The organism is Stenotrophomonas maltophilia, assembly GCF_006970445.1.
Lineage (GTDB): Bacteria > Pseudomonadota > Gammaproteobacteria > Xanthomonadales > Xanthomonadaceae > Stenotrophomonas > Stenotrophomonas maltophilia_AU.
On sequence record NZ_CP033877.1, the window covers coordinates 942,342 to 999,667 of the forward strand.

Annotated in this window: 44 protein-coding genes, 12 tRNA genes and 1 other RNA gene (2 of these 57 cut by a window edge); 35 read left to right on the forward strand and 22 right to left on the reverse strand. The window is 66.3% G+C overall.

Going from position 1 to position 57,326, the window contains the following annotated elements; all coding sequences use genetic code 11:
- The 9 genes from lpxH to EGM71_RS04275 form a co-directional block, all read right to left on the reverse strand.
- Window positions 1-668, reverse strand: the 5' portion of a protein-coding gene (lpxH, locus tag EGM71_RS04235) for a UDP-2,3-diacylglucosamine diphosphatase (RefSeq protein WP_188487996.1). It extends 79 nt beyond the left edge of the window; the window shows 668 of its 747 coding nt (coding positions 1-668); it begins with the start codon at window positions 666-668; its stop codon lies off the left edge, out of view.
- 59 nt (window positions 669-727) lie between these two features.
- Entirely contained in the window at window positions 728-1,267 is a 540-nt protein-coding gene (locus EGM71_RS04240) for a phosphatase PAP2 family protein (protein WP_188487998.1), read from the reverse strand.
- On the reverse strand, window positions 1,248-2,393 hold the full coding sequence (locus EGM71_RS04245; protein WP_188488000.1) for a glycosyltransferase family 4 protein: 1,146 nt from the start codon (window positions 2,391-2,393) through the stop codon (window positions 1,248-1,250). Before EGM71_RS04245 ends, EGM71_RS04240 begins: the two co-directional genes overlap by 20 nt.
- A gap of 170 nt (window positions 2,394-2,563) precedes the next feature.
- A complete protein-coding gene (locus tag EGM71_RS04250; RefSeq protein ID WP_188488002.1) occupies window positions 2,564-5,506 on the reverse strand; it encodes a TonB-dependent receptor domain-containing protein in 2,943 nt (980 codons plus the stop codon).
- Window positions 5,507-5,823: 317 nt separating this feature from the next.
- A complete protein-coding gene (ppx, locus tag EGM71_RS04255) occupies window positions 5,824-7,350 on the reverse strand; it encodes an exopolyphosphatase (RefSeq protein ID WP_188488004.1) in 1,527 nt (508 codons plus the stop codon).
- Window positions 7,351-7,731: 381 nt separating this feature from the next.
- On the reverse strand, window positions 7,732-9,819 hold the full coding sequence (gene ppk1, locus EGM71_RS04260) for a polyphosphate kinase 1 (RefSeq protein WP_188488006.1): 2,088 nt from the start codon (window positions 9,817-9,819) through the stop codon (window positions 7,732-7,734).
- 4 nt (window positions 9,820-9,823) lie between these two features.
- Window positions 9,824-11,155 carry a phosphate regulon sensor histidine kinase PhoR gene (phoR, locus tag EGM71_RS04265; protein ID WP_188488008.1) on the reverse strand — a complete coding sequence of 444 codons (1,332 nt, stop codon included), beginning with the start codon at window positions 11,153-11,155 and terminating at the stop codon, window positions 9,824-9,826.
- A 106-nt stretch (window positions 11,156-11,261) separates the two neighbouring features.
- A complete protein-coding gene (gene phoB / locus EGM71_RS04270; protein WP_005408258.1) occupies window positions 11,262-11,951 on the reverse strand; it encodes a phosphate regulon transcriptional regulator PhoB in 690 nt (229 codons plus the stop codon).
- A 116-nt stretch (window positions 11,952-12,067) separates the two neighbouring features.
- Entirely contained in the window at window positions 12,068-13,768 is a 1,701-nt protein-coding gene (locus EGM71_RS04275) for a M48 family metalloprotease (protein ID WP_188488010.1), read from the reverse strand.
- Window positions 13,769-13,856: 88 nt separating this feature from the next.
- Here EGM71_RS04275 and grxC point away from each other — a divergent pair, with 88 nt between their 5' ends.
- From grxC to EGM71_RS04305, 6 genes are all read left to right on the forward strand, one after another.
- Window positions 13,857-14,147, forward strand: a complete 291-nt coding sequence (gene grxC, locus EGM71_RS04280) for a glutaredoxin 3 (RefSeq protein WP_004154541.1) — start codon at window positions 13,857-13,859, stop codon at window positions 14,145-14,147.
- Window positions 14,144-14,536 carry a carboxymuconolactone decarboxylase family protein gene (locus tag EGM71_RS04285; protein ID WP_032129080.1) on the forward strand — a complete coding sequence of 131 codons (393 nt, stop codon included), beginning with the start codon at window positions 14,144-14,146 and terminating at the stop codon, window positions 14,534-14,536. The genes grxC and EGM71_RS04285 overlap by 4 nt, the downstream gene beginning before the upstream one ends.
- Before the next feature lie 322 nt (window positions 14,537-14,858).
- Window positions 14,859-15,863 (forward strand): isocitrate dehydrogenase, encoded by a 1,005-nt coding sequence (locus tag EGM71_RS04290; RefSeq protein ID WP_014036138.1) that lies wholly within the window; start codon window positions 14,859-14,861, stop codon window positions 15,861-15,863.
- A gap of 247 nt (window positions 15,864-16,110) precedes the next feature.
- Window positions 16,111-16,854: a cysteine hydrolase family protein gene (locus EGM71_RS04295; protein WP_188488012.1), complete on the forward strand. Its 744-nt coding sequence runs from the start codon at window positions 16,111-16,113 to the stop codon at window positions 16,852-16,854.
- Window positions 16,855-16,907: 53 nt separating this feature from the next.
- Complete coding sequence (locus EGM71_RS04300) at window positions 16,908-17,816, forward strand: LysR family transcriptional regulator (RefSeq protein WP_188488014.1); 909 nt, start codon at window positions 16,908-16,910, stop codon at window positions 17,814-17,816.
- A 25-nt stretch (window positions 17,817-17,841) separates the two neighbouring features.
- Complete coding sequence (locus EGM71_RS04305) at window positions 17,842-18,603, forward strand: sulfite exporter TauE/SafE family protein (protein ID WP_188488016.1); 762 nt, start codon at window positions 17,842-17,844, stop codon at window positions 18,601-18,603.
- A 3-nt stretch (window positions 18,604-18,606) separates the two neighbouring features.
- Here the strand turns inward: EGM71_RS04305 and EGM71_RS04310 are convergent, their stop codons facing one another.
- Together EGM71_RS04310 and EGM71_RS04315 are read right to left on the reverse strand one after the other, a co-directional pair.
- A complete protein-coding gene (locus EGM71_RS04310) occupies window positions 18,607-19,227 on the reverse strand; it encodes a flavin reductase family protein (RefSeq protein WP_188488018.1) in 621 nt (206 codons plus the stop codon).
- 125 nt (window positions 19,228-19,352) lie between these two features.
- Window positions 19,353-20,111, reverse strand: a complete 759-nt coding sequence (locus EGM71_RS04315) for a Bax inhibitor-1/YccA family protein (RefSeq protein ID WP_188488020.1) — start codon at window positions 20,109-20,111, stop codon at window positions 19,353-19,355.
- A gap of 180 nt (window positions 20,112-20,291) precedes the next feature.
- Between EGM71_RS04315 and EGM71_RS04320 the strand changes: the two genes are divergently transcribed.
- From EGM71_RS04320 to EGM71_RS04410, 19 genes are all read left to right on the forward strand, one after another.
- Window positions 20,292-20,368, forward strand: a tRNA-Pro gene (locus EGM71_RS04320).
- 39 nt (window positions 20,369-20,407) lie between these two features.
- Window positions 20,408-20,484 (forward strand) — tRNA-Arg (locus tag EGM71_RS04325).
- Between the two features lie 126 nt (window positions 20,485-20,610).
- Window positions 20,611-21,357 (forward strand): BPL-N domain-containing protein, encoded by a 747-nt coding sequence (locus EGM71_RS04330; RefSeq protein WP_223224534.1) that lies wholly within the window; start codon window positions 20,611-20,613, stop codon window positions 21,355-21,357.
- A gap of 192 nt (window positions 21,358-21,549) precedes the next feature.
- Window positions 21,550-21,626, forward strand: a tRNA-His gene (locus EGM71_RS04335).
- Between the two features lie 79 nt (window positions 21,627-21,705).
- Window positions 21,706-21,781 (forward strand) — tRNA-Lys (locus EGM71_RS04340).
- A 198-nt stretch (window positions 21,782-21,979) separates the two neighbouring features.
- Window positions 21,980-22,055: transfer RNA gene (locus EGM71_RS04345), tRNA-Lys, on the forward strand.
- 442 nt (window positions 22,056-22,497) lie between these two features.
- The gene (locus EGM71_RS04350) at window positions 22,498-22,863 is read left to right on the forward strand and encodes a hypothetical protein (protein ID WP_188488022.1); all 366 of its coding nucleotides are present in this window, start codon (window positions 22,498-22,500) and stop codon (window positions 22,861-22,863) included.
- Window positions 22,864-23,002: 139 nt separating this feature from the next.
- Window positions 23,003-23,087, forward strand: a tRNA-Leu gene (locus EGM71_RS04355).
- A 189-nt stretch (window positions 23,088-23,276) separates the two neighbouring features.
- Window positions 23,277-24,572: a trigger factor gene (tig, locus tag EGM71_RS04360; RefSeq protein WP_014036145.1), complete on the forward strand. Its 1,296-nt coding sequence runs from the start codon at window positions 23,277-23,279 to the stop codon at window positions 24,570-24,572.
- 76 nt (window positions 24,573-24,648) lie between these two features.
- Entirely contained in the window at window positions 24,649-25,275 is a 627-nt protein-coding gene (clpP, locus tag EGM71_RS04365; protein WP_004146318.1) for an ATP-dependent Clp endopeptidase proteolytic subunit ClpP, read from the forward strand.
- Between the two features lie 126 nt (window positions 25,276-25,401).
- A complete protein-coding gene (gene clpX / locus EGM71_RS04370; protein ID WP_032129320.1) occupies window positions 25,402-26,691 on the forward strand; it encodes an ATP-dependent Clp protease ATP-binding subunit ClpX in 1,290 nt (429 codons plus the stop codon).
- A 143-nt stretch (window positions 26,692-26,834) separates the two neighbouring features.
- Window positions 26,835-29,285: an endopeptidase La gene (gene lon / locus EGM71_RS04375; protein ID WP_188488024.1), complete on the forward strand. Its 2,451-nt coding sequence runs from the start codon at window positions 26,835-26,837 to the stop codon at window positions 29,283-29,285.
- Window positions 29,286-29,504: 219 nt separating this feature from the next.
- Window positions 29,505-29,777, forward strand: coding sequence for an HU family DNA-binding protein (locus EGM71_RS04380; RefSeq protein ID WP_004146343.1), 273 nt, complete (start codon window positions 29,505-29,507; stop codon window positions 29,775-29,777).
- Between the two features lie 11 nt (window positions 29,778-29,788).
- Window positions 29,789-29,863 (forward strand) — tRNA-Val (locus tag EGM71_RS04385).
- A gap of 26 nt (window positions 29,864-29,889) precedes the next feature.
- A tRNA-Asp gene (locus tag EGM71_RS04390) sits at window positions 29,890-29,966 on the forward strand.
- Window positions 29,967-30,049: 83 nt separating this feature from the next.
- Window positions 30,050-30,126 (forward strand) — tRNA-Asp (locus EGM71_RS04395).
- An 87-nt stretch (window positions 30,127-30,213) separates the two neighbouring features.
- Window positions 30,214-30,290 (forward strand) — tRNA-Asp (locus EGM71_RS04400).
- Between the two features lie 106 nt (window positions 30,291-30,396).
- Window positions 30,397-30,473 (forward strand) — tRNA-Asp (locus EGM71_RS04405).
- A gap of 181 nt (window positions 30,474-30,654) precedes the next feature.
- A complete protein-coding gene (locus tag EGM71_RS04410) occupies window positions 30,655-32,610 on the forward strand; it encodes a peptidyl-prolyl cis-trans isomerase (RefSeq protein WP_188488026.1) in 1,956 nt (651 codons plus the stop codon).
- A 175-nt stretch (window positions 32,611-32,785) separates the two neighbouring features.
- Here EGM71_RS04410 and EGM71_RS04415 read toward each other — a convergent pair whose 3' ends face one another.
- Window positions 32,786-33,988, reverse strand: a complete 1,203-nt coding sequence (locus tag EGM71_RS04415) for a lytic transglycosylase domain-containing protein (RefSeq protein ID WP_188488027.1) — start codon at window positions 33,986-33,988, stop codon at window positions 32,786-32,788.
- A complete protein-coding gene (gene gloB, locus EGM71_RS04420) occupies window positions 33,985-34,749 on the reverse strand; it encodes a hydroxyacylglutathione hydrolase (RefSeq protein WP_188488029.1) in 765 nt (254 codons plus the stop codon). The genes EGM71_RS04415 and gloB overlap by 4 nt, the downstream gene beginning before the upstream one ends.
- An 11-nt stretch (window positions 34,750-34,760) precedes the next feature.
- Here gloB and EGM71_RS04425 point away from each other — a divergent pair, with 11 nt between their 5' ends.
- Genes EGM71_RS04425 through dnaQ form a run of 3 tightly spaced genes read left to right on the forward strand, consistent with a single transcriptional unit; the run spans window position 34,761 to window position 36,606 of the window.
- A complete protein-coding gene (locus tag EGM71_RS04425; RefSeq protein ID WP_188488031.1) occupies window positions 34,761-35,405 on the forward strand; it encodes a methyltransferase domain-containing protein in 645 nt (214 codons plus the stop codon).
- A 12-nt stretch (window positions 35,406-35,417) separates the two neighbouring features.
- On the forward strand, window positions 35,418-35,870 hold the full coding sequence (rnhA, locus tag EGM71_RS04430; RefSeq protein WP_046982837.1) for a ribonuclease HI: 453 nt from the start codon (window positions 35,418-35,420) through the stop codon (window positions 35,868-35,870).
- Window positions 35,871-35,874: 4 nt separating this feature from the next.
- On the forward strand, window positions 35,875-36,606 hold the full coding sequence (gene dnaQ / locus EGM71_RS04435) for a DNA polymerase III subunit epsilon (protein ID WP_075675240.1): 732 nt from the start codon (window positions 35,875-35,877) through the stop codon (window positions 36,604-36,606).
- Between the two features lie 65 nt (window positions 36,607-36,671).
- Here dnaQ and EGM71_RS04440 read toward each other — a convergent pair whose 3' ends face one another.
- Window positions 36,672-37,376: a PP2C family protein-serine/threonine phosphatase gene (locus tag EGM71_RS04440; RefSeq protein WP_049446668.1), complete on the reverse strand. Its 705-nt coding sequence runs from the start codon at window positions 37,374-37,376 to the stop codon at window positions 36,672-36,674.
- A gap of 165 nt (window positions 37,377-37,541) precedes the next feature.
- Between EGM71_RS04440 and EGM71_RS04445 the strand changes: the two genes are divergently transcribed.
- Window positions 37,542-37,632 (forward strand) — tRNA-Ser (locus tag EGM71_RS04445).
- Window positions 37,633-38,110: 478 nt separating this feature from the next.
- Window positions 38,111-38,515 carry a DUF6165 family protein gene (locus EGM71_RS04450; RefSeq protein ID WP_075675216.1) on the forward strand — a complete coding sequence of 135 codons (405 nt, stop codon included), beginning with the start codon at window positions 38,111-38,113 and terminating at the stop codon, window positions 38,513-38,515.
- An 18-nt stretch (window positions 38,516-38,533) separates the two neighbouring features.
- Here the strand turns inward: EGM71_RS04450 and EGM71_RS04455 are convergent, their stop codons facing one another.
- Window positions 38,534-39,580, reverse strand: coding sequence for a glycosyltransferase family 9 protein (locus tag EGM71_RS04455; protein ID WP_188488033.1), 1,047 nt, complete (start codon window positions 39,578-39,580; stop codon window positions 38,534-38,536).
- Between the two features lie 20 nt (window positions 39,581-39,600).
- Between EGM71_RS04455 and EGM71_RS04460 the strand changes: the two genes are divergently transcribed.
- The 3 genes from EGM71_RS04460 to EGM71_RS04470 are packed head-to-tail and all read left to right on the forward strand — an operon-like array spanning window position 39,601 to window position 41,503.
- Entirely contained in the window at window positions 39,601-40,350 is a 750-nt protein-coding gene (locus tag EGM71_RS04460; protein ID WP_188488035.1) for a 3-deoxy-D-manno-octulosonic acid kinase, read from the forward strand.
- Complete coding sequence (locus EGM71_RS04465) at window positions 40,350-41,117, forward strand: MBL fold metallo-hydrolase (RefSeq protein ID WP_188488037.1); 768 nt, start codon at window positions 40,350-40,352, stop codon at window positions 41,115-41,117. Before EGM71_RS04460 ends, EGM71_RS04465 begins: the two co-directional genes overlap by 1 nt.
- A complete protein-coding gene (locus EGM71_RS04470) occupies window positions 41,114-41,503 on the forward strand; it encodes a DUF4440 domain-containing protein (RefSeq protein WP_188488039.1) in 390 nt (129 codons plus the stop codon). Before EGM71_RS04465 ends, EGM71_RS04470 begins: the two co-directional genes overlap by 4 nt.
- 79 nt (window positions 41,504-41,582) lie before the next feature.
- On the opposite strand, the gene ffs is transcribed toward EGM71_RS04470, so the two are convergent.
- Window positions 41,583-41,679, reverse strand: an RNA gene (gene ffs / locus EGM71_RS04475) — signal recognition particle sRNA small type.
- Window positions 41,680-41,979: 300 nt separating this feature from the next.
- Here ffs and EGM71_RS04480 point away from each other — a divergent pair.
- Together EGM71_RS04480 and EGM71_RS04485 are read left to right on the forward strand one after the other, a co-directional pair.
- Window positions 41,980-42,297 carry a DMT family transporter gene (locus EGM71_RS04480; protein ID WP_010483859.1) on the forward strand — a complete coding sequence of 106 codons (318 nt, stop codon included), beginning with the start codon at window positions 41,980-41,982 and terminating at the stop codon, window positions 42,295-42,297.
- 358 nt (window positions 42,298-42,655) lie between these two features.
- Window positions 42,656-53,557: an autotransporter-associated beta strand repeat-containing protein gene (locus EGM71_RS04485; RefSeq protein ID WP_188488041.1), complete on the forward strand. Its 10,902-nt coding sequence runs from the start codon at window positions 42,656-42,658 to the stop codon at window positions 53,555-53,557.
- 82 nt (window positions 53,558-53,639) lie between these two features.
- Here the strand turns inward: EGM71_RS04485 and EGM71_RS04490 are convergent, their stop codons facing one another.
- The 6 genes in view from EGM71_RS04490 to EGM71_RS04515 are tightly spaced (at most 10 nt apart) and all read right to left on the reverse strand, a layout consistent with a single transcriptional unit that may run on beyond the window.
- The gene (locus tag EGM71_RS04490; RefSeq protein ID WP_188488043.1) at window positions 53,640-54,266 is read right to left on the reverse strand and encodes a hypothetical protein; all 627 of its coding nucleotides are present in this window, start codon (window positions 54,264-54,266) and stop codon (window positions 53,640-53,642) included.
- Window position 54,267: 1 nt separating this feature from the next.
- Complete coding sequence (locus EGM71_RS04495; RefSeq protein WP_188488045.1) at window positions 54,268-54,954, reverse strand: TadE/TadG family type IV pilus assembly protein; 687 nt, start codon at window positions 54,952-54,954, stop codon at window positions 54,268-54,270.
- On the reverse strand, window positions 54,951-55,334 hold the full coding sequence (locus EGM71_RS04500; protein ID WP_053085946.1) for a DUF192 domain-containing protein: 384 nt from the start codon (window positions 55,332-55,334) through the stop codon (window positions 54,951-54,953). The genes EGM71_RS04495 and EGM71_RS04500 overlap by 4 nt, the downstream gene beginning before the upstream one ends.
- 10 nt (window positions 55,335-55,344) lie before the next feature.
- Window positions 55,345-56,235, reverse strand: a complete 891-nt coding sequence (locus EGM71_RS04505; protein ID WP_075675208.1) for a type II secretion system F family protein — start codon at window positions 56,233-56,235, stop codon at window positions 55,345-55,347.
- Complete coding sequence (locus tag EGM71_RS04510) at window positions 56,232-57,086, reverse strand: type II secretion system F family protein (RefSeq protein ID WP_075675207.1); 855 nt, start codon at window positions 57,084-57,086, stop codon at window positions 56,232-56,234. Before EGM71_RS04510 ends, EGM71_RS04505 begins: the two co-directional genes overlap by 4 nt.
- Window positions 57,079-57,326, reverse strand: partial view of an ATPase, T2SS/T4P/T4SS family gene (locus tag EGM71_RS04515; RefSeq protein WP_188488047.1) — the end only. The gene runs 1,477 nt beyond the window's last position; the window shows 248 of its 1,725 coding nt (coding positions 1,478-1,725); the start codon falls outside the window, past its right edge; its stop codon occupies window positions 57,079-57,081. Before EGM71_RS04515 ends, EGM71_RS04510 begins: the two co-directional genes overlap by 8 nt.

Sequence of the window (57,326 nt, forward strand, 5' to 3'; positions counted from 1 at the left end):
AGCACGATGCGGGTGCGGTCGCGCCCACCGGCCAGCAGCGTGTGGATGGCCGGGCGGTGCGTATGGCCATGGATCATGGTGTCCACGCCGTGGCGCACGAAGGTGGCATCGACTTCGGACGGGGCTACGTCGGTGACGGTCTCGAACTGCGCGCGATCGCCCTGCTTCATTTCCGACTGGCGGGCCTGGCTGGCCTCGCGCGCCTTCTGCGCGAAGGCGATGCGTGCGGCCAGCGGCTGCGACAGGAACTGCGCCTGGAATACCGGGTCGCGCGTCTGTGCACGGAACTGCTGGTAGGGGATGTCATCAGTGCACAGCAGGTCACCGTGCTGCAGCAGCACCGGGCGGCCGTACAGCTCGATCACGCACGGGTCGGGCAGGATGCGCAGGCCGGCACGGCGCGCGTAATCCTCGCCGAGCAGGAAGTCGCGGTTGCCGCGGATGAAGTACACCGGCACGCCGCTGTCGGACAACACCTTCAATGCATCGGCGACCGCATCGGCGGCAGGCGAGGGGGTGTCGTCGCCGATCCAGGCCTCGAACAGGTCGCCGAGGATGTACAGCGCATCAGCGCCGGGCGCCTGTTCGCGCAGGAAGCGCAGGAACAGGTTGGTGATCTCCGGACGGCTGGGGTCCAGGTGCAGGTCGGAAATGAACAGCGTGGTCATGCCTGCATTCTAGGCCATCAACGATGACGGTAGCGCCGGGCCTTGCCCGGCAGCGGTCGTCACACCGGCAGCGGCAGCCAGGTCAGGCTGGCCGAAGCCAGCAGGACGGCGATGCCCGTGGCGGCAAGCACGTCGGAGGGATAGTGCAGGCCGAGCACCACCCGTGACAGTGCGACGCCGAGCGTGAACGGCACCAGCAGCGGTGCCAGCCACGGGTAGTAGGCCAGCGCGACGATGGTGAACGACACCGCGTGCAGGGTGTGCCCGGAGGGGAAGCTGAATTCGTCCAGCGGCGCCACCCAGGCGCGGATGCGCAGATCGGCCGCGTAGGGCCGAGGGCGCCGGGTCCAGCGCTTGAGGCCTTTGTACAGCAGCAGTGCGGCCAGGCCGGTAGCGGCCATGTGCACCGAGGCGCGCAGGCCATCGAAGCCGTCCAGCACCACCAGCGCGCCCATCAGCACATACCAGAACACGCCATCGCCGAGCCGGCTGATGACCGAGAACAGGCGGCGCACGCGGCGGCGCCGGCAGTAATGGTTCGCCCGCCGGCACAACCGTGCTTCGCGCCCTGCCAGCAGTTCAAGCGGCGTGGTGCGCATGACCGCTCCTCCGCAACTGCGAAAGCTCGGCCAGCAACGCATCGAACTCGGCCACCACCTGCTGTGGATGCAGTCGCTTCATCGCGCGCGCGGCATTGCCGCCCAGTTCGCGGCGTTGCGCGTCATCGGTGGCCAGTTGCAAGGCGGCCTCGATGAACTGCTCGTCGCTGTCCACCGCCGCGCCGTTCTCGCCGTTGCGCAGGTACTCGCGTGCGGCGCCGTAATCGAAGGCCACGGTGGCCACGCCGCTGGCCATGCTTTCCAGAGTCACGTTGCCGAAGGTCTCGCTGCGGCTGGGGAACAGGAACAGATCGCCGCTGGCGAAGTGCCGCGCCAGCGCATCGCCGCGCTGGATGCCACAGAAGATGAAGTCGGGATTTTCATGTGCCAGCTTTTCGCGGGCCGGGCCATCTCCCACCCACACGAAGCGTGCCTTGGGCCGGATCTGCTGCAGCCGGCGGAATGCCTTCACTGCCAGGCCGAGGTTCTTTTCGGCGGCAATGCGGCCGACATAGATCGCCACCAGGCCGTTGCCATCCACGCCCCATTCCTCGCGCAGCGCGGGATCGCGCCGGCCCGGATCGAACTGCTGGCTGTCCACCGCGCGGGCCAGCAGGCGCACGCGCTCGAAGCCCTGTTCGCCGAGGAACTGCTGCAGTTCGCGGGTCGGCACCAGGGTAGCGTCCGCCTGGTTGTGGAAACGGCGCATCCAGCGCATGGCGGCGGCCTGCAGCCACGCCACGCCATAGTCGGGCAGGTATTCGTCGAAGCGGGTGTGGAAGCCGCTGGCGACCGGAATGCCGAGGCGGCGCGCGGTACGCAGTGCGGACCAGCCGAGCGGACCTTCGGTGGCGATGTAGACCGCATCCGGGCGCTGTTTCTGCCAGTGGCGGCCCAGCCGGATCGGAGCCGGCAGTCCGAAGCGCAAGCCGGGGTAGCGGGGCAGGCCGGCGCCGGGAACCAGCAAGGTGCCGGGTGCCGAATCCAGCGCTTCGGTGGACTGGCGGGGGCGGACGAGGTCGATCTCGTGTCCGGCAGCACGCAGACCCTGCTCCAGGCCCTGTACGGTGAGGGCGACGCCGTTCACTTCCGGCGGATAGGTCTCGGTGACGATGGCATAGCGCATGGCGGGCCTCCCGGTTTCCGGCATGCTCGGGCCTGGCGATGTAGCCGACATGACCGCTTTGCGACCGTCAGATGACGGTGGCGCCGGCCACCGTATGGGCGCCCCGGCCAACAAAAAACCACGGCCCCGAAGGGCCGTGGTCGTCGTGCTTCACATCACAGCGCGATGGATCAGAAGCGCTGCTGGTACTTCATGTAGACGAAGCGGCCGATGTCATAGCCACCGTAGTACGAGAAGGCCGAGTTCGGCTTGGTGTACATGATCGGGCCGGTCTTCTCGAACACGTTGTTGGCACCGACCGAGACGGTGGCATCCCACGGCAGCGAGTAACGGAACTGCACGTCGTGGAAGGTGACCGAACCACGCTCGTTGTAGTTGCGGGCGCCCTTGTACCACGGAGCGTACACGCCCGGATCGGAGCACTCATCCGGATAGGCGCGGATGTCCACGCACTGCTCCTTCACGCCGGAGTAGTAACGCGCGGTCCAGCTGACGCCGAAGTTGCCCAGGTCCCAGCCCAGCACCAGGTTCGAACGGACGCGGAAGTTGCTGCCGATGCCGTTGGAGACGGTCGGCACCACCGTGCTGTCGTTGGTCGAGCGGAACTCGCTCTTGCTGACATAGGTGGTGGCCCAGCCGGCGTTGAACTTGCCGACGCTGGTTTCCAGGCGGTAGTTCAGGTCCAGGTCGTAGCCTTCGGTTTCCATGAAGCCGGCGTTGCGGCTGCCGAACTGCAGGGTGTCGACGATGCCGGCGGTCGGGCCGGTCGACTTGTCACGGGTGAAGCGCTGGCAACGTGCGTCAATGCCCTGCTCGTAGCAGTCGATCAGGATCTGGGTCGGGCTGTCGGCAACGATGGTGTTGTCGATGCGGATCTTCCACCAGTCCAGCGAGGCGTTGAAGTTCTTGATGAAGCTCGGGCTCCAGACCAGGCCCAGCGTCTTGCTGGTCGAGGTTTCCGGGGTCAGGGTCGGGTTGGAGCCCGACACGAACGGCACCGGCGTCGCGTCGACGGAGGTGGCAACCGGCTGGTTGCCCTGGCGCAGCTGGCGGAAGGTCGCGGCATTGGCGATGTCACGCGCGCAGCGGGCACGTACCTCGGCGCTGGTGCGCGAGGAGCCGAACTGCACGTCGCACGGATCGCTGAACTGGGCGAAGGTCTGCGAGCCACCACCGTACAGGTCGCTGATGGTCGGGGCGCGGAAGCCCTCGGCCCAGGTACCACGGACCAGCAGCTGGTCGAACGGCTTCCACTTGAAGCCGAACTTGCTGTTGAGCGTGTTGCCGAAGGTGTCGTAGTCGGAGAAGCGGGTGGCACCGTTGAAGGTCAGTTCCTTCGCGCCCGGCAGGTCCGCCAGCACCGGCACGTTGATTTCCAGGTACGCCTCGTTGACCTTGTAGCCGCCACCGGTCGGGCCTGCGGCCAGGTTGGTGGTGGCGCCGGCCTGCGCCAGCGGATCCGGACGGTACTCACCGGTTTCCTTGCGGCTTTCCACACCGAACGCGAAGCCCAGGTCGCCAGCCGGCAGGGTCACGATGGAACCGGCGATGTTGGCGAAGAAGTTCTTGCTGGTGGTCTTGCCGGTGGTGACTTCCGGCGGGAACAGCCAGGCCTGCAGGTCGGCGTTGCCATCGATGCCGTTCGGATCGATCGTGCCGTACGGCACCAGCGGGTTCCACGGCTTGCACACGTCATAGGAGATCGGCGCAGCAGCGGTGCCGCACTGGACCTTGCCGGTGGCGGCATTGTAGAACGACGGGCCGACGCCGCCGGCGACGCGGGCCTTGTGCAGGTTGCCGGTAGCGATGGTTTCCAGTTCGTTGCGGTTGTACTGATAGCCCGCTTCCCAGTCGAAGAAGCGGCTGCCGATCTCGAACGAACCGTCGAACGACGCCACCGCACGGTAGGTCTTCAGCTCGCTGGTGGTCACGCGCGGCACTTCCCAGGTGCGGCGGTTCCAGGCCACGGCGGTCGGGGTGGCGTAGCCGTGCTGGCGGCCGAACGGATTGAAGTAGCTGTCGATCGACATCGAACCCACGCCAGCGGTGCTGGACTGCAGCGGGTAGCCGGCGATCTGGCGCACGGCCTTGCGCTTGTTGTAGCCCAGCTCGGTGCGGAAGTTGACGTTGTCGGTGATCTTGAAGCGGCCGTCGAAGTACACCGAATCACGCTTGAGCGGGAAGTTCAGGTGCATCTGGTCGTTGGCGTTGCTGACATCGCCAGTGAACGCCGACGGATCGGTGATGTGGTAGTTGGCCGGGTTGGTCGGGTCGGCACCACGGTTGAGCGAGTAGTTGCAGCCGTCCTTCGCGTTGGTGCAGCCCGGGCGACCCTTCAGGCCGGTGAACTGGCCGTACTGGCTGATGGTGGTCCAGTTGGTCAGGTTGTCGGCATGGCGGTCGGTCAGGCCGTAGGCGCTGAAGCCGCGGTCCTTGGCCCACACTGCCTTCTCTTCGGCATGTTCGGCAGCGACGGTCAGCGAGATGCGGTCATTGCTCCAGCCCGCCACCACGTCGAAGCGGTCGCGTGCGCCGTCGCCCTCGCTGAACTGGCCGTGGTAGACGTTGGCGGTCACACCGGTGACATTCGAGCGGGTGATGATGTTGACCACACCGGACATGGCATCGGAACCGTAGATGGCCGACGCGCCATCCTTCAGCACCTCGATGCGCTCCACCGCCGAGACCGGGATCGTGGAGATGTCCTGGTAACCCGAGGTGCTGATGCCCAGGCGCTTGCCGTTGATCAGCACCAGCGTGCGCTGGGTGCCCAGGTTGCGCATGTCGATGTACGAACCACCTGCGTTCTCACCGGCAGTCAGCGCGTTGGCGCGGCTGATCGCCGGGCTGCCCATCGCGGTGACGTTCTGCAGGATGTCGGCGACCGAGCTGAAGCCCTGCTGCTCGATGGCCGTACGGGTGATCGCGAACACCGGCTGGGCGGTTTCCACGTCCACCTGGCGGATGCGCGAGCCGGTGATCTCGATGCGATCGAGGTTGGTGGGAGTGGCGCTGCTGCCGTCCTGGGCAAACGCGGGCAGGGCGGCCAGCGCTGCGGTGGTAGCCAGGGCGTAGCGGATGGCCTGCCCCAGTGCGGTGGTGCGTGAAGTCATGGCGAGCTCTCTCTCTCAGGTCGTGCAAAGGACGCCAAAGTGGGCGTCGAAGGAGCCAGCAGGGTCGATGACCGAGCCGGTGACCCGATAGTAGTCTCGTTAGTTAATGCTCTGTAAAGAGTTCGTATCCATTTATGTCGCAAGACCGCGCGAACCTTCACCAAACGTGAACAAAAGCAGATGCTTACGTGAGGGGGGCGATCGCCCATACCGCGCCGTTGTGTTGCGAGGCAGCACAAAAAACCGCCAGACTGCGCAAAGTGGAAGCGGGAAGTGCGTCACCCCAGTTGTCCTGTGGACAACTGGGGACAGCGTATTCAGGCCACGAACGGACGGAACTGGATGCCCAGCCCGGCGATGCCATCGGTCTCGCCGATCAGGTCGGCGCGCAGCAGCGGACGGGCGTCGATGAAGGCCTGCGGCACGATCAGCGACAGCCGGTTGTCGTCGGCGGTCAGTTCCAGCGCCGGCAGCGGGTCGTCTTCATGGGCGCGGTTGAGCAGCACCGCCAGGCGCAGCAGGGCCGCCAGCCGGCGTGCGGTCAGCAGCAGTCGCTCGGGCAGGGCGTCGAAGGCGGTCTTGGTCACGCTGCGGCGGTGACTGCGCACCAGGGCCGCCAGCATCTGCTGCTCCTGGCGCGAGAAGCCGGCGATATCCGAGTGTTCCAGCACATAGCTGCCATGCACGTGGTAGCCGCTGTGCGCGATCATCAGGCCCAGTTCGTGCAGGCGCGCAGCCCAGCCGAGCATGCGTGCATCGTCGGCATCGAGCCTCCAGCGTTCCTGCACCTGTTCCAGCAGTGACAGCGCGGTCTCCTGCACGCGCTCGGCCTGTACGGTATCGATGCCGTAGCGCTGGCTGAGTGCGGCCACCGACTCATCGCGCAGGTCGTTCTCGCCGGCGCGGCCGACGATGTCATACAGGATGCCTTCGCGCATCGCCGCCTTGCTCACCAGCAGCTTCTGCAGGCCCAGCGCCTGGAACGCCGCTTCCAGCACCAGGATGCCGCCGGCGATGATCGGGCGGCGGTCGCTGGACAGGCCCGGCAACTGGATGTCGTCGATCTTCTTGGCCTTCAGCAGTTCATCGCGCAGCTGCGGCAGGGCCTCGGCGGTGATCGCGCCCTTGCTCAGCTTCATCGTCGCGCAGATCTCGCTGATCGCCTTGTGCGTGCCCGATGAACCCAGCGCTTCCTGCCAGCCCAGCGCGCGATACTTGCTGGCGAAGGGTTGGAACTCGCGGCCGATCTCGGCCAGTGCGTCCTTCCAGCGCTTCTTGCTCAGCTTGCCGCCGGGGAAGAAGCGTCGGGTACTGGCAATGCAGCCGGCCTGCAGGCTCTCGCGCTCCAGGGTCTGCATGCCCATGCCGATGATGAATTCGGTGGAGCCGCCGCCGATGTCGATCACCAGCCGGCGCTGGCCGGGTTTGGGCGGTTGCGCGTGGGCCACGCCCAGGTAGATCAGGCGGGCTTCTTCGCGCCCGCTGACCACTTCGATGGCATGCCCCAGTGCGGTTTCGGCCGGGACCAGGAACGACTGCGGCGAGCGCAGCTGGCGGACGGTGTTGGTGGCCAGCGCGCGTACCCGGTGCGGCGGCACATTGCGGATGCGCTGGCCGAAGCGCGCCAGGCATTCCAGCGCGCGCTGGCGGGCCGCTGCGGAGAGGCCACCCTTGCCATCCAGCCCATCGGCCATGCGCACGGTCTCGCGCAGGCGGTCGATCACCCGCAGCTGGCCGAGCGTGTAGCGCGCGATGACCATGTGGAAACTATTGGAGCCAAGGTCGATGGCGGCCAGCAGGTCGCCATCCTGCAATGCGGGCGGAGTCGTGGTGGTATGCGGCATGGACGAATGTTAGCCGAAGGGGCGGTGTGCTCGTCACCGCACGGCCTTCACATTTTGTAGGGGAGTGCGGCAGGGCTGCGCCCTGCACCTGCCGAATCAACGGCAACGGCAACAGCCGAAGCAAAGGCTGGCTTCCTGTGGGCAGGCAGGGTGAGTCCGGCTGCGGGGGACGCTGCAAGTACGTCCATGTAAGCTCGGTCGCGCCATCCATGGCGCTCACGCCCCCGCAACCGGACCCACCCCGCCTTCGACAGTTCTCTGCGATCTGCCGGGACGGCGTTCTGCGCGGCTGTTGGTGGGTGTCGACCTTGGTCGACACGGTAGATCCACGCCATGCGTGGATGAATCCAAACGTGCCGACCAAGGTCGGCACCTACCGGGTCAGAGCCCCTGCATCAATGCCATCTGCGCAGAATGCGGGGCTTCGTCGTGCGCCGGCGCGCGCTTGTGGTAGATGCCGTCGGCATCCAGTTCCCAGGCGTTGAGATTGTCGTCCAGGTAGTTCTGCAGGACCTCGCGGTAGACCCGCTTGGCCAGCTCCGGATCGAGGATCGGGAAGCAGGTCTCGACCCGGCGCAGCAGGTTGCGTTCCAGCCAGTCGGCGCTGGCGCAGTACATCTCCGGTGCGCCGTCGTTGCCGAACCAGTAGACGCGGCTGTGCTCCAGGAAGCGGCCGACGATCGAGCGCACGCGGATGTTGTCCGAGATGCCCGGCACGCCCGGACGCAGGGTGCAGGCGCCGCGGATGATCAGGTCGATCTGCACGCCGGCCTGCGAGGCGGCATACAGCGCGCGCACCACCTGCGGTTCGTTCAGTGCGTTCATCTTGGCGATGATCCGCGCCGGGCGGCCCGCGGCGGCGACGCGCGTTTCGCGCTCGATGCGGCCGAGGATGCCGGTGTGCAGGGTGAAGGGCGACTGCAGCAGGCGCTTGAGCTTCATCTTCGACGCCAGCCCGGACAGCTGCTGGAACAGCAGGTGCACGTCGTTGCCGATGTCCGCATCGGCGGTGATCAGGCTGATGTCGGTGTACGCGCGGGCGGTGCCGCTGTGGTAGTTGCCGGTGCCCAGGTGCACGTAGCGGCGCAGCTTGCGGCCCTCGCGGCGCACGATCAGCAGCATCTTGGCGTGGGTCTTGTAGCCGACTACGCCGTACACCACCTGCACGCCGGCTTCCTGCAGGCGATCGGCCAGGCCGAGGTTGGCCTCTTCGTCGAAGCGCGCGCGCAGCTCGACCACCACGGTCACGTCCTTGCCGTTGCGCGCGGCCTGGATCAGTGCATCGACAATCAGCGAATCCTTGCCGGTGCGGTACAGGGTCTGCTTGATCGCCAGCACGTTGGGGTCGATCGCCGCTTGCCGGATAAGCTCCAGCACTGCGGTGAAGGCATCGAACGGATGGTGCAGCAGCAGGTCCTGGCGTGCCGCCGTCTCGAAGATGCCGTCGCTGTCGCGCAGCGTGCGCGGCGTCATCGGCGGGTACTTCAGGTCCGGCTGCGCGATCAGGTCGTACAGCTGGATGATGCGGTTGAGGTTGACCGGGCCATCGATGCGATACACCGCGTTCTCGGTCAGGCCGAAATTCTGCAGCAGGGTGCGCACGATCTCGCGCGGCATGTCGTGGGCGATCTCCAGGCGTACCGCCGGCCGGTAGCCGCGGTCGACCAGTTCGTCGCGCAATGCCAGCGCCAGGTTTTCCACTTCCTCCTCGTCCACCACCAGCTCGGAGTTGCGGGTGACGCGGAACTGGTAGGCGCCCTGGACTTCCATGCCCGGGAACAGCTCATCGACGAAGGTCGACAGCACCGAGGACAGGAACACGAAGTTCTGCGGCCCGCCGAGCTTTTCCGGCAGCTGGATGATGCGCGGCAGCGATCGCGGTGCACGCACGATGGCCAGATGGCCGGCGCGGCCGAACGCGTCGGTGCCCTTCAGCACCACCACGATGTTCAGCGACTTGTTGAGGATCTTCGGGAACGGGTGCACCGGGTCCAGGCCCAGCGGCGACAGCACCGGCATGATCTCGTTGCGGAAGTACGCACGCAGCCAGCGTTTCTGGCGGTCGGTCCAGGAATGGCGGCCGAGCACGCCGATGCCGGCGTCCATCAGCGCCGGGCGCAGTGTCTCGTTCCAGCAGCGGTACTGCTGGTCCACCAGTTCCGCAGCGCGGTCATGGATGGCGTTGAGGATGGTCTGCGGGCTCATCCCGTCCGGGGCCGGCGGCAGGCCGAATTCCTGCGCGTGGCGCACGGCGGCGGCGCGGATCTCGAAGAACTCGTCGAGGTTGGTGCAGGAGATGCACATGAAGCGCAGGCGTTCCAGCAGCGGCACCTGCGGGTCCATCGCCTGCGCCAGCACGCGGAAGTTGAAATCCAGCTGCGACAGCTCGCGGTTGATGTACAGCGCCGGGTCGCGCAACGGATCGTTGTCCGGGCTCACGGGGAGGGGGAGGGATCCGAGGCTGCTCATGGCGTCATTCTTCGATGGAGGTCAGGGGGGCGGACTCGCGCGGGCGCACGTGGTCGGCATCGAAATGGCAGGAGAACACCGAGCCCTTGCCGACTTCGCTTTCAATCTCCAGCCGTGCGTGGTGCAGGCCGAGGATGTGCTTGACGATGGACAGGCCCAGCCCGGTGCCGCCGCTCTCGCGTGAGCGGCTGCTGGACACACGGTAGAAACGTTCAGTCAGGCGTGGCAGGTGGGTGGCCGGGATGCCGTAGCCGGAATCGCGCACCGACAGCACCGCGCCGTCGCCTTCGCGGCGGAACTCCACCGCGATGCGGCCACCGGCCGGGGTGTAGCGCACGGCGTTGGTGACCAGGTTGGAGAAGGCGCTGTGCAGTTCCTTGGTCGAACCCTGCAGGTCGACACCGGCGAGGTCGTCGATGCTGATCTGGTGACGGCCCTGGCTGTGCGCCTCGGCTTCGCGGCGCAGCGTCGCCAGCATCGGCTGCATGGCCACGGTCTCTTCCTCGCTGTGTTCCTGCGATTCGAGGCGCGACAAGGTCAGCAGGTCTTCCACCAGCTGGGCCATACGCTGGCTCTGCTTGCGCATTTCTTCCAGCATCGGTCCGGTGCCCGGGAAATCTTCCGGGTCCATCATGTCCAGGTAGCCGTGGACCACGGTGAGTGGCGTGCGCAGCTCGTGTGAAACGTTGGCGACGAAGTCGCGGCGTACCTGTTCCAGGCGCAGCAGCTTGCTGACGTCACGGGCGATCAGCAGCCAGTAATCCGACGAATAGGGAATCAGGCGCAGGTTCAGGCGGATCGCCGGATCGACCGGGGAGGGCACGTCCAGGATCGGTTCGGCATTGCGGCCACCGGCCAGCCAGTGGGCCAGCGGCATTGGCTGCAGGCGTTCGACCAGGGCCTCGCCAAGGTCGCCGGGATGGTGCAGGCCGAGCAGGGCGGTGGCCGCTTCGTTGAACCACTGCACGCGCTGGCTGTTGCGGTCCAGCACCACGACGGCGTCGGGCAGCGCGGCGGCGGCGGCGCGGTAGCTGCGCAGCATGTCCAGCAGGCGGCGCTTGCGCACGCGCATTTCCACCTGGTTGCGGTACAGCAGGCGGTCCAGTTCGTTCCAGACGCCGGTGCCTTCCTCTGCGGTGTCCCAGCGCTGGCGCGCGGTCAGCCGGCGCAGCACGCTGCGCAGTCGCCAGTAATGCCAGGCCAGGGTGGCCAGCGCGCCCAGTGCGATGCACAACCACAGGTGGCCCGTGAACCACCCCACCAGTCCGGCGAACAGCAGTACCGCGGCAACGGTGGCCAGGGTCTTCAACCAGGCAGAGCGGATGTGGCGGGGCATTGCGATCTCGTCGTTGAGGTGCGGCGGTTCACTGGGGTGAACCGAGGGTTATAGCAGAGTTGCCGGCACCGGCACCCGCAGGTGCGCGGTGCCGGCACGACGAGACTCAGGTGGCAGTGGAGAAGCGGTAGCCTGCGCCGCGCACGGTCTGCACCATGTTCTCGGCGTTGAACGGCTCCAGCGTCTTGCGCAGGCGGCGGATATGCACGTCGATGGTGCGCTCCTCCACGTACACGCTGCCGCCCCACACATGGTCCAGCAGCTGGGCACGGGTATAGACGCGCTCCGGGTGGGTCATGAAGAAGTGCAGCAGGCGGTATTCGGTCGGGCCGATCGGCACCGGCTGGTCGTTGGCGAACACGCGATGGGCGGCGCCGTCGATGCGGATCGGGCCAACGGCCACGCTGCCGTCCTCGTCGTCCTCGCGGGCGCGGCGCATGACCGCACGGATGCGGGCCAGCAGTTCGCGCGCCGAGAACGGCTTGACCACATAGTCATCGACACCGGCTTCGAGGCCACCGACGCGATCGTTCTCTTCGCCGCGGGCGGTCAGCATGATGATCGGCACCTCGCGGGTCAGCGTTTCCTTGCGCCAGCGGCGGGCCAGGTCCAGGCCGCTGGTGCCGGGCAGCATCCAGTCCAGCAGGATCAGGTCCGGAACGCGGTCGGCGATGGCGGTCTGGGCCTCACGGGCGTCGCCGGCGTGGACCGGTTCGTAGTCGCCCTTGCGAAGGGCGAAGGCGACCATTTCACGGATCGCGGGCTCGTCATCGACGATCAGGATGCGTTTCTGCACGAGGACACCGTAGGGCTCGGTTACTGGAGTGGTGCCAGTAGACTACGGTTTGATGACATGTTTGTGACTACCCGGCCGGAACCGGCCTGGATTGCCATCGGCCGGTCATGCGGCGCTCAGCGGCGGTCCAGGTCCGGGTCCTGTACGCCCTGCCGGCGGAGCTCAAGCACCGTCGGGGTGATCGATTCGATGCGGGCGTCGACCCGCGCGCGGCCGATGTAATCCAGTGCCGGATTGCGCTTGAGCGCCTGCAGCTGCATCAGCGCCTGTTCCGGCCGTCCGCTGAGGAAGGCCGCCTCGGCATAGGCCTCGCTGGCACGGACGCTGTCGCCGGCGAGCTCGCTGGCGCGGGCGAAACGCTGCTGGAAGACCGGATCGTTACCACTTTGCGACAGCAGGGGGCGCAGCATCGCCTGCGCGCGCTGGCCGGCCTCGCGGTTGCCCTGTTCGTTCAGGATCTCGGCATAGGTCAGTGCCACCGGGCGGCTGTTGGGGTGTTCGCGCAGCAGCTGCTCGAAGCGGCTGTTGGCCTGCGCGGCCTGGCCTGCGCGCGACTCCGCTTCGCCCAGGCCCAGCGCCAGCCACAGGTTGCCGGGGTGGGTCTGCAGCAGGCCGGCCAGGGTCTGCCGGGCCTGGCCGGCACCGGCGCGGCCGCCGCGCATCACCGCCAGCGCCTGGCCATAGCGCTGTGCATCGTTGAGGCCGTCCTTCTGCCGCTTGGCCAGGTCGGCATACTCGCGCTCCAGCTCGGGGGTGGAGTCCGCGCTGAGCACGCGCAGGCGCTCACGCGCCCAGTCGAAGTCACCGCTGGCGCCACGGTTGAGCTGGCCGATCGGCAGGCGCAGCACACTGCTGGGCAGCAGCGGGTTGTTGCCGCGCAGCAGCGGCTCGCCCAGGCTGGGATCGGCCGGGTCCACCCGCTCCTTGCGCTCGCCGGTGGGGGTGCTGGTGGTCAGCAGCACCGTGTCCTTCTTCATCTGCTCGGCGCGGGACTTGGCCTCGCTGATGCGGGTGATGTTGACCGGGTGGGTGCGCAGGAATTCGGGAACGCTGTAGCCCCCTTCGTTGCCGCGCATGGCCGCCGACATCCGCTCGAAGAAGCCGGCCATCGCATCCACGTCGTAGCCGCTGCGCGACAGGGTGCGGATGCCGAGGCGGTCGGCCTCGGACTCGTTGGAACGGGTGTAGTTGATCTGCCGCTGCTGCATCAGGCCCATGCCCGAGCTGATCGCGGCCATCGTCGCGTTGCCGGACGACGTGCTGTTGCTGGCCTGGGCGGCCACCACCGCCGCCAGCATGCCCAGCAGGATCGGGATCTGGTCGCGCTGGGCGCGCTCGACACCGCGCAGCACATGCTGCTGGGTGACGTGGGCGATTTCGTGGGACAGCACCGCAGCCACCTCGTCCTCGCGCTCGGCGGTCAGCACCAGTCCGGCATTGACCCCGATGTAGCCGCCCAGCGTGGCGAAGGCGTTGATCTGGCGGTCGTTCATCACGAAGAAGGTGTACGGCTGCCGCGGCTGGTCACTGTTGGAGCCGAGCCGGGTGCCCATGGTCTGCAGCCAGTCGTTGACCAGCGGATCCTCCAGCAGGTAGCCGTAGTTGCGCAGCTCGCGCAGCATCATCGCGCCGTACTCGGCCTGGCGGGCCGGGGTCAGCAGCTCGCCGGCCGAGGAGCCGATGTCGGGCAGCTTCTCCTGGGCCTGGGCCAGCGGCATGGCCAGGGCCAGGGTGACGGCGGTAGTCAGCAGCAGGGCTCGCAAGCAGAAGGTCCTCGGGCGGGGCGCGCCAAGCGTGGCAGGGCGGGGGGCAACCATTCGTTAATCCACAGTGTTGCGGCCGTGGCGTGGAAATTCCAGCGCACCGGTACCATATGTAGACCGTCGATCCATCGTGGAGTTTCCCGTGACAGCCCAGACCGCCGGCGGTGCCCCCGCCATCACCATCTATTCCACCGCCGTCTGCCCGTACTGCGTGGCCGCCAAGAACTTCCTGAAGAGCAAGGGCCAGCAGTGGACCGAGGTCCGCATCGACCTGGACCCGGCCGAGCGCGAGAAGATGATGGCGCTGACCCGCCGCACCAGCGTGCCGCAGATCTTCGTCGGCGACGTCCATGTCGGCGGCTACGACGACATGATGGCCCTGCACCGTGAAGGCAAGCTCGAGCCGCTGCTGGCCGGGCAGGGCCAGGCATGAGCGCGGCCGACGACGGCAGCAAGGACCGCATCGCCGAGTTCACCGAGTTCCGCAAGCGCATGAACGAGCGCATCCTGGGCGAACCGAACCAGGTGGTGCGCCGCTTCTTCGCGCTGGATACGCAGACCTACCAGGCCGGCGCACTGGACGTGAAGACCAAGGAGCTGCTGGGCCTGGTGGCCTCGATGGTGCTGCGCTGCGACGACTGCATCAGCTACCACGTGGCCCAGTGCAAGGACGCCGGCGTGACCCGCGAGGAGTTCTTCGAGACCTTCTCGGTCGGCCTGGTGGTGGGCGGTTCCATCGTGATCCCGCACCTGCGCCGCGCGGTCGACTTCCTCGACCAGCTCGAAGGCGGCGCCGCCGCCCCGGAAGCGCACGCGCATTGAGGGTAGTGCCGGCCGCTGGCCGGCATCCCCTGAACCCGACATGGCCGAGGTTGCCGGCCAGCGGCCGGCACTACCGCGCCCGCGAGGGCTTTCCCCGCAATCCAACAGCCCAGGAGCCCCCTTGTTGTTCAAGGGGGCGCGCCGACAGGCGCGGGGATAAGGTGGGATGCGCGGGCAATTCTGCCTGGGCCGGGCACTGGGACCATGGTCTATTTGGGACCTCGGCCCCGGCTCAGGCATAATTGCTGGTGAAACTTCCTTTGCGCCGGCGTTTCCGGGCACGTCCGGACGGCGTTTTTCCCCCTGTTCGGAACATCGATCAATGACGCAGAAAATTACGGTCATCCGCGGCGACGGCATTGGCCCGGAAATCATGGACGCCACCCTGTTCGTGCTCGACCAGCTCAAGACTGGCCTGGAGTACGAAGACGCCGACGCCGGCCTGGTGGCCCTGGAAAAGCACGGCGACCTGATGCCGGCGGTGACCCTGGAATCGATCGCGCGCAACAAGGTCGCGCTGAAGAGCCCGCTGACCACCCCGGTCGGTGGCGGCTTCACCTCGATCAACGTCAGCCTGCGCCGTCACTTCGACCTGTACGCCAACGTGCGTCCGGCCCACACCTTCCCGAACACCAAGTCGCGTTTCGACAACGTCGACCTGATCACCGTTCGTGAAAACACCGAAGGTGCCTACCTGGCCGAAGGCCAGGAAGTGTCGGCCGACGGCGAGACCGCCTTCTCCGGCACCCGCATCACCCGCAAGGGCTCCGAGCGCATCGTGCGCTACGCCTTCGAGCTGGCCAAGAGCACCGGCCGCAAGAAGGTCACCGCCGTGCACAAGGCCAACATCATCAAGTCGACCTCGGGCCTGTTCCTGAATGTCGCCCGTGAAGTCGCCGCGCAGTACCCGGAGATCGAGTTCCAGGAAATGATCGTCGACAACTGCTGCATGCAGCTGGTGATGCGTCCGGAGCAGTTCGACGTGATCGTCACCACCAACCTGTTCGGTGACATCATCTCCGACCTGTGCGCGGGTCTGGTCGGCGGCCTGGGCCTGGCCCCGGGTGCCAACATCGGCAAGGACGCGGCGATCTTCGAAGCCGTGCACGGCACCGCGCCGGACATCGCCGGCCAGGGCAAGGCCAATCCGTGCGCACTGCTGCTGGCAGCCGCACAGATGCTGGACCACGTCGGCCAGCCGGAAAACGCCGAGCGCCTGCGCAAGGCCATCGTGGCGACCATGGAAGCCAAGGACTCGCTGACCGGCGACCTGGGCGGCACCGGCACCACCATGAGCTTTGCCCAGGCCATCGCCAGCCGCCTGTAAGCGGCCGGCCGACCTCGGTTGGATCCACAGCGGGGCGCCTTCGGGCGCCCCGTTGCGTTGTGGGCCGGCTCGGTAGATCCACGCCATGCGTGGATGACGGGGCCCTTGGGTCCGCAGCTACCCATAGGGAGCCCCGCAGGGGATTTTCTGTGCGTATATCGCACAGATCATGTGCCTCTACGTGGCTGGTTCGTGCGTCATGTGCTCGGCATCCTGTGCCCACTTTCCACCGCACAGGAGCTTGAACATGAACCTCACCGCCTTTGGTCTGGCCAGCCTGATCGGCATGGCCACCGCTACCTCCGTTGCCGCTGCCGAGCCGGCCCATCCCACCATCCGCCACATGGCCGGCGCGCCTGTCGCGACCTCGCTGGATGCGGCGAAGACCGCCGTACTCGTGATCGACTTCCAGAATGAGTACTTCGATGCCAAGGCCGCACCGGGCTTTGCCGGTGGCCGCATGGTCATTCCCGATGGCGTGGCCGCGCTGCGGCAGGCGAAGCGGGTGGTCGAATTTGCCGACGCCCACGGCATCCGCGTGATCCATGTGCAGCACGTGCTTCCGGCCGGCGCACCCCTGTTCGCGCAGGGCAGCGTCAATGCTGCCTTCCATCGCGACCTGCAGCCGCGCCAGGGCGAGACCGTGGTGCAGAAGGACAACGTCAGTGTGTTCGCCGGCGCGTCCGCCGCCGCGCTCGACCAGGTGCTGAAGAGCGCCGGCATCGACACCCTGATCGTCACCGGCCTGCAGACCCACGCCTGCGTGGCCGGTGCCGCGCGCGATGCGGCGGCCGCGCCACGTGGCTACCGGGTGATCGTCTCGTCCGATGCCAGCGCCAGCCGTGACCTGGACCTGGCCGGCGGCCAGCGCATCGACCATCGGGCGCTGCATGAAGCCTCTCTGGCCCAGATCGAGGACACCTTCGGCGATGTCATGACGACTGACGCGGTCCTGGCACTGCCGGTGCGCAAGGCTGGCGACGGCGCTTGATAAGCTGGCCGGGCCCGCATGCCGCGGGCCCCGCCACCTGGAGCTGCCCGCCGATGGATCACTTCGCCGCCCTGCGTGCGCTGCGCGCCATCGTCGACGCGGGCAGTTTCACTGCGGCCGCCGAACGCCTGGGGAGCACCCACTCGGCGATGTCGCGGCAACTGCGGCAGCTGGAAGAACACCTGCAGGTGCGCCTGCTCGATCGCAACAGCCGTCGGCTGTCGTTGACCGAGGCCGGGCGCGATTACTACCGTGAGGCGGCAACGCTGCTGGACCGCCTGCAGGAAGCCGACGACCGTGCCCGTGCCGGGCAGGCGCAACCCAGCGGCAGCGTACGGATCAGCGTGCCGCAGGTGGTGGCCAGCCAGGAGCTGCCGCACTGGCTGCCCTCGTTCCTGCAGCGCTACCCGCAGGTCACGCTGGACTTGTCGGCGGATGATCAGCTGGTGGATGTGGTGGGCGGTGGTTTCGACCTGGCGCTGCGTATTGCGGCTGCATTGCCGGACAGCCAGCTGGTCGCACGCGAGCTGGCCAGCTGTCCGCGCATCCTGGTCGCCGCACCGGCCTACCTGGCACGCCATGGCCTGCCGCGACAGGCCGCCGATCTCGAACAGCACACGCTGCTGGGTTTCAGTCCCACGCCATCCATGCCGCCCTGGCAGTTGCAGGGGCCGCGCGGCGCAAGCGAGAGCGTTGAAGCCGGGCAGCGCCTGCGCGTGGATGCCACGCCCGCGCTGTACGCCGCCGTGCTGGCCGGTATGGGCATCAGCCTGTTCACCGCGCTGACCGTGCAGGAGGACCTGCGCGCCGGTCGTCTGATCCGCGTGCTGCCGACCTGGCATGCCGGCCAGCGACGCTACTTCGCGTTGTATCCGCATGCACGTGCGCTCGCGCCCAAGGTGCGTGCGCTGGTCGAGCACCTTGCGGCGCACTACGCTGCACCGATGGGCGCGGCAGGTTAGTCGCGCGGCTGAAGCCGAGGTGGTGATGGAGTCGGTCTATCTGTTGGTCGCGCTGGGCGCGATCGTCGCCGGATTCGTGCAGGGCCTGTCCGGTTTCGCTTTCGGCATGGTGGCGATGTCGTTCTGGGCATGGGGACTGGAGCCGCGACTGGCCGCCACGCTGTCGGTGTTCGGGGCGCTGGTCGGTCAGCTGGTCGCGGTGTTCACCGTGCGCCGCGGGTTCAACCTGCGCCTGCTGCTGCCGTTCGTGCTGGGAGGCCTGGCGGGCATTCCGCTGGGCGTGATGGTACTGCCGCAGCTGGACATGGACTGGTTCAAGGCGCTGCTCGGTGGCTTTCTCGCGCTGTGGTGCCCGGTGATGCTGATGGCGCGCTCGTTGCCGCCGGTTACCGTCGGCGGTCGTGTCGGCGATGCGATCGCCGGCATGGCCGGTGGCGTGCTCAGCGGCATTGGCGGTTTCGCCGGACCGGTGCCGACGCTGTGGAGCACGCTGCGTGGCTTCGGCAAGGACGAGCAGCGCGCGGTCATCCAGAACTTCAATCTGGCGATGCTGGCGGTAACCATGGCCACCTATGTCGGGAGTGGCCTGGTGAGCCGGCAGATGCTGCCGTACTTCGCCATCGTGGCACCGGCCATGCTGGTGCCGACCCTGTTGGGTGCGCGTGTCTACATCGGCATCAGCGAGGCGCGCTTCCGGCAGATCGTACTGAGCCTGTTGACCGCCTCGGGCATCGCGCTGCTGGCGTCGTCGCTGCCGGTGCTGCTGGCGCGCGCTGTCACGGGCTGAGATTCAGGTCGGGCGGAACATGCGGAAGCGCTGTTCGGCGCCGATGCGGAAGTAATCGGCAGGCCCGCCGCCGCGCAGGATCGGTGCCGCCGCCGCGGTGTCGTAGATGCCATCGACCAGCAACCGTGCATCGATATGCACCGCCACCACTTCGCCCAGCACCAGCCAACCGTTGGTGTCCTGTCCGCCGGCATCGCGCAGGCGCACGATCTGGGTGCAGCGGCATTCCATGCTCACCGGGCTCTGTGCCACGCGCGGTGGCGCCACCTGCGTGGATGCCAGCGGGGTCAGGCCGGCGAGGGCGAACTCGTCGACATCCGCTGCAACCGCGCGGCAGCTTTCGTTCATGGCCTCTGCCAGGTCGAAGGTGGCCAGGTTCCAGACGAACTCGCCGGTGGCTTCGATGTTGCGCAACGAGTCTTTGCGGCCCTGGCTGGAGAAACCGATGATCGGCGGGGTGTAGTTGAAAGCGTTGAAGAAGCTGTAGGGCGCCAGGTTCAACGTGCCTTGCGCGTCGCAGCTGGAAATCCAGCCGATCGGGCGCGGGCCGATGATGGCGTTGAACGGGTCATGCGGCAGGCGGTGGCCTTCAGCCGGGCGGTAGCTGTGGAAGGTGTCGGTCATGGGGGCGTGTTCCGTAGCGTCGAGCGTGCTCGACTCTACCGCCTGAAACAGCCGAGCAGGCGCGGCCCACAAAAAAAGCCGCGACCCTTGCGGATCGCGGCTTGTCGTTTTCGGCGTGGCTGGACTCAGCGCTGCTGGATCTTCGACAGCAGGCGCAGGAATTCGACGTACAGCCAGACCAGGGTCACCATCAGGCCGAATGCGCCATACCACTCCATGTACTTCGGCGCGCGCTGGGCCACGCCGGTTTCGATGAAGTCGAAGTCCAGCACCAGGTTCAGCGCCGCCACGACCACCACGAACAGGCTGAAGGCGATGCCCAGCCAGCTGGAGTCGTGGATCACCGGCACATTGATGTTGAAGAAACCCAGCACGAACGAGGCCAGGTAGAGCAGGGCGATGCCGCCGGTGGCGGCGACCACGCCCATCTTGAAGTTCTCGGTGGCCTTGATCACGCCGCTGCGGTATGCGAACAGCAGGGCGAACAGGGTGCCGAAGGTCAGCAGCACTGCCTGGAACACGATGCCCGGGAACTTGGCGTTGAACACGGCCGAGATGGCGCCGAGGAACAGGCCTTCCACCAGCGCGTACATCGGCGCGGTGACCGGAGACCATTCCTTCTTGAAGATGGTGATCAGCGCCAGCACCAGGCCGCCGATGGCGCCGCCCATGGCATACAGCTTGGCTCCGGCCATGACCTGGCCGTAGTCGTCGATGGTCTGGTTCCAGGCGAAAGCGGCCGTCAGCACGGTCAACAGCAGCAGGAAACCGGTCTTGTTGACGGTGCCGTTGAGGGTCATTGCCTGGTCGGGGCTGGTCACCACCGAACCGCTGGCGAGGTCGAGGAAGGTCGACTCGGAAAGAGCCGGGTTGCCGCTGCGCATGCGTGTTCTCCGTGCGAATGAGGGTCGAGACGGCCATCCGGCCGATGACCGCGAGCATAGCCGATGACCACGCATGGCGCCGTGGCAGACGTCAGGTTCGAGCGTTCCGCGTTGACAGTTCGCGACCGGCTTGGCGACAATGACCAACTCCCCGGGCCTGACCCGAGGGGATTGCAAGACCGGGGTATAGCGCAGTCTGGTAGCGCGCCTGCTTTGGGAGCAGGATGTCGGGGGTTCGAATCCCTCTACCCCGACCAATCCCACATCACGTCGGATTGGACACCGTTCCGGTTCGGGCGCCCGTAGCTCAACTGGATAGAGCACCGGCCTTCTAAGCCGGCGGTTACAGGTTCGATTCCTGTCGGGCGCGCCATCTGAAACCCCCGATTCCTCATTCGCCGCCGGCCCCCGCCTGGCTTCGCGCTGCGTTGGCGCGCATTCAATCTGGCCCAACGCGGGCAAGGCATAGTCGGCCTGGCCCCATGCAGGGGTGCCCGCCATGAGTCCTTCCTCCATGAACGTTGTGCGATCACGCTGGCTGCTGCTGGCGATGGGCCTGACGCTGTGCGCGCAGGCCGCCGCCGAGCCCGTCATTGCGGTCTATCGCGGCGAGGCGGGTTGTCCGGGCTGTTCGGAGGCGGTCGAGCAGGCCATCCACCGTTCGCATCCGGACGATCGCGTGGTCTTTCTGGGCCCGGACGAGGCCGCCGATGTCGATTCGCTCGCCGTGTCGCGCTACCGCGCCTATGTGCAGCCGGGGGGCGGGCAGGACATCGATGCCGCGATGGAGGCCGTCGGAGAAGGTGGAGCTGCGGCCATCCGCCGCTTCGTCGACGCCGGCGGAACCTACATCGGCCTGTGCATGGGCGCCTATCTGGCGGGCGTATCGCATTTCGGCCTGCTTGCGCAGGACCTGGACGCTGAGGCGGGAAGGCCGGGGTTCCCGGTGAAGGATGAGGACGATGCGGTGATTCCCGTCACCTGGAACGGGGGGCGGCAGACGGTGTACTTCCAGGACGGCCCCTATCTCCACGCGGTGCCGCGTGATCAGGGATTCAGGGTGATTTCGCGCTATGCCAATGGCGACATCGCGGCTGCGTCGTATCGTCATGGGAAGGGCGTGGTGGTGCTGTCCGGCCCGCATCCGGAAGCTTCGGCGGAGTGGTTCGGAGCGGCAGGGATCCCGCTTTCGCAGATGCCTTCGAGCGATCTGTTCAAGGATCTGCTGGATGCTGACCGACCATGAACTGGTGGTGTGACTGCGGCGGAGCGGGGTGGAGCGCGGCCCTGCACATCAATGTGAAGAAATGCTTGCAATTCCTTCGCGACTCCCGGAAAATGCCGGACTCGCTTCGGGGGACGGACTTCTGGTTCGGCCCGGTCGCAAAGCACAAGGTTCCATCGCTGGCGGTATCGGCGGGGAGCGAAAGTTTCAGTGGTGGCTGTAGCTCAGTTGGTTAGAGTACCGGATTGTGATTCCGGTGGTCGGGGGTTCGAATCCCCTCAGCCACCCCACTGATTCAACCGTGTCGGCGCAGTCGAAACGGTATTGCAATAAACAGAAAGCACGCTATAATGTGCGTCTGAGTTTCACGGGCCGTTAGCTCAGTTGGTAGAGCAGTTGACTCTTAATCAATAGGTCCAAGGTTCGAATCCTTGACGGCCCACCAAGACAGAAGCCACCTGGTACGCCAGGTGGCTTTTTTCTTATATAAGTGTGACCCTTTCGTTTCGATGGGTCACACGTTGCAGGGCCCCGCCTGGCGTGGATCTGCAACGCAGCGGGATCGCAGTGCTGGTTTCAACGATGTTGAAGAAAGTGCTTGCACCCACCGAGCGGATCGGGTCATAATTCGCGCCCCGATTTCGGGCTGTTAGCTCAGTTGGTAGAGCAGTTGACTCTTAATCAATAGGTCCAAGGTTCGAATCCTTGACAGCCCACCAGACGAAAGCCACTTGGTTCGCCAAGTGGCTTTTTTCTTGTCTGCGCGCCGGGTTGCGCTTGCGGATGTCAGTGCGCTGGCTGGTGTGGAGCCCCCTTGAGTCAAGGGGGCGCGGCGAAGCCGCCGGGATGTGGGGGCTGATGAAGTGGGGCCCGCGCTTTGCCGCGCAAAGCGTGGGGCTGCGGCGCGAATGCGCGGCAGCTTCCCACTTGGTTCGCCAAGTGGCTTTTTTCCTGTCTGCGCGCCGGGTTGCGCTTCATCCACGCATGGCGTGGATCTACTGAAGCGGTGCATGGCGTGGGTCTACTGAAGCGATGCTGAAATCAGGGGCGTACGCGTCATCAGTTTTTTCAATGCTGTGCGCTGCTTCTCACCGCATCGCGTCCTGCATCGCACCCAATGGATCTTCCGCGCCGATGGCGCATGCACGAAGGAAGATGTTGATGGCTGATATCACTCGATTGCACCGCACGCTGTGGGTTCCCTTCGCGTTGATGGCACTGGCGGCCTGCACCCCGGGCAATGATCCCGTGCCGACCGTCGAGCGCGATGCTGGCATGGAGAGCCTTCCAGCGCGCCCGGCCGACGCCATGCAGATGCAGCCGGCTCAGCCCGCAGAGGGGGAGGTCCTGCCCGACGCGGTGGACGTACAGCGCAATGCGGACGGTTCGGTGGATGTGCGCAAGGCTGCGCCGGAGTCGGTGGCCCTGCGTCGTACCGACGATGGGGGCGTGGAGGTCCGGAAGTTGGATGCGGCCGTCGACCCTGGTGCAGGCGTGGCGCCGGCCCGGGCTGTACCGCAGCAGTAAGCTGCAGTCGCCCTGGCCGGACGGGTGCCCGCCGGGGCGGCTGCGATGCAGCGACGGCGCGGATCGAAGTGGATTCAGCTTTGTGTAGGCCTTTCGCTTCCCGTCATCGCCTGCGACAATGAACACCTGTGCCGGCCACGCGAAAGTGGCGGAATTGGTAGACGCCCTGGATTTAGGTTCCAGTGCCGCAAGGCGTGGGGGTTCGAGTCCCCCCTTTCGCACCAGTGCCGGCCTGTCCCCGCCCTGATCGGGCCATCGACGCCCCCTTGACCGGCACGCGCTGGCAGTGCAGGCCGAATTGGGCGAAACTAAAGGGCTGCGGCAAGCAGGCGCGTCCCAGACGTCGTGTCCTTACAACCGTTTCATCCCAATCATCGAGCCGGGGGCCTGCGCCACCGGTGGCAGGAGTCAACATGCAAGCTTCGATCGAATCCACCGGCAACCTGGAACGCCGCCTGAGCTTCTCGCTGCCGGAAGAGCGTCTGCAGAGCCACATCGTCGGCCGCCTGGGCGAAATCGCCCGTACCACCCGCATCAAGGGTTTCCGTCCGGGCAAGGTGCCGGCCAAGGTGATCGAGCAGCGCTTCGGCGCGCAGGTCCGTGGTGAGGCGCTGGACGGCCTGCTGCGCGAAACCTTCGATGCCGCCGTGCGTGAGCACGACCTGCGCATCGTCGGCAGCCCGCGCATCGACAAGGGCGACGAGGGTGAGTTCTCCTTCGTGGCCACCGTGGAAGTGGTGCCGGACTTCGGCGATATCGACGTCAGCAAGCTGACCGTCGTGCGCCACAGCGCCGAGATCACCGACGCCGACATCGACCAGATGATCGAAAACCTGCAGAACCAGCGTCGTACCTGGGCCCCGGTCAGCCGTGGCGCGCAGGACGGTGACCTGGTCGCGGTGGAAACCTGGTCGCAGGCCGGCGAAGAGCGCCTGCCGGCCGAGGGCACCGAGAAGGGTTCGATCGTGCTCGGCCAGGGCATGATGTTCGACACCATCGAAAAGGGCCTGGTCGGCCTGGCCAAGGGCGAAGAGAAGACCCTGGACGTCGAGTTCCCGGCTGACTGGCGCGTGCCGGTGCTGGCGGGCAAGACCGTGCAGGTCACCGTCAAGGTTGCCGAAGTGTCCGAGCCGGTCGTGCCGGCGGTCGACGAAGCGTTCATCAAGAGCTTCGGCGTGAAGGGTGGCGACGTCGAGCAGTTCCGCAGCGACATCCGCGCCAACCTGGAGCGCGAGCTGAAGGGTGCCCTGATGAACCGCCTGCGCCGTGAAGTGGGCGAGCAGCTGATCGCGGCCTACGCCTCGGTCGAAATGCCGCCGCGCCTGGTCGAGAACGAAGCCCGCGCCATGCTGGCCCAGCAGGTCGAGCAGATCCGCCGCAACGGCCAGAACGTCGGTGAGATCCCGGCCGATGCCCATGAAGGCTTCAAGGACGCCGCCGCCAAGCGCGTGCTGGTCGGCCTGCTGGTCGGTGAAGTGGCCCGCATCAACGACCTGCGCCTGGAAGCCAAGCGCCTGAATGAAACGATGCGTCTGATCGCTTCGACCTACGAAGAGCCGGAACAGGTCATTGAGATGTACCGCAACGACCCCCAGCTGATGTCTGGCCTGCAGAACCGTGTGATGGAAGAGCAGGTGATCGACTGGATCGCCGAGCGTGCCCAGCACACCGAAGAGAAGCTGTCGTTCCAGGACGCGATCCGCCAGTAAGCCCGGGCGGATCACCGGATGCCCCGCGCCTTTGCCGGCGCGGGGTTGTAGCCCCCCAAGATAGGTACCTCACGTAATGGACAACCGAACCAAAGCCCTGAACCTGGTTCCGATGGTGGTCGAGCAGACCAGCCGCGGCGAGCGTGCCTACGACATCTATTCGCGCCTGTTGAAGGAGCGCCTGATCTTCCTCGTGGGCCCGATCGACGATCACATGGCCAACGTGGTGGTGGCGCAGTTGCTGTTCCTGGAATCGGAAAACCCGGAAAAGGACATCAACATCTACATCAACTCGCCGGGTGGCGTGGTTACCGCCGGCATGGCGATCTACGACACCATGCAGTACATCAAGCCGAATGTGAGCACCACCTGCATCGGCCAGGCCGCCTCGATGGGCGCCCTGCTGCTGGCCGCGGGCGAAGCCGGCAAGCGCTATGCGCTGCCGAACTCGCGCGTGATGATCCACCAGCCGCTGGGCGGCTACCAGGGCCAGGCCACCGACATCGACATCCACGCGCGTGAGATCCTGACCCTGCGTTCGCGCCTGAACGAGGTGCTGGCCAAACACACCGGCCAGTCGCTGGAGACGATCGCCCGCGACACCGAGCGCGACAACTTCAAGAGTGCCTTCGAGGCGCAGGCCTATGGTCTGGTCGACCAGGTCCTGGAGCGTCGTCCGGATGAGTCGATCCAGGCGGGCTGACCGGCCTTCACGGGGCCAGGGAGGCCCCGTTCCTGCAGGGTCGGGTGGGACTGGTGTCCCCTCGGCCCTGTGCTATTCTCGAATCGAACCCCCGTTCAGCGGGTGGGGTAACTGGGTAAGCGAAGCATGAGCGAAGACCGCCAAGGTCGTTCCACGGACACCGGCAAGATCCTCTACTGCTCTTTCTGCGGCAAGAGCCAGCATGAAGTGCGCAAGCTGATTGCGGGTCCGAGCGTGTTCATCTGTGATGAGTGCGTGGAGCTGTGCAACGACATCATCCGTGAGGAACTTGAGGAAAAGGCGCAGTCGGCGCGCAGTTCGCTGCCCAAGCCGCGCGAGATCCTCGAGGTCCTCGACCAGTACGTGATCGGCCAGAACCGTGCCAAGCGCACGCTGGCAGTGGCCGTGTACAACCACTACAAGCGCATCGAGAGCCGGCAGAAGAACGACGACGTCGAACTGGCGAAGTCGAACATCCTGCTGGTCGGCCCGACCGGTTCGGGCAAGACGCTGCTGGCCGAGACCCTGGCCCGCCTGCTCAACGTGCCGTTCACCATGGCCGACGCCACCACGCTGACCGAAGCCGGTTACGTGGGCGAGGACGTGGAGAACATCATCCAGAAGCTGCTGCAGAAGTGCGACTACGACGTCGAGAAGGCACAGCAGGGCATCGTCTACATCGATGAAATCGACAAGATCTCGCGCAAGAGCGAGAACCCGTCGATCACCCGCGATGTGTCCGGCGAAGGCGTGCAGCAGGCCCTGCTGAAGCTCATCGAAGGCACCGTGGCCAGCGTTCCGCCGCAGGGCGGCCGCAAGCACCCGCAGCAGGAATTCCTGCAGGTGGACACCAAGAACATCCTGTTCATCTGCGGCGGCGCGTTCGCTGGCCTGGACAAGGTGATCCAGGCCCGCTCCACCGACGTCGGCAGCATCGGCTTCGGCGCCAAGGTGAAGAGCAGCGAGCGCAAGCAGGAAGTGGGCAAGGTGCTGGCCGAAGTCGAGCCGGAAGACCTGATCAAGTTCGGCCTGATTCCGGAGTTCGTCGGCCGCCTGCCGGTGGTGGCGACCCTGGAGGAGCTGGACGAGCCGGCCCTGATCAGGATCCTGACCGAGCCGAAGAACGCCATCACCAAGCAGTTCAAGAAGCTGTTCGAGATGGAGAACGTCGAGCTGGAGTTCCGTCCGGACGCGTTGTCGGCCATTGCCCGGAAGGCGCTCAAGCGCAAGACCGGCGCCCGTGGCCTGCGCACCATCGTCGAATCGGTCCTGCTGGACACCATGTACGACCTGCCGTCGCAGGAAAACGTCAGCAAGGTGGTGGTGGACGAATCGGTGATCGAGCACAAGTCCGAGCCGTACCTGATCTACCAGACCCCGGCGGCCCCTGAACAGAAGGCCGCAGGCGCCGAGTGATCCTTCCAGGTTGTTGATTGGAAAGGATTTTCAAGGAATGCCTTGCATCTGAAAGCCGATGGCCCCATAACGGGGCCATCGGCTTTTTTTGTCTCCGGAAGATGCCCTCCCGGAGGCGGTTTTCCCCCTTCCCTGGAGCCCCCATGGCCCGTTCCCCAAGTGAAACCCTCGACCTGCCGGTCCTGCCGCTGCGCGACGTAGTGGTGTTTCCGCACATGGTCATCCCGCTGTTCGTCGGCCGTGACAAGTCCATGCACGCGCTCGAACAGGCAATGGAGGCGGACAAGCGCATCCTGCTGCTGGCGCAGAAGTCGGCCGAGACCGATGACCCGCATGCGGCCGACCTCTACCAGGTCGGCACGCTGGCGCAGGTGCTGCAGCTGCTGAAGCTGCCCGACGGCACCATCAAGGTGCTGGTCGAAGGCCTGTCGCGCGTGCAGGTCACCCACGTCGACGAGCGCAACGGCTCGCTGCACGGGCAGGCTGTGGAAATCGACGCCACCGACGCGCGCGAAGCGCGTGAGGTCGAGGCGATCGCCCGCTCGCTGATGTCGCTGTTCGAGCAGTACGTGAAGACCAACCGCAAGCTGCCGCCGGAGCTGCTGCAGACGCTGTCGGGCATCGATGAGCCGGCACGCCTGGCCGACACCATCGCTGCGCATATCAGCGTGCGCCTGGCCGACAAGCAGCGCCTGCTGGAAACGCTGGCCGTGGGTGACCGCCTGGAGATGCTGGTCGGCCTGGTCGATGGCGAGATCGACGTGCAGCAGATGGAGAAGCGCATCCGCGGCCGCGTGAAGTCGCAGATGGAGAAGAGCCAGCGCGAGTACTACCTCAACGAACAGATGAAGGCCATCCAGAAGGAACTGGGTGACCTGGACGACGCACCGGGCGAGCTGGAAGAGCTGGCCCGCAAGATCGCCGAAGCCGGCATGCCGAAGGCCGTTGAAGCCAAGGCACGCAACGAACTGAACAAGCTCAAGCAGATGTCGCCGATGTCGGCCGAAGCCGCCGTCGTGCGCAACTACCTGGAGTGGTTGCTGGGCGTGCCGTGGAAGAAGCGCAGCAAGGTGCGCAAGGACCTGAAGGCCGCGCAGGACACCCTTGATGCTGATCACTACGGCCTGGAGAAGGTCAAGGAGCGCATCCTTGAGTACCTGGCGGTGCAGTCGCGCGTGAAGCAGATGAAGGGGCCGATCCTGTGCCTGGTCGGGCCGCCGGGCGTGGGCAAGACCTCGCTGGGCCAGTCCATCGCCAAGGCCACCAACCGCAAGTTCGTGCGCATGTCGCTGGGCGGCGTGCGTGACGAGGCCGAGATCCGTGGCCACCGCCGTACCTACGTCGGTTCGATGCCGGGCCGCATCGTGCAGAACCTCAACAAGGTCGGCAGCAAGAACCCGCTGTTCGTGCTCGACGAGATCGACAAGATGTCGATGGACTTCCGTGGCGATCCGTCTTCGGCGCTGCTGGAAGTGCTCGACCCGGAGCAGAACAACGCGTTCAACGACCACTACCTGGAAGTGGACCTGGACCTTTCCGAAGTGATGTTCGTGGCCACCTCGAACTCGCTCAACATTCCCGGCCCGCTGCTGGACCGCATGGAAGTGATCCGCATCCCCGGCTACACCGAGGACGAGAAGCTCAACATCGCGACCCGCTATCTGGTGCCGAAGCAGATCAAGGCCAACGGCCTGCAGCCGGAAGAGCTGGAGATCGGCAGCGATGCGATCCAGGACATCGTGCGCTACTACACGCGCGAATCGGGCGTGCGCAACCTGGAACGCGAGATCGCCAAGATCTGCCGCAAGGTGGTGAAGGAGATCGCGCTGGCCGGGCCGCAGCCGGTGAAGGCGAAGAAGGGCGCGAAGAAGTCCAAGGCGCTGGTGAGCGTGTCCAGCAAGAACCTGGACAAGTACCTGGGCGTGCGTCGCTTCGACTTCGGCCGTGCCGAGGAAGAGAACGAGATCGGCTTGGTCACCGGCCTGGCCTGGACTGAAGTCGGTGGCGATCTGCTGCAGATCGAATCGACGCTGGTGCCGGGCAAGGGCCAGCTGATCCTGACCGGCCAGCTCGGCAACGTGATGAAGGAATCGGCTTCGGCGGCGCTGTCGGTGGTGCGTTCGCGCGCAGTCGGCTTCGGCATCGACAGCGACTTCCTGCAGAAGCACGACGTGCATCTGCACGTGCCCGATGGCGCCACGCCGAAGGACGGCCCGAGTGCCGGTGCGGCGATGGTCACATCGCTGGTATCGATGCTGACCAAGGTGCCGGTGCGCGCCGATGTGGCGATGACCGGTGAGATCACCCTGCGTGGTCGCGTCACTGCCATTGGTGGCCTGAAGGAGAAACTGCTGGCCGCACTGCGTGGCGGCATCCGCACGGTCATCATCCCGGAAGAGAACCGCAAGGACCTGGCCGACATCCCGGCCAACGTCACCCGCGATCTTGAGATCGTGCCGGTGAAGTACATTGAAGAAGTCCTGGACCTGGCGCTGGAGCGTCCGTTGGCACCGAAGAAGGCGCGCAAGAGTGCGCAACGTGTCACGGTGCGCAGCAAGGCCAAACCGAGTGGAAACGCGCGCGTCAAGCATTGACGCGCGCTGTCCAATGGCCCGAAACCCGCGTCGTTGCTGGCTTTCCAGCTTGCGTGGGGGTAGGGCCGCTGGTATAAAAGCAGCACTCGCGAATGAGTGATCGCAGTCTGGCGATCGCTGAATTCGGCGAACCGTTTCCACATGGCGGCCGCATGCAGAGCGCGTGCGGTTGCTTCCCTGTCGAATAAGCGGAACCCACCGCCAAAGGAGTTGTAGAGAATGAACAAGACCGAATTGATCGATGCCGTTGCTGAAGCTGCAGACCTGACCAAGGCCGAGTCCAGCCGCGCTGTCGATGCCGTCGTTGCTGCCGTCACCAAGGCGCTGAAGGACGGCGATGCGGTCACCCTGGTTGGCTTCGGTACCTTCCAGGTCCGCGACCGTGCTGCCCGCACCGGCCGCAACCCGAAGACCGGCGACACCATCAAGATCGCTGCTTCGAAGAATCCGTCGTTCAAGGCTGGTAAGGCCCTGAAGGATGCTGTAAACTAAGCGGCTCGCTGGGGTGCTTAGCTCAGCGGTAGAGCGTCTCCTTTACACGGAGAGGGTCGGGGGTTCGAAACCCTCAGCACCCACCACAGCACCGCGGTAAAAGTTTGAGTGTGGAGCGGTAGTTCAGCTGGTTAGAATGCTGGCCTGTCACGCCGGAGGTCGCGGGTTCGAGTCCCGTCCGCTCCGCCATTCAACGAGGCCTCCGGCCAAAAGCTGGAGGCTTTGTTTTCTCCCCGGTCCAGGCCGGCAGAAAGCAAAAAAGGTAACAACGCGGAGCGGTAGTTCAGCTGGTTAGAATGCTGGCCTGTCACGCCGGAGGTCGCGGGTTCGAGTCCCGTCCGCTCCGCCATTACATCGAGGCCCCCGGCCTAAAGCTGGGGGCCTTGTCTTCTCACCGACAGGTTCGGGAGGAAGACGAAAAGGTTTTTGCAAGAACGGAGCGGTAGTTCAGCTGGTTAGAATGCTGGCCTGTCACGCCGGAGGTCGCGGGTTCGAGTCCCGTCCGCTCCGCCATTGCAGAATTCTTAAGTCCCCGTGAAAAAACTTTGAAAAAAGTGTTCATCGGGCTGGGTTTCCAGAGAGTCTTCGGATATACTGGGCGCCTGCAAAGTTCAAGCGCGGAGCGGTAGTTCAGCTGGTTAGAATGCTGGCCTGTCACGCCGGAGGTCGCGGGTTCGAGTCCCGTCCGCTCCGCCAACTTTAAAAGCCCTCGGCGCAAGCCGGGGGCTTTTTCTTTGTGCGCTGGTGGAGATTGCTGATGCACGGATGGCGCATGCCTGCGGAAGTGGGCGCAGGCCGCGCCGGTGCTGCTTTTGGTCCCTGCGGCGAAGCGGGTTACACTGCCGGGCTCGCCAATCAGGCCTTGTGATTCCTCACCATGCTGCAGAAACTCCGCGACAAGACCTCAGGCTGGATCGTCACTGTGATCCTGGGGCTGCTGATGATTCCGTTCCTGTTCGTGATCGACAACAGCTACCTCGGTGGCGTTGGCGCACAGAACGTGGCCAAGGTTTCCGCGCCTCCGACCTGGTGGCGTTCGGCGCCGTCGTGGTGGCCGGTGCGCATGCTGTGGCAGCACCACGAGATCAGCTCGCAGGATTTCCGCACGCGTTTCGAGCAGGAGCGCATGCGTGAGCGCCAGCAGCAGGGCGACAACTTCGACCCGCGCGCGTTCGAGAGCACCGAGAACAAGATGGCCGTGCTCGATCAGCTGATCGACGAGCAGGTCGTGCGCCTGGTCGGTGAGCAGGCCGGCGTGGTGATCGGCGACGGCGCGGTGCGCGAGTACATCGCGACCATGCCGGCGTTCCTCGATTCGAACGGCAAGTTCAACGAGAACAACTATCGCCTGGCCCTGGCCGGCAGCAACCCGCCGCGTACGCCGACCCAGTTCCAGGAGCTGGTGCGCGAGAGCCTGCAGCAGTCGGTGATCCCGTCGGGCCTGCAGAGCTCCGGCTTCGTCACCCAGGCCGAGACTGAGCGCCTGTTGAAGCTGCTGGGCGAAACCCGCGACGTCGAGCTGGCCGCGTTGCCGCCCGTACCGGCCGATACCGCGCCGGTCACCGATGAGCAGATCAAGAAGTGGTACGACAGCCACGGCAAGGATTTCCGCCAGGCCGAGAGCGTGTCGCTGGAATACGTCGAGATCAACGGCGCGAACCTGCCGGCACCGACTGCGGCCGATGAAGCCACCCTGCGCAAGCGCTATGAAGACGAGAAGGCGAAGTTCACCTCGCCGGAGCAGCGCCAGGCCTCGCACATCCTGATCACCGGTGACGGTGCCGAAGCCAAGGCGAACAAGATCGCTGCCGAAGCCAAGGCCGCCGGCGCCGATTTCGGCGCGCTGGCCAAGGCCAATTCGGAAGATCCGGGCTCCAAGGACCAGGGCGGTGACCTGGGTTGGGTCGAGCGCGGTGCGATGGTGAAGCCGTTCGAGGACGCGCTGTTTGCGGCCAAGGCCGGTGACGTGATCGGCCCGGTGAAGACCGAGTTCGGTTACCACATCATCAAGGTGGCCGCTGTGCGCGGTGGCCAGGGCAAGTCGTTCGAGGAAGTGCGTGACACGCTGGCTGCCGAACAGCTGAAGGCCGACGGCGAGCGCGGCTTCAACGAGCTGGCCGGTCGCCTGGTCGATGCCATCAACAAGAGCCCGAGCGACCTGGCCGCTGCGGCCAAGGAAGTGAACCTGCCGCTGCAGACGCTGGGCCCGATCACCCGCGCGACCGCCAGTGGTATCGCCGCTGACCCGGCCGTGCTGCGTGCTGCCTTCTCCGACGTGCTGGTGCAGGACGGTACCGCCAGTGATCCGATCGCCCTGGGCGGCGCGACCAACCACAGCGTGGTCATCCGCGTGGCCGCGCATACCCCGGAACAGGCCCTGCCGCTCGACAAGGCCCGTGAGCAGGTCATCGCCGCGATCCGCGCCGATCGCCAGCGCCAGGCCAGCGACAAGGCGGCCGATGCCATCCTGGCCAAGCTGAAGGCGGGTGCCACCCTGCAGTCGCTGGCCGCCAGCGAGAAGCTGCAGCTGAGCCCGATGCCGGGCCTGCCGCGCAGCCAGCCGGTGCCGACCCCGGAAATCAACCGCGCGATCTTCAGTGCGCCGGTGCCGGCCGAGGGCAAGCCGAGCTATGGCAAGGTCGACGTCAATGGCCACGCGCTGCTGTTCGCGGTGAACAAGGTCAATCCGGGCGACATCAAGGAAGTGACTGCAGAGCAGCAGAAGCAGCTGAAGGAACAGCTGAGCCAGATCGACGGCATGGCCGCGGCCAAGGCCTACATCGAGGCGATGCGCAAGAAGTTCGTGGTCCAGACCACCGAAGCGAACCTGTAAGCCTTGCGGCTGCATTCATGAGAAAGGCCCGGCAATGCCGGGCCTTTTTTTATGCCTGCCGGCGCGTGGCGTCGAGGCATGCTCGACTGCATCTGCTGGGCGCAGGCATGAAAAAGCCGAGCATGGGCTCGGCTCTATAGAAAACAGGGCAGGGCGCGGTGGTGCCGCGCCGGACTCAGTCCTCCACGCGCAGTACGGCGCCCGGCTTCAGCACGCTGCTGCCGCTCAGGCCGTTCAGCGACAGCAGGGCCTTGACCGGCATGCCGTAGCGGCGGGCGATGGTCCAGGCCGACTCGCCATCACGCACGGTGTGGCGGCGGCTGCGTGGACGATCAGCGATCGCGGCGACGGTCTTGGTGGCCTGCGGCGTCGGCGCGGCGGTGGCAGCCGGTACGGCACTGGCCACCAGCGCGGTGGCGGTGTCCGCCACGGCCGCATTGGCGGCCGAGACCGGCGCCAGCACGCGGGTGGTGCCCGACGAGGCGCGGCCACCGCCCGCCAGGGCGGGGTTGAGGCGGGCGATCCTGGCCGGGTCCAGGGCGCGCTGTGCGGCCCACTGCTGGACGCTGGTGCCGGCGGGCAGGGTGTGGTCCTTCAGCACCGGCACGGTGCGGTCCAGCGAGGCCATCACGCCCGGCTGGTCTTCGACGTCTTCCAGCACGCAGGCCAGGGCATGCAGCTTCTCGACGTAGGCATGGGTGACCGGCGACAGGCCGGGCAACGCCGATGGCTTGGCGTTCTGCGCGTTCATGCCGGCCTTGCGCATGGACTGCAGCACGCGGTACTCGCCGGCGTTGTAGGCCATGGTGGCCAGGCGCCAGTCGCCGCCGAACATGCCGTGCAGGGTCTTCAGGTAGCGCACTGCGGCCTGGGTGGAATCAACCGCCGACAGGCGGCCGTCGTAGCCGTTGGCCATGGGCACGCGGTGGTTGCGCGCAGTGGTGGCGATGAACTGCCACAGGCCGGTCGGGCCGCTGCCGTTGCGGGCGTTGGGCCGATAGCCGCTTTCCACGAACGGAATCAGTGCAAATTCGGTAGGCAGGTTGGCCTTGCGCAGCTCTTCGACCACGTAGCCGAACAGCACCAGCGCATCGTCATCCTGGTTGGCCAGGCGCGACGGGGCGTGGGCGAACTGCTTCTGCCAGCGCGGGCTGGTGGCGTCGGCGTTGCAGGTGGGCTCGGCCAGGCCGTCGCGGAAGCTGGAGAAGATCTCCTGGCCATTGCGGACCGACGCGGCCGGCAACGCGGCCGGATCCAGCGGCAGGGCCGCGGCGGCGGTCAGGTTCTGGCTGATGCCGGCGCCCAGCGACTGGGCACCGGCGGTTCCGGCCAGCCCCAGGACCAGGCCCAGGGCCAGCGGCAGACTTCGGCGCATCATGCGCGGAAGCCGTCTTTCCAGTGCCGGAGGCCGGCCATGACGTCGACGTCGTCAACGACGTCGCGGCCCAGGTGCGCCGACACTGCCGCGCGGATCGGCGCAGTGTGCACACGCAGGAACGGATTGCAGTCGAATTCGTTGGCCAGGGTTACCGGCAGGGTGGAACGGTCATCGCGGCGCATGGCCAAAGCCTCCTCTTGGCGCTGCCACAAGGCAGCGTTGGCGGGGTCGACATGCCGCGCGAAGACGGCATTTGACACGGTGTACTCGTGGGCGCAACAAAGCAGCAGTTGCGCGGGCAAGGTACCCAGCTTGCGCATCGATGCCAGAAGCTGGGACGGCGTACCTTCGAACAGGCGTCCACAGCCCAGGCTGAACAACGAATCTCCGCTGAAAAGATGTTCAGCAGTGTGAAACGCGATGTGGCTGCGGGTATGCCCGGGCACGGATAGTACGTGGAACGTCCGGCCCAGTGCCTGAACGCGTTCACCTTCGCCGACCCGTTCGGTGGCCGTGGGGATGCGCTCCTCCACTGGCGCGATCACCCGTACACCGGGAAAACGTGCCTGCAGTGCGGGCACGCCACCGATGTGGTCATCGTGATGATGGGTGAGCAGGATCGTGTCCACGCGCAGGCCCTGATCGGCCAGCGCAAGCACCGGCGCGGCATCGCCGGGATCGACGACCACGGCGGCGCCATCGTCGTCGATCAACGTCCAGATGTAGTTATCCGCAAATGCGGGCAGGGCAGTCAGTCGCATAGAATTGGACCATGCCCGCGCTGCAGAGCACCCGTCAAGCGAGCCAGACTCCGTGGTTCGACACTGAACCGGCGGCGTCCTTGCGCGTGCTGGAGCGGCAGTTGCTGCTGCCGCAGCTGTCGGTGCTGCCGACGCAGCCCTGGCTGTGGATCGCACCAAGTGCCGCCTGGCTGGATGATGCGCAGCTCGGCGGGCGCGGTCTGCGCCTGTTCCGGCAGGGGCAGGGCTACGCTGGTGATACCCGCTGCGCGCTGCCGCTGCCGCTGGCCAACGAAAGCGTCAACGCGGTCGTGCTGCAGCATGTCACCACGGGTGATGCCGACCAGCTGCTGGACGAGTGCGAACGCGTGCTGATGCCGGGTGGCCACCTGTGGCTGAGCAGCCTCAACCCGTTCAGCCCTTACCGCACGCATTGGCGCCAGCACGGCCTGGTGGTGCGCACGCCGCAGCGGATCCGCCTGCTGCTCGGCCGCCATGGGCTGGAGTGCGACGATATGCGTTACCTCGGCCCGCTCTGGCGCGGCGCCGGCAGCCGTCGCCCGGGCGGTTGGGCGCCGCTGCGCGCGGCCTGCCTGTTCCATGCTGAAAAGCGCACGCTGGCCCTGCCTGGGCCGAAACCGCTGCCGGTGCGTTGGCACGGCACCGTTGCTACCTGATCTGGAGTTGTATTGAAAACCATCGAAATCCACACCGACGGTTCCTGCCTTGGCAATCCCGGCCCCGGCGGCTGGGCTGCACTGCTGCGCTACAAGGGCCACGAGCGTGAACTGAGCGGTGGCGAAGCGCACACCACCAACAACCGGATGGAGCTGATGGCGGCCATCTCTGGCCTGGAGTCGCTGACCGAGCCGTGCAACATCGTGCTCTACACCGATTCGCAGTATGTGCGGCAGGGCCTGACCCAGTGGCTGCCCGGCTGGATCCGCAAGAACTGGAAGACTGCCGGCGGCGACCCGGTGAAGAACCGCGAGCTGTGGGAGCGCCTGCAGGCGGCCACGCTGCGGCACCAGATCGACTGGCGCTGGGTGAAGGGCCACTCCGGTGACCCGGACAACGAACGAGTGGATACCCTGGCGCGCAACGCGGCCATCCAGATCCGCGACTCCAGCCCGGTAAACTGAGCCCATGCGTCAGATCATCCTCGATACCGAAACCACCGGCCTGGAATGGAAGAAGGGCAACCGCATAGTTGAAATCGGCTGCGTGGAGCTGTTCAAGCGCCGCCCGACCGGCAATAACTACCACCAGTACATCAAGCCGGATTGCGAGTTCGAACAGGGCGCGCAGGAGGTCACCGGCCTGACCCTGGAATTCCTGGCTGACAAGCCGGATTTTGCGCAGATTGCCGATGAGTTCCTGGCCTTCATCGATGGCGCCGAGCTGATCATCCACAACGCGGCGTTCGACCTGGGCTTCCTCGACAACGAACTGTCGCTGCTGGGCCCGCAGTACGGGAAGATCACCGATCGCTGCACGGTGATCGATACCCTGGTGATGGCGCGCGAGCGCTTCCCGGGCCAGCGCAATTCGCTGGATGCGCTGTGCAAGCGACTGGGCGTGGACAACTCGCACCGTGCGCTGCATGGCGGCCTGCTTGATGCGCAGATCCTGGGCGACGTCTATATCGCGCTGACCTCGGGCCAGGAAGAAATCGGCTTCGGCCTGGGCGATGACGATGGCGGTGGCGCCGGTGCAGCGCTGCAGGCCTTCGATACCAGCAAGCTGCTGCCGCGCCCGCGCGTGGTGGCGACGCCGTCGGAGCTGGAAGCACATGCCGCACGGCTGGAGCGGCTGCGCAAGAAGGCCGGCCACGCACTGTGGGATGGCCCGAAGGTGGAAGAAGCCGCCAGCGCGTGATGTATCGGGGGAGTGCCGGCCAGTGGCCGGCACTACCGCATCCACGCATGGCGTGGATCTACGGATTAATGGCAGCGCACCAGGATCACGCTGATGTTGTCGCGGCCACCGCCGTCGAGCGCAGCGGCGACCAGCGTGTCCACGCATTCCTGCGCACTTGCGTCCTCGAAGGCGAGGGTGCGGGCGATACCGCGGTCGTCCACTTCCTCGGTCAGGCCGTCACTGCACAGCAGCAGCTGCATGCCCGGGCGCAGTTCACCGCTGGTGGTGGCCACGTTCAGATGCGCCGGATCGGTCACGCCCAGCGCCTGGGTGACCACGTTGCGATGTGGATGCGCACGCGCCTGTTCGGCAGTCAGGTTGCCCTGCGCGACCAGCTCCTGCACCACGCTGTGGTCCTGGCTGAGCTGCGCCAGCTGGCCATCACGCCACAGATAGGCACGGCTGTCGCCGACCCATGCCACTTCATAGCGATTGCCCTGCACGCGTGCGGCGACCACGGTGGTGCCCATCGGCAGGGTGTCGTTGCGCCGGCGCGAGGCGCGGATGATCTCTTCGTCGGCGGTGCGGATGGCGTGGGCCAGCGGCGCACCACGGCGGATCTCGCGCACGATGGTTTCGCGGGCCAGCGCGCTGGCCACCTCGCCGCAGGCGTGGCCGCCCATGCCATCGGCCACCAGCCACAGGGCCAGCTCGCTGTCACCGTAATAGGTGTCTTCGTTGAGCTCGCGGCGCAGGCCGGGGTGGGTGAGGTGTCCGAATTCGATCATGGTGTGCGGGGGCGGGGTATTGCTGGGGAGACAGGCATCATCGGGGGGCTGCAGGCATCCGGCAAGGCATGCACTCAGGAAATTTTCACTTCGTTGACCGGAATGACTTGTCGTCGGCCTCACTTCCTCGTATGATGCGCGTCCCCGGTCCGCCGGGGACCACCCGGAGAGGTGGCAGAGTGGTTGAATGTACCTGACTCGAAATCAGGCAGGCGTTTATAGCGCCTCGGGGGTTCGAATCCCCCCCTCTCCGCCAGATTAAAGAAAAAGGGCTGCCGAAAGGCAGCCCTTTTTCTTTAATCTGGCGCGGGACGCGACGCGCTATGCGCGTCGCCCCACGCGTTGCTGCGCAACGTGTGGGCCCCTCCCTTTGCCGGCCTCTCCCCGCCCCTGTCGGGGCAGCCCCTCAACAGAGGGGCTTGTTCCTCCAGATGCATCAGTAGATCCACACCATGTGTGGATGCGCGGCGGGAATCACGCCGTAGTGACCATATCCTGATCTGGCGCGGGACGCGACGCGCGTTGCGCGCCGCCCCACGCGTTGCTGCGCAACGCGTGGGCCCCTCCCTTTGCCGGCTTCTCCCCGCCCCTGTCGGGGCAGGTGCATCAGTAGATCCACGCCATGCGTGGATGCTTTTCCTGCAGGCAGGCTCATCCACGCATAGCGTGGATCTACCCATTCCATCGCGAGCTGCGGGTTAAACTGCCTGCATCACCTGTTGGAGCTTTTTCCCATGACCGCTGAAATCCTCGTCCCCGTTTCTTTCGGCGAGCTGCTGGACAAGATCTCGATCCTGCAGATCAAGTCCGAGCGCATCAGTGACGAGGGCAAGCTGGCCAATGTGCGCAAGGAGCTTTCGGCGCTGGAGCAGACCTGGATGGCGCACCCGGCGGCGGTGAAGGATGTCGCCAGGCTGCGTGCCGAGCTGAAGGCGGTCAACGAGCAGCTGTGGGATATCGAGGACGACATCCGGCTGAAGGAGAAGGCGCAGGCGTTCGACCAGGGCTTCATCGATCTGGCGCGCAGCGTCTACCTGCGCAACGACGAACGCGCGCGCATCAAGAAGGCGATCAACCTGGCGCTGGGTTCGGCGTACGTGGAAGAGAAGTCCTATCAGGATTACGCGCAGCGCGCGTAATCCCGGGCAGCCTGCCGCTCACCCCAGGTGGTCGGCGACGTAGCGTTCGAAGGCGGCGATACCGTCTTCGACGGTGATCAGTTCCATCACATCGTCGAACTCGATCTTGGTGCCCCACTTCAGATCGGCGGCCTGCTTGGCCAGGTACTTGCGTGCCGCATCGTCGTAGCGGTCCACGCAGTAGCGGCGGTCCGAGTACGGGCCACTGCGGTTCGGATTGCTGGCCGCATGCAGGCCCAGCACCTTGGTGCCCATCGCATTGGCGATGTGCATCGGGCCGGAATCGGGCGTCATCACCAGGCTGGCGCGGGCCAGCAGGGCGGGCAGCTGCTTCAGCGTGTCCTTGCCAACGAGGTCCAGTGCCGGCGTGTGCAGCTGCGCCTGGATGGCGTCGGCCATGCTGCGTTCCAGCTCGCTGCGGCCACCGCACAGCACCACCTGCCAGCCGCGTTGCGCGGCATGGTTGGCCACGGCGGCGTAGCGGTCGGCGTACCAGTTGCGGCGCACGTGGCTGGAACAGGGCGAGATCATCAGCACCGGGCGGCCATCGTCCTGCCACTGCGCGGCGGCCCACTCGAAGGCGGACGGCGGTACGGCCAGATCCCAGCTGACCTCGGTCTGGCGCAGGCCCAGCGGTTCGCAGAAGCTGCCAATGGCATCCAGTACATGGATGCCGGGGCGGTCGGGGATGCGCTCGTTGATGAAGAGCCCATGCAGGTCCTTGGAGCGGCTGCGGTCATAGCCGATGCGGCGCTCGGCCGGAATGAACGCCGACAGCAGGTTGGCGCGGAAGGCGACCTGCATCTGCAGCAGCGCTTCGAAGCGCCCTGGCGGCAGCTGCGTGCGCAGTTCCTTGACCCCGGCCATGCCGCTCTTCTTGTCGTAGGCATGGAAGGTGACGCCGGGCAGGCCATCGAGCAGCTTGTGGCCGGCTTTGTCGATGATCCAGTGGATCGGCGTGTCCGGGCGCGCGGCCTGCAGGGTGCGCACGAGGGGCACCACGTGGGTGACATCGCCAAGTGCGGACAGGCGCAGGAGGCACAAGGAGGAGGACGCTGATGCCATGTGTTGTTAGACTCAATGAAATGGTCGCATTCGACGCCAATGAAGCGCTGACGCCATGCCGCGAGGGTCGCGGCATCGGGGCCATTCTGTTCGACCGCGAGCGGCTGCGGCAAGCCGAGATCGGCCTGTTCTCGCCCCAGCACTGGGGCAGCAAGGCCCGGCCGGTGGACGAGGGTGGCCGCGGCAGCGCCTGGTTCGTCGATGCGCCGTTCGGTGCCAGCGTGCTGCGCCACTACCTGCGCGGTGGCATGGCGGCCCGTATCAGCCACGACCAGTACCTCTGGCGCGGCTCGGACCGGACCCGCAGCTTCGCTGAATTCCGCTTGATGCGCGCGCTGCGCGAGAAAAAGCTGCCGGTGCCACGGCCGATCGCTGCGTTCTACATGCGCGAGGGCCTGCGCTACCGGGCGGCGATCCTGATGGAGCGGCTCGAGGGCGTGCGCTCGCTGGCCGACCGCGCACTGGTCACCGGCCGGGGCGCCCCCTGGGAGGAGACCGGGCGGCTGATCGCCCGTTTCCACCGTGCCGGCCTCGACCATGCCGACCTCAACGCGCACAACATCCTCTTCGATGGCAGTGGCCATGGCTGGCTGATCGACTTCGACCGCGGGGTGATCCGCATCCCGGCCACCGGCTGGCGCGAACGCAACCTCAAGCGGCTGCTGCGCTCGCTGGTCAAGCTGCGCGGCGAGCGCAGCGTGGAGGACGTGCAGAAGGACTACGCGCGGCTGCGCCGTGCCTATGACATGGCCTGGAACCGGGGCACCTGATGGACTGGTCGTTGCGTTTCCTCGGCGTCGGCAATGCGTCGGCGGTCGAGCTGGGATCACCGATGTCGGTGATCGAGCGGGATGGGCGTCCGTGGCTGACCATCGATTGTGGTGGTGAAGGCCTGACCGCGTTCAAGGCGCATTACGGGCACATGCCGCAGGCGCTGTTCGTCACCCATGTGCACCTGGACCACGTGGCCGGCTTCGAGCGCCTGTTCGTGGACACCTTCTTCAATGCGCACCGGCGCGGCAAGGTGCGCCTGTACGTGCCCGCCACGGTGGTGCCGCTGCTGCACAAGCGCATCGGGGATTACCCGAACGTGCTGGCCGAGGGCGGTGCGAACTTCTGGGATGCGTTCCAGCTGATCGTGGTGGGCGAGGCGTTCTGGCATGAGGGCGTGCGCCTGGAAGTGTTTCCGGTGCGCCATCACTGGCCGGAGACTGCCTATGGCCTGCGCCTGCAGGGTGCGCTGACCTGGAGCGGCGATACCCGGCCGATTCCGGAGATGCTGGCACGCTACGCCAACGACAACGAACTGATCGCCCACGACTGCGGCCTGCACGGCAACCCGTCGCACACCGGCGTGGACGACCTGGAACGTGAGTACAGCACCGAACTGCAGGCGCGGATGATGCTCTACCACTATGCCAGCGTGGCCGATGGCCAGGCGCTGGCCGCGCGGGGGCACCGCGTGGCGCAGCCGGGGCAGTGCGTGCCGCTGGCCGACCCGACCGCGCCGCACGTACTGGCGCAGGATCCTCCGTGAGCGCAACCGGCCAGCCCGCCGACACGGCGCTGGCCGCCGAGCTGGAGGCGCTGGAACGCGCGCTGCATGCGCCGCAGGTGCGTGCCGACCGTGAGCGCTTGGCCGCATTGCTGGACGAGGATTTCAGCGAGATCGGCAGTTCAGGGCAATGCTACGGCCGTGATGCGGCGTTGCAGAAAATCCCGTTGGAGCGCGCGCAGGTGCTGATCGAATCGGAACAGTACGCGGTGTGGCTGTTGGCCGAGGGGCGGGCCCAGGTGCGCTACCGCAGCCGCTATCACGTCGATGGCCAGGCGCAACGCTGGGTGCTGCGCAGCTCGCTGTGGCGCCGGCATGGGCAACGGTGGCGCGTGGTGTTCCACCAGGGCACGCCGGAAGCGCAGTAGCGCGGGGCCATGCCGGGCGAGGAGCGCCAACCAAGGTTGGCATCTACCAGGCGACGACGCATTGCCCAAAAAGGCGGTGGCCCCGCCGGCTGACCTCGGCGCCCGCGTCGATCGATACCGTTGCTGCCTTCCGGCCCTGGCGGGGTTTTCGACCTAGCGTCGCGAGGGGCCGACGGGGCCACCATAGAAACGTTGGCCGCCCAGTGGGCGGCCAGTTCACGGATCAGGGGAAGCAGCGCGCGTTGCGCCGGAGACCACAGCCGGACTGCACATCGGTTGTCCGAGGGCAGACGCGCATTCTAGCGCAGGCGGGACCATCGACGCCAGCTTCACGCACTGAATCGGCTGTAACCCGTTCCCGGCCACGGCGGCCGGGGCCGGCCCCCGTTGCTAGAATGCCGGCCAGGAGGAACGACCTCCCCCACATCGGGAATCAAAGACCAGGACGGCCTGGCCCTACCAAGAGGAGGGCCGTCATGGCCTGGATCTATCTGTTGTTTGCCGGCCTGCTGGAAATCGTGTGGGCCGTGTCCATGAAGCAGTCCGAAGGCTTCACCAAGCTCACCCCCACCGTGGTCACGATCATCGGCATGATCGCCAGCTTCTGGCTGCTGGCGGTGGCCATGCGCAGCCTGCCGCTGGGAACCGCCTATACGATCTGGACCGGTATTGGTGCGGTCGGCGCGTTCGTGGTCGGCATCGTGTTCCTTGGCGAGCAGGTCAGCCCGATGCGGATCGGTGCAGCGGTATTGATCGTTTCCGGCCTGGTGCTGATGAAACTCTCCAGCAGCTGAATGCATTTACTTATGGCGGAGAAAGGAATCTCCGCTTTCTGCAGGTATATGCATTTTCGGCAAAACCATTTTGTCCGCCCGCTTTATTTGACGCACGTCATGAAAATAACGAGCGTGATTCACATGCCGCTGGCGCCATCGGTCGCACAGTGCGGCCATTCGTCATGCGAAACCGGGGAGTTTTCGCCTTGACGGACACGCTGGCGTGCCTGTTCCGGGTGCGGTCGCGTGAAGAAGTGAGGATTTCCAGAAGTTAATGCCGCCAGGCCTTGTTCCCGTGTCGGGAGCCGGGATGGGACGCATCGTCTTAAAAAAAACTGCCCGCAGTGCCATCCGGTCTTTTCAGGGAGATTTACCGATGAACCGCATTTACCGTCTGGTTTTCAATCGCGCCCTCGGCGTAATGCAGGTTGCATCGGAGGTCGCCCAGAATGCCGGCGGAAGTGCGGTCTGCACGGTACGGATGCCGCGATTGCGGGCGCACCAGCTGGCGGTCGCACTGGCGGTCACGCTGGCCAGTGGATCGGCATTCGCGGCGTGCACTACCGCAGGCACCACGGTGACCTGCGCGACCGGCTCCAATACCAATTCGCTGGCCAACAGCATCAATGGCGTGACGCTGGATATCCAGACCGGCGCTGTGCTCAGCGTGCCGCCGATCGTTGGCGGAAGTGCAGTGAATCTGAGCGGTAACGGCATCACCGTGAACAACCAGGGCACGATCGATCCCACCCTCAACGGTGGCCTGAGCCTGGCGGCGTCGGGCATGGTGCTGGGCAACAACACCGTCGGTGGAAACACCATCAACGTCAACAACCAGGCGGGCGGGGCGATCAAAGGCCTGGTCAATATCGGCTCCATCCTCGGTTTCGGCGGACAGGCGCTGGTGGTGCAGAACGCTTCCGGCGGTGTCAGCAACATCGTCAACGCCGGCAATGTGGACATGTCGATCCTTGGCGCAGGCCTGTTGACCACGGCCGATGCGGCATCGATCGTCAGCTACGGTGGTGCACAGACCAATCTCAACAACACCGGCACCATTACCGGCCGCATAGGGTTCCAGGGTTCGGCCACGTCGGGGGCCGGCAATACCTTCCTCAATGCGGGAACCATCAACGGCAGTGTGAACCTGGGCAGTTCGGTCACCGGCAACACCTTCACCGCGGTGTCTGGTTCCAGCGTCAATACCGCCGGTATCGGCGTGGCTGGGCAGGTCGGCGCGCTTGCGGTGAATCTGGCCGCGGCCGGCATCGTCGACGGTGGTTCGGCGTCCAACAACAGCCTGGTGCTGCAGAACAGCCCCACCGGCCCGGGCAGCGGTACCGGTGGGGCGGTGACCACGCTGGGCTGGAACCAGTACATCAACTTCCAGAGGCTGACCGTCAACAGCGGTACGTGGAACCTGCAGGGCGCATGGGGCGGAACCGGGCCGACGACGCTCAACGATGGTCTGATCAACTTCAACAATGCCGCCTCCTTCGGTACAGGGCTGTTCACCGCCAACGGCGGTGCCATTGCCTCCTCCACGGCGGGTCTGAACCTGGCCAACGCTTTCAACCTCGGTGGCAATCTGTCCCTGGCAGGGACCAATGCATTCGGCCTGGGTGGCGTGCTGTCCGGTACCGGCGGGTTGACGGTCAACAACACCGGCATCGTTACTCTTGGCGGCGCAAACCTGTTCTCCGGCGGCGTCAACCTCAATGCCGGCGGCCTGGTACTGGGTAATGCCGGTGCACTCGGTAGCGGCAACCTGACCGTCGGTGGCAGCGCTTCGCTGGATACGACGGCGGGCTTCAGCCTGGGCAACAATCTGGTGATCAATGGCGGGGGCTCGCTGAACCTGCTTGGCAGCAATGCGTTGTCATTGAACGGCTCGATCTCCGGTGCCGGCAACCTGGTCAAGGCGGGTCCGGGTACTCTCACCTTGAATGGTGCCAACCTGCTCACGGGCTCCTTCGCGGTCACCGGTGGTGCGCTGGCATTGGGCGTCGGTGGCAGCCTGTCGCCGACAAGTGCGATCTCGCTGAGCGCAGGTACCAACCTCGATCTCTCGGTTGCGGCCAGCCAGACCATCGGCTCACTCGCAGGGTCCGGTTCGCTCAACCTCGGCGCGCGCAGCCTCACGTTGGGTGGCCTGAACACCAGCACCAGCTTCTCCGGCGTCATCGGCGGTGTCGGTGGTGCGCTCGTCAAGGTCGGTACGGGTACACAGACCCTGTCTGGCTCCAATACCTTCAGCGGTGGCGTCGCGCTCAACGGCGGCGGCCTGCTGCTGGGCAATGCGGGCGCGCTGGGCAGCGGTACGCTCTCCGTTGGGGGCAGCACGACACTCGACGGCACTACGGCGCTGGCGCTGACCAATACAGTCAACCTCGGTTCGGGTGCCAGTCTGAATCTGCTCGGCAACCAGGCGCTGACGTTCAACGGTGTGATCGGTGGCACCGGCAGCCTGGTCAAGAATGGTGCGAGCACGCTGACACTCAACGGTGCAAATACCTTTGGTGGTGGGCTGGCGCTCAATGCCGGTGGCCTGGTCCTGGGCAATGCCGGCGCGCTCGGAACCGGCGCGCTGAATGTCGGCGGTGCGACAACGCTCGATGCCAGCGCGGCGCTGAGCGTGGGCAATGGCATCAACCTCGGTGCGGGTGGCCTGCTGAATGTATTGGGCAGCAATGCGCTGACGCTGGGCGGCGCCATCGGTGGCACCGGCAGCCTGGTCAAGAACGGTGCCGCCACGCTGACGCTGGGGGGTGCGAATACCTTCACCGGCGGCCTGGCGATCAATGCCGGCAAGGTTGCGGTGGGCAGCGGCGGAAGCCTGGCGGCCGGCGGTACGGTCAGCCTGGCCGGCGTTGGCGCGGACCTGGACATCTCGCTCGGCGGCAACCAGACCATCGGCGCGCTGTCCGGTATCGCCGGCAGCACGGTGACGCTGGGCAGCAGCACGCTCACCTTCGGTGATGCCACCAACCAGACGTTCGCGGGCGTGATCGGTGGTACCGGCGGCCTGGTCAAGCAGGGGACGGGCATCCAGACCCTGAGCGGCACCAACACCTTCAGCGGCGGCGTGAATCTGACGGCGGGCGGCCTGCTGCTGGGCAACAACAGTGCAATCGGCAGCGGGGCGTTGACGGTCAGCGGCAACAGTTCGCTCGATGGCAGCGCGGCATTGAACCTGGCCAATGCCATCAATCTGGGGGCGGCGTTGACCTTGCCGGGCACCCAGAACCTCACCCTGGGCGGCAACATCACCGGCACCGGCAGCCTGACCAAGAACGGTGCCTCGCTGCTGACCCTGAATGGCACCAACACCTTCAGCGGGGGAGTGAATCTCAACGCGGGCGGGGTGCTGCTTGGCAATGGCGGCGCGCTTGGCAGTGGTGCGCTTAACGTGAGCGGCAGTGCGTCGCTTGATGGCAGTGCGGCGCTGAGCCTGGCCAACAATGTGACCCTGGGCAGTGGGGCCGTGTTGTCGCTGCCGGGTTCGCAGGCGATCACGCTCGGCGGGGTGGTTTCCGGTGCGGGCGGCCTGGTCAAGAACGGTGCCAGCACGCTCACGCTCAACGGTGCCAATGCATTCACCGGCGGCCTGGTGCTCAATGGTGGCGGCCTGACGCTGGGCAATGCCGGCGCGCTGGGAACCGGACTGCTCGCAGTCGGTGCAAACGCCACCCTCGACAGTTCGGTGGCATTGAATCTGGGCAACGCCATCGATCTCGACACCGGTGCGCAGCTGAGCCTGGTCAGCAACCAGAACGTCGCGCTGGGCGGACTGATCACCGGCACCGGCGGCCTGATCAAGACCGGTAGCGGCGTTCTGTCATTGAACAACAGCAATACCTTCAGTGGTGGCCTTGCATTGAACGCGGGCAGCGTGTCGGTCGGCGCCAACGGTGCGCTCGGCACGGGGGCACTGAACATCGGCGGCAATGTTTCGCTGGATGCGGGCGCCGCGGTTTCGCTGGCCAATGCGGTGAACCTGGGCGCCAACACGCTGACCCTGCCGGGCAGCAACAACCTCACCCTGAGCGGCGTGGTGGGAGGAGCCGGTGGCCTGATCAAGAACGGCACCTCGACGCTGACGCTGTCCGGTGCGAATACCTTCCTGGGCGGTGCCACGATCAATGCCGGCACGCTCGCGCTTGGCGCCGGTGGCAGCCTTGCCGCGGCCGGTGCGGTGGACCTCGCCGGTGCCGGAGCGACGCTGGACCTCTCCGCGGCCGGGGCCGGGCAGACGATCGGCGCGTTGAACGGCATCGCCGGCAGCCATGTGGAATTGGGCACGCAGACCCTCACTTTCGGTGGCGCCAGCAATGGCAGCTTCGCCGGTGTCATCGATGGCAGCGGTGGGCTGATCAAGGTCGGTGCTGGCGTACAGACGCTGTCCGGAGCCAATACCTTCAGTGGTGGCCTTGCGCTCAATGCGGGTGGGTTGGTGCTGGGCAATGCAGGCGCCCTCGGTACCGGTGCGTTGGGCATCGGCGGCACCACCACGCTGGACAGCACCGTGGCGCTGAACCTGGCCAACGCAGTGAACTTCGGTGCCGGTACGCAGCTGACGCTGGGCGGCAGCAATGACGTCGCGCTGGGCGGGGTGATCGCTGGTAACGGCAGCCTGATCAAGAATGGTGCGGGCCTGCTGACCCTCAACAACACCAATACCTTCGGCGGCGGCCTGACCTTGAACGGTGGTGGCCTGGTGGTCGGCGCGAATGGTGCGCTCGGTACCGGCGCGCTGGCGGTGAATGCCAGCACCACGCTGGATGCGGGCGCTGCAGTGATGCTCGGCAATGCGGTCACGCTTGGCTCGGGCGTTGCGCTGACGTTGCCGGGCAGCAATGCGTTGACGCTGTCGGGCGTGGTCGGTGGCAACGGCAGCCTGATCAAGAACGGCGCTACCACGCTGACGTTGTCCGGTGCCAACACCTACACCGGCGGTACCACCATCAATGCCGGCACGCTGGCGCTGGGCACGGGCGGCAGCCTGGCCGCAGCGGGTGATGTCACGCTGGGCGCAGGCGCTGGCTTCGATATCTCCGGTGCCAGTGGCAGCCAGACCATCGGTGCACTCAATGGCGTGGGCGGAAGCACGCTGGCGCTGGGCGGAAATTCATTGACGTTCGGAACCGCCAGCAACGCCGCGTTCGATGGCGTGATCAGTGGTGGCGGGGGCCTGGTGAAAGTGGGCGCAGGCGTGCAGACGTTGTCCGGTGCCAACACGTTTGGCGGCGGCGTGACGCTCAACGCAGGCGGGCTGGTGCTCGGCAATGACGCGGCGCTGGGTACGGGTGCCTTGACCGTCGGCGGTGCCGCCACGCTGGATACCACCGGCCTGGCAACGCTGGCCAACAACATCGCGCTCAATGCCGGGCTGACCGTGCTCGGCAGCAACGCACTGACACTCAACGGCGTCCTTTCCGGGGCTGGCAGCCTGACCAAGAATGGCGGCGCAACGCTGACCTTGAACGGGATCAACACCTACACCGGTGGTACCAACATCAACGCCGGCACGCTGGCGCTGGGGGCCGGTGCCAGCCTGGCGGCGAGCGGTACCGTGAACCTCGCCACCGGCGCCACGCTGGATCTGTCTGCAGGCAGCGGCACGCAGGTATTCGGCACTCTGGTCGGCAACGGTACGGTGAACCTTGGTGCCAATTCGATCGAAGTCGGCGGTGCCACCAATGGCACGTTCAGTGGCTCGATCGCTGGCACGGGTGGCTTGACCAAGGTCGGTGCGGGCATCGAGACGCTGACCGGTGCCAACACCTACACCGGCGGTACCTTCATCAATGCCGGTACGCTGGCGATTGGTCCGGGCGGCAGCCTGGCAGCCTCCGGAGCGGTGACGCTGAGCGCTGCGGGCACCGGCTTCGATATCTCCACCGCAGGGGCCAACCAGACCATCGGGTCGTTGAACGGCGTGGTCGGCTCGACGGTGAGCCTGGGGGCGCAGACGCTGACACTTGGTGGTGTGGGCAACAGCCTCTTCGATGGCGCGATTTCCGGTACCGGTGGCCTGGTGAAGAATGGCGCCGGCGTCCTCACGCTGGGTGGCGCCAATCTGTTCAGTGGTGGCGTTGCACTCAACGGCGGTGGCCTGGTGGTCGGCAACAACGCTGCGCTCGGCAGCGGTGCGCTGACGGTGGGCGGCAACGCGACGCTGGATGCATCGACAGGCGTCAACCTGGCCAACAACATCGGGCTTGCAGCGGGCGCCAACCTCGACCTGCTTGGCAGCCAGGCGCTGACGCTGGGCGGTGTGATTTCCGGTACCGGCGGCCTGGTCAAGGACGGTGCGGCCACCGTGACCCTGAACGGTGCCAACACCTACACCGGTGGTACCACCATCAACAACGGCACGCTGGCGATCGGCGCCGGCGGCAGCCTGGCGTCGACCGGTGCGGTGAACCTGGCAGGTACCGGTACCCTCGATATCTCCGCGGGCAACCAGACCATCGGTTCGCTGGCCGGCGTGGCCGGCAGCACGGTGGCACTCGGTGGCAGCACGCTGAGCCTGGGCGGCACGGTGGACAGCACCTTCAACGGCGCGATCAGCGGCAACGGTGGCCTGATCAAGAACGGTGCCGGCGTGCAGACGCTCAATGGCGCCAGTACCTTCAGCGGTGGGGTAACACTCAATGCCGGTGGCCTGGTGGTCGGCAACAATGCTGCGCTGGGCACCGGCGCGGTAACGGTGGGTGGCAATGCCACGCTCGATTCGAACACCGCGGTGACGCTGGCCAACAACTTCGTCCTCAACGCCGGGCTGACCGTGCTCGGCAGCAACAACCTCACCCTCAACGGCAGCCTGAGTGGCACCGGCAGCTTGACCAAGGAGGGTGCCGCAACGCTGACCTTGAACGGCATCAACACCTACACCGGTGGCACCAACATCAATGCCGGTACGTTGGCATTGGGCGCGGGCGCGAGCCTGCACGCCAGCGGCATCGTCAACCTGGCTTCGGGGGCGACCTTCGACCTGTCGGCGGGCAGCGGCACGCAGCAGTTCGGCACCCTGATCGGCAACGGTACGGTGAACCTGGGCGCCAACACGCTGACGATCGGTGATGCCAGCAACGGTACATTCAGTGGTTCGGTGGCCGGCTCCGGCGGCCTGATCAAGGAAGGTTCGGGGACCCAGACGCTGACCGGTACCAACACCTTCACCGGGGGGACCACGATCAACGCCGGCACGCTGGCGATCGGTGCAGGCGGCAGCCTGGCCGCAACCGGCGCGGTGAACCTGGCCAATGCCGGTACCGCCTTCGACATCAGCGCAGGGGGCGCGCAGACGATCGGTTCACTGGCCGGCGTGGCTGGCTCGGCCGTGGCGCTGGGCACCAGCACGCTCACCCTCGGCGGCGTCGGCAATACGACGTTCGCGGGCACCATTGGTGGCACCGGTGGCCTGGTGAAGAACGGCGCAGGTGTGCAGACCCTGAGCGGCAGCAATACGTTCAGCGGCGGCGTGGCACTCAACGCCGGTGGCCTTGCCCTGGGCGACAACGCTGCACTGGGCACCGGCACGCTGACCGTGGGCGGCGACGCCAGCCTGGACGCCACCAGCGCGCTGACGCTGGCCAACACCGTGCAGTTGAGCGGCGGCACGCTGACCCTGGCGGGCAGCAATCCACTGACGTTGAATGGTGCAATCAGCGGTGCCGGCGGCCTGCTCAAGGATGGTGCAGCAACGGTCACCCTGGGCGGTGCCAGCACCTACACCGGCACCACCACCATCAACAGCGGCACATTGGCGCTGGCGGCCGGTGGCAGCCTGTCCGGTGCCAGCACGGTCAACCTGACCGGTGCCGGTACGCTGGATATCAGCGCAGGTGGCAGCCAGAGCATCGGCGGCCTGGCCGGTGTGACCGGATCCAGCGTGGTGCTGGGCGGTGCAACCCTTACCACCGGCGGCAACAATGGCAACACCGTCTTCGGCGGCGTGCTCAGTGGCACCGGCGGCCTGGTGCAGAGCGGTACCGGCACGCTGACCCTGAGCGGCGCCAACACCTATACCGGCGGCACCACCATCAACGGTGGCAGCACGCTGCAGATCGGCAACGGCGGCAGCACCGGTTCGGTGCTGGGCGACATCACCAACAACGGCAGCCTGGTCTACAACCTGGGCACGACGGCAACCGTGGGCGCGGTGGTCAGCGGCAGCGGCGGCCTGACCCAGGCCGGTAGCGGCACGCTGGTGCTGACTGGCAACAACACCTACACCGGCGGCACCACCATCAATGCCGGCGGCACATTGCAGATCGGCAATGGCGGTGCGACCGGCGCGATCATCGGTGACATCACCAACAACGGCGCGCTGGTGTCCAACGTGGCCGGCAACACCACGCTGGGCGGCACCATCAGCGGCGGTGGTGGCCTGACCCAGGCCGGCAGTGGCACGCTGACCCTGACCGGCAACAACACCTATACCGGTGGGACCACCATCAATGCCGGTGGCACGCTGCAGGTGGGCAATGGCGGTGCGACCGGCGCGATCACCGGCAATGTCGCCAACAACGGCAGCCTGGTCTTCGACGTCGCGGGCAACACCACCGTCGGCGGCGCGATCAGTGGCAGTGGTGGCCTGACCCAGGCCGGCAGCGGCGTGCTGACCCTGGTTGGCAACAACAGCTACACCGGCGGCACCACCATCAATGCCGGCGGCACGCTGCAGGTGGGCAACGGCGGTGCGACCGGCTCCATCGCTGGCGACATCACCAACAACGGTGCGTTGATTTCCAACGTGGCCGGCAGCACCGCGCTGGGTGGCACGATCAGCGGTAGTGGCGGCCTGACCCAGGCCGGCAGCGGTACGCTGCTGCTGACCGGTACCAACACCTACACCGGCGGTACCACCATCAATGCCGGTGGCACGCTGCAGCTGGGCAATGGCGGTGCGACCGGCTCGATCATCGGTGATGTCACCAACAACGGCACGCTGCTGTCCAACGTGGCCGGCAACACCACGCTGGGCGGCACCATCAGCGGCAGTGGCGGCCTGACCCAGGCCGGCAGCGGTACGTTGACCCTGACCGGCAACAACACCTATACCGGCCCGACCACCATCAACGCCGGTGGCACCCTGCAGGTGGGCAATGGCGGCGCCACCGGTGCGATCGGCGGCAGCGTCACCAACAACGGCAGCCTGGTGTTCAACGTGGGTGGCAACACCACCGTCGGCGGCGCCATCAGCGGCAGCGGCGGCCTGACCCAGGCTGGCGCCGGTACCGTGACCCTGACCGGCAACAACACCTATACCGGCGGTACCACCATCAACGCGGGTGGCACGCTGCAGGTCGGCAATGGTGGCGCGAGTGGTGCGATCACCGGCAACGTCAGCAACAACGGCAACCTGGTGTTCAACGTGGGCGGCAACACCACCGTCGGCGGCACCATCAGCGGCAGCGGCGGCCTGACCCAGGCCGGTACCGGCACCGTGACCCTGACCGGCAACAACACCTACACCGGCGGCACCACCATCAATGCCGGCGGCACCGTGCAGGTCGGCAACGGTGGAGCCAGCGGCTCGATCACCGGCAACATCACCAACAACGGCGGCCTGGTGATCAACACCGGTGGCACCACCACACTCGGCGGCAGCATCAGCGGTGGTGGCAGCATCGTGCAGGCCGGCCCGGGCACGCTGAACCTGGGCGGCAACAGTGGTGGCTTCAACGGCACCGGCCAGGTCACCGGCGGTGGCTTGAATGTCACCGGCGCGATCGGCGGCCAGTGGACCATTGGCAGCGGCACGACCCTGTCCGGCACGGGCACCATCGGTGGTACCGGCGGTGGCGTGACGGTGTCCAGCGGCGGCGTGCTGTCGCCGGGCAATGGCCCGGGCAACGGCAGTGGTGCAGGCAATGGCACTGGCACGATCACGGTGGGCGGCAACCTGACGTTGTCGCCGGGCAGCACGCTGGGTATCGACCTGGGCGCCACCGGCAGCGACACGGTGCAGGTGGGCGGCAGCGCCAACGTGGGCGGCAGCACGGTGCAGGTGAATACCATTTCGCCGAGCACCAGCTACCAGCAGGGCCAGCAGTACACGGTGGTCAACGCGGGCGGTGGCGTGAGTGGGCAGTTCGCCTCGGCAACCTCGCCGTCGGCCTTCCTGACCATCACTCCGGTCTACACCGCCAACACGGCCAATCTGCAGATCGACGTGGCGCAGACCGCAGCGTTCACCACCGTGGCCAACACGCGCAACCAGTACAACACTGCTGCGGCGCTGGACAGCCTGCCGCAGAGTGGTGCGGCGCTGGGCCTGTACAACACGGTGCTGATGTATGACGCCGGCACTGCGCGCAGCGCGTTCGACCAGCTCTCCGGTGAAGTGCACGCGGCCAGCCGCGCGGTGCTGCTGTACGACAACTACCTGGAAGAGGGCATCCGCCAGCGCCTGGGCAGTGAGCTGCCGACCGTGCGGGGCGAGCGCGCCTCGGCCTGGCTGGCCGGCAGTGGCAAGGTGTTCAAGCAGGATGGCGATGGCAACGGTGATGAGATCCGTTCCAACCGCAATGCGGTGATGGCGGGTGTGGACTGGCGGCTGGGCGAACACGTGGTGCTGGGTGCGGCGGCCGGCAACGAACGGCTGGATACGCGCCTGTACGATCGCAGTTCGCGGGCCCGCCTGCGTGGCAACACGTTCGGCCTGTATGCACAGGGACAATGGAACAACGGCTTCGCGGTCGGTGGCAGCGTGTCGCGCGGTGACTACCGCACGCGCACCACGCGTGAGGTGCCGCTGCTGAGCCAGACCCTGTACAGCCGCCAGGATTCGGACGTGACCATTGCCCAGGTCGAAGGTAGCTGGACCTGGACCCACGGCAGGACCCAGCTGCAGCCGTACGTGCAGTTCACGAAGCACTGGGTCGACAGTGATCGTGCGGTGGAGCAGGGCGGCAGTGCCGCACTGGTGCTGGAAGGCGGCAAGGACACGCTCAACGTCAGCACGGTGGGCGTGCGCGGCCGCTGGGACGTGGGCAGCGGCGAGCGCTTCCCGGCGCAGCTGACCGTCGGCCTGGGCTGGCAGCATGCATCGGGTGACACCGATGTGGCCAGCCGCAACCGCTTCGCGGTCGGTGGCGATGCCTTCGATGTCTACAGCGCGGTGATGGCACGCAACGCACTGGTCAGCCAGGTGGGTGTGGCGGTCGGCCTGGGTCGCAACAGCCAGCTGTCGATGTTCGTGCAGGGCCAGCACGGTGATGGCCGCCGCGATGTGGGTGGGCAGATCAACCTGCGGGTAGGCTTCTAAGGGGAGCGGGCCAACGGTAGATCCACGCGCTGCGTGGATCTACCGGTGCGGTGCGCCGGTGCCGCCGCGTCGCTCAGGCCACTCAGTTCGCCGCATCCTGCTTGCGTCGACGCAACCCGGCGGGCGGGTCGAACAGGCTCGAGGGCACTTCATCGAAAGCGACCTCGGTGACACGCAGGCCGCGCTCGGTACGCTGGTTGCCGGTGCGTCCGCGGTAGCCCAGCAGCAGGCCGGTACGCGTATCGATCCACAACGTGCCGGAGGTGGTGCCATCGGGGCCATGCGCGTTGTCATAGCGCCAGCCGGCAGCGAGGCGGCCCAGGATGAACTCGCCCGGAGCCGGTGAGCAGCGCCCGCCGATCGTCTGGCATGGGGCGGCGGGGTCGTACCAGTAGGGCCCACTGGCGTCGGCGACCGGCAGCGTGTAGTTGCCACGTTCGCTTACCAACCATGCCCGGCCGCGTTGGCCTTGAGTGGTCAGCCATGCATCAGGCGCATTGCTGCCGCGGAAGTCGATGCGGATGGCCGGCCCGCGCAAGCGGATCTCGACCTCGACCTCACCGCCAGGCGCGCTGGGACCGAGCGGGCCCAGGCCGTAGGCGCGCGCAAGCAGGCGCGCCTGCGGAGGTTCGCTGTCTGCTGCGTCCGTGGCCTGCGCGGCCGTGGTCCAGGTTGCTGCCATCAACAGGCTGGCCAGCAGCATCCGCATGTCAGCGCGCCAGGTTGTTGCTGTCATGCACGGGGCTCTGCATGCGGACGATGGCATAGGACTCGATCGGCATGCGGCGGTGGCCGGTGATCGGGTCCTCGATCAGCATCGAAACGGGCCGGAAGCTGTCGCCTCCGCTGACCAGGTCCGAGAGGCCGGCGATTACCCGGTCCGCGAAGGGGACGATCAGGGGCATCGGATAGGTGACCTTGATCTTGAGGATGTTGGCGTCCTGCACACTGACGCGGCTGCCGCCGACGCGTGCATCGCGGAACGCAAGGTTGTCGTTCGGCAATGCGTAGCGCCCATCGAACTGGCGCTCACGGAACTCGTTGTATGCCGCGCGGTTGGGCGAGATGACTTCGATCTTCGGCGACAGCAAGGGGTTCTTCCATAGCAGGGCGACCTTGGCGCGGGCGGCGACGGCACCGGCGGCATCCGGTGAGGTCGCGTACAGGGGAGCCATCGCCATTTCCAGCGCGCTGCGCATCTCTGAATGATTGACGCCACTGACCGCACCGGCACGCGCGGCCTGCAGCGTGGCGAAATCCAGCAGCGACTTGGCGCGATAGATCAGGACGAACTGGAAGATGACCAGGATGAGGAAGATGAAGGCCGGAACCACGATGCAGAATTCAAGCAGCGACTGGCCACGCTGACGGCCGATGGATGTGCGGATGTGCTTCATTGCAGCGCCCTCGTGGATGGCGGTGCCTCAGGCGGGGAAGGGCACCATTGGAACGCCTCGCCCAGCGCCGGAGCGATATGCCTGAGGCTGTTCACCGGCATCTCCAGCGTGGAGTAGGCACCGCGGCACCAGGCGCCGCGCCATGGACGCACGGCCTCGCGCCAGCCAACGGCCCGTTGGTCGCGGTCCAGGAACAACAGGTCGAGCGGGTACCCCATCGCCAGCGTGTGTACGCTCGAGCAGGGCGTTATCAAGAGGCCCTGCCCAGGCTGCAATGGCGCGCGCAGCAGCAGGCCGCGCAGCCGCTGGTGCCAGCGATCGGCATGCCAGACGCAGCTGAGCAGTTGCTGGTGGTCGCGGATCAGGGCGCCGGTTCTCATGCGCGGGGCCTCACAGGATTCCCTGCTGCTTCATCTGCAGGAAGATGAAGTAGGCCAGGACGACGAAGATCAGCGGGAAGAAGAACAGCACCAGCGGAAGCATCATCTTCACCGGTGCTTCCAGCGCCAGCTTCTCGGCGCGGAGGAAGCGCTCTTCGCGGCGTTGCATGGCCTGCGAGCGCAGTGTGTCGCTGAGGCTGGCACCCACCCGGTCGGCCTGGATCAAGGCGCTGGTGAAGCTGGTCAACTGGGAGATGTCGGCGCGATCGGACATGCGTCGCAGTGCTTCGGCGCGCGGAAGACCCGCACGCAGATCACGCAGCATGCGCGAGAACTCCTGTGACAGTGGTCCGGGCGGCCCCTTGTCGACGGACTGCTCGATCGCACCGGTGATGTTCAGGCCCGCCTCGACGGCCATGGTGATGAAGTCGAGGAAGATGGGCAGGTCGCGGACCACGTGCTTGGAGCGTGCCTTCCGCCGTTCGCCCAGCCACAACGTGGGATACATCCAACCGAAGGGCGCGCCGAACGCCAGGGCCATCAGCACGGAGCCGAATCCGAATTTGCCCAGCAGGATGATGGTGAACAAGAGGAATGAGCTGGCCACGGCGGCGGAAACGATGCGCGCGCCATACAGTTCTTCCGGCGACAGCACGAAGTCCTGGCCGGCCGATTGCAGGCTGCGGTGCGCGCGCTCCAGCTGCGCCGAGGACAGGCGCGGCCCGGCCAGGCGCGTAGCGACCGTGATCAATGGCCACAGGATGCGCAGCAGCAGCGGCAGCGGATCCTGGTAGTTGCGCTGGTCCACCTCGACCGACTGCACCAGTCCGCGCAGCGCGAATGCAAGCAGCCCTACAGCGGCAGCGGCAAGCAGTGCGACCAGGATGAGCAGGGCGTTCATATGTCGATCGTCATGATTTTGCGGCACATACGGTAGCCGAGGTATTCCAGTACCCCGATCAGGCCCATGACGCACCAGCCGATGAAGGTATGGAACATGGGGTTCATCGTTTCCGGATAGAACAGCACGAGGAAGCCGACAAGGCCGGCCGGGAGCATTGCCATGACGATGCCCTGCAGGCGGCCCTGCGCGGTGAGCGCCTTGACCTTGCCCTCCATGATGAGCTTGCGCCGCAGCGTCTCGGCAAGGGTGGAGAGGCTCTCGGCGAGATTGCCACCGACCTCGCGCGAAATGCTCACGGCAGCCACGAACAGCTTCACGTCGGCGATGGGTACGCGGGCGGCGAAGTTCTCCAGCGCCTCCTCCGTGCGCACGCCCATGTGCTGCTCGCGCAGCACCAGTGCCAGTTCCTGGGCCAGCGGAGGCAGGCCATCGTGGGCCAGTGCTTCCAGTGCGGGATTGAAGCCGACGCCGGCCTTGAGGCTGCCGGCCAGCATCAGCAGGCCATCAGGCAACTGCTGCTGGATCTGGTCGAGGCGGCGCTGCTTCAGCCACAGGTAGATCTTGCGGGGCGCTACGGCCAGCAGGATCAGGGCCAGGATCGGCAGCAGCAGGTTGCCGCCGGTGACGATCCACAGCAGCACGGGAATCGCCAGCAGCATCAGGACATTGGTCCTGAACAGCACGCGCGGATCGACGAACAGGAACATGTCGGCCAGATTGACCCGCGCCTGGTCCATGAAGTTGGCGCGGTACCGGTCCATGAAGCCGGTGCTGGCGCGCGCCAGCAGCAGTACCGAGCCTGTCACGCAGGCAAAACACAGCAGGGCGATCAGCAGGATGTCACTCATTCCGCCGTCCCCCGCTGCGGAAGATGTCCAGGTCAACCGAGACGCCGCGTTCGGCAAGCTCTTCATAGAACTCCGGCACCGCACCGGTCGCGACGAACTCGCCCACCACCTTGCCATCGCGTCCGGCACTGGAACGTGCCTTGAACAGGAAGACATCCTGCAGCTGGATGGTTCCGCTTTCCATGCCGGTCAGTTCGGTGATGTGGCTGACCTTGCGCGAACCGCAGGGGAAGCGCTTCT

Bases quoted from the DNA above. Each gene is read 5' to 3' on its own strand.
- EGM71_RS04240 (WP_188487998.1), bottom strand. From the start codon at position 1,267: ATGCGCACCACGCCGCTTGAACTGCTGGCAGGGCGCGAAGCACGGTTG.
- EGM71_RS04245 (WP_188488000.1), bottom strand. From the start codon at position 2,393: ATGCGCTATGCCATCGTCACCGAGACCTATCCGCCGGAAGTGAACGGC.
- EGM71_RS04250 (WP_188488002.1), bottom strand. From the start codon at position 5,506: ATGACTTCACGCACCACCGCACTGGGGCAGGCCATCCGCTACGCCCTG.
- ppx (WP_188488004.1), bottom strand. From the start codon at position 7,350: ATGCCGCATACCACCACGACTCCGCCCGCATTGCAGGATGGCGACCTG.
- ppk1 (WP_188488006.1), bottom strand. From the start codon at position 9,819: ATGAGCAGCCTCGGATCCCTCCCCCTCCCCGTGAGCCCGGACAACGAT.
- phoR (WP_188488008.1), bottom strand. From the start codon at position 11,155: ATGCCCCGCCACATCCGCTCTGCCTGGTTGAAGACCCTGGCCACCGTT.
- EGM71_RS04275 (WP_188488010.1), bottom strand. From the start codon at position 13,768: ATGGTTGCCCCCCGCCCTGCCACGCTTGGCGCGCCCCGCCCGAGGACC.
- EGM71_RS04285 (WP_032129080.1), top strand. From the start codon at position 14,144: ATGAGCGCGGCCGACGACGGCAGCAAGGACCGCATCGCCGAGTTCACC.
- EGM71_RS04290 (WP_014036138.1), top strand. From the start codon at position 14,859: ATGACGCAGAAAATTACGGTCATCCGCGGCGACGGCATTGGCCCGGAA.
- EGM71_RS04295 (WP_188488012.1), top strand. From the start codon at position 16,111: ATGAACCTCACCGCCTTTGGTCTGGCCAGCCTGATCGGCATGGCCACC.
- EGM71_RS04300 (WP_188488014.1), top strand. From the start codon at position 16,908: ATGGATCACTTCGCCGCCCTGCGTGCGCTGCGCGCCATCGTCGACGCG.
- EGM71_RS04305 (WP_188488016.1), top strand. From the start codon at position 17,842: ATGGAGTCGGTCTATCTGTTGGTCGCGCTGGGCGCGATCGTCGCCGGA.
- EGM71_RS04310 (WP_188488018.1), bottom strand. From the start codon at position 19,227: ATGACCGACACCTTCCACAGCTACCGCCCGGCTGAAGGCCACCGCCTG.
- EGM71_RS04315 (WP_188488020.1), bottom strand. From the start codon at position 20,111: ATGCGCAGCGGCAACCCGGCTCTTTCCGAGTCGACCTTCCTCGACCTC.
- EGM71_RS04330 (WP_223224534.1), top strand. From the start codon at position 20,611: ATGAGTCCTTCCTCCATGAACGTTGTGCGATCACGCTGGCTGCTGCTG.
- EGM71_RS04350 (WP_188488022.1), top strand. From the start codon at position 22,498: ATGGCTGATATCACTCGATTGCACCGCACGCTGTGGGTTCCCTTCGCG.
- tig (WP_014036145.1), top strand. From the start codon at position 23,277: ATGCAAGCTTCGATCGAATCCACCGGCAACCTGGAACGCCGCCTGAGC.
- clpP (WP_004146318.1), top strand. From the start codon at position 24,649: ATGGACAACCGAACCAAAGCCCTGAACCTGGTTCCGATGGTGGTCGAG.
- clpX (WP_032129320.1), top strand. From the start codon at position 25,402: ATGAGCGAAGACCGCCAAGGTCGTTCCACGGACACCGGCAAGATCCTC.
- lon (WP_188488024.1), top strand. From the start codon at position 26,835: ATGGCCCGTTCCCCAAGTGAAACCCTCGACCTGCCGGTCCTGCCGCTG.
- EGM71_RS04380 (WP_004146343.1), top strand. From the start codon at position 29,505: ATGAACAAGACCGAATTGATCGATGCCGTTGCTGAAGCTGCAGACCTG.
- EGM71_RS04410 (WP_188488026.1), top strand. From the start codon at position 30,655: ATGCTGCAGAAACTCCGCGACAAGACCTCAGGCTGGATCGTCACTGTG.
- EGM71_RS04415 (WP_188488027.1), bottom strand. From the start codon at position 33,988: ATGATGCGCCGAAGTCTGCCGCTGGCCCTGGGCCTGGTCCTGGGGCTG.
- gloB (WP_188488029.1), bottom strand. From the start codon at position 34,749: ATGCGACTGACTGCCCTGCCCGCATTTGCGGATAACTACATCTGGACG.
- EGM71_RS04425 (WP_188488031.1), top strand. From the start codon at position 34,761: ATGCCCGCGCTGCAGAGCACCCGTCAAGCGAGCCAGACTCCGTGGTTC.
- dnaQ (WP_075675240.1), top strand. From the start codon at position 35,875: ATGCGTCAGATCATCCTCGATACCGAAACCACCGGCCTGGAATGGAAG.
- EGM71_RS04440 (WP_049446668.1), bottom strand. From the start codon at position 37,376: ATGATCGAATTCGGACACCTCACCCACCCCGGCCTGCGCCGCGAGCTC.
- EGM71_RS04450 (WP_075675216.1), top strand. From the start codon at position 38,111: ATGACCGCTGAAATCCTCGTCCCCGTTTCTTTCGGCGAGCTGCTGGAC.
- EGM71_RS04455 (WP_188488033.1), bottom strand. From the start codon at position 39,580: ATGGCATCAGCGTCCTCCTCCTTGTGCCTCCTGCGCCTGTCCGCACTT.
- EGM71_RS04460 (WP_188488035.1), top strand. From the start codon at position 39,601: ATGGTCGCATTCGACGCCAATGAAGCGCTGACGCCATGCCGCGAGGGT.
- EGM71_RS04465 (WP_188488037.1), top strand. From the start codon at position 40,350: ATGGACTGGTCGTTGCGTTTCCTCGGCGTCGGCAATGCGTCGGCGGTC.
- EGM71_RS04480 (WP_010483859.1), top strand. From the start codon at position 41,980: ATGGCCTGGATCTATCTGTTGTTTGCCGGCCTGCTGGAAATCGTGTGG.
- EGM71_RS04485 (WP_188488041.1), top strand. From the start codon at position 42,656: ATGAACCGCATTTACCGTCTGGTTTTCAATCGCGCCCTCGGCGTAATG.
- EGM71_RS04490 (WP_188488043.1), bottom strand. From the start codon at position 54,266: ATGCGGATGCTGCTGGCCAGCCTGTTGATGGCAGCAACCTGGACCACG.
- EGM71_RS04495 (WP_188488045.1), bottom strand. From the start codon at position 54,954: ATGAAGCACATCCGCACATCCATCGGCCGTCAGCGTGGCCAGTCGCTG.
- EGM71_RS04500 (WP_053085946.1), bottom strand. From the start codon at position 55,334: ATGAGAACCGGCGCCCTGATCCGCGACCACCAGCAACTGCTCAGCTGC.
- EGM71_RS04505 (WP_075675208.1), bottom strand. From the start codon at position 56,235: ATGAACGCCCTGCTCATCCTGGTCGCACTGCTTGCCGCTGCCGCTGTA.
- EGM71_RS04510 (WP_075675207.1), bottom strand. From the start codon at position 57,086: ATGAGTGACATCCTGCTGATCGCCCTGCTGTGTTTTGCCTGCGTGACA.